This window comes from Glutamicibacter protophormiae (assembly GCF_016894325.1).
GTDB classification, from domain to species: domain Bacteria; phylum Actinomycetota; class Actinomycetes; order Actinomycetales; family Micrococcaceae; genus Glutamicibacter; species Glutamicibacter protophormiae.
Window position 1 is genome coordinate 564,557 of the sequence record NZ_CP069806.1, and the last position, 57,671, is coordinate 622,227.

Genomic DNA, 57,671 nt, shown 5'->3' on the forward strand with positions numbered 1-57,671 from the left:
AAGGACGTACTCGACCGACTGCTGCCTTACTGGGAGAACAACATCAAGGCAGACCTGTCCGCTGGCAAGACCGTCATGGTGACCGCGCACGGCAACTCGCTGCGCGCCCTGGTCAAGCACCTGGACGGCATCAGCGACGAAGCCATCGCCGGCCTGAACATCCCGACCGGGATCCCGCTGGTCTATGAGCTGGACGACAATTTCCAGCCGATCACCGCGGGTGGAACCTACCTGGATCCAGAAGCCGCAGCCGACGCCATCAAGGCCGTCGCCAACCAGGGCCGCTAGCCAACCGGGCTTTTCGGCGGCACCGTCCACGCCATCTCGGATGAGATCGGCCGGCGGTGCCGCCGTTTCCGCTTAACGGCAGGTAGCCGTGAAGTCTCCGGCTGTGAGCGAAACCATGAGCAAGGATTGTCTTTTTGGTATTACTATGCTGTAATCTCCTATTTCGAATAGGCTCAATGGCTCACGTTAGGAATGCAATTCGTGGCAACTGATTACGACGAAGTCCGCCCGGACGTTGCCGAGGCGCGCAAGGCTTCTTTGGACGCGGTTAAGTCCGCTAACGCACCAGACGCCAAGTCCGTGGTGCGGGAGCTCGACGAGACCGATCACACCGACGGCATGGACCTGCCAGGTGCAGACCTGTCCAACGAGGAACTGACCGTGACGGTCATTCCGCAGAAGGACGACGAATTCATCTGTGGTTCGTGCTTCCTGATCCGCCACCGTTCACAGCTGGTACGTGAAGAAGGCAATGTAGGATTCTGCGTCGAGTGCGAAGGCTAAACCTTCCTTAGACGCCGTGCTCTGCGACTGTGCAGAACACATCGACCGTGGAGGCCAACCGTTGTGGTGGCCTCTGCAGTCGTTTAAACCGGGTTTCCAAGGCTGTGTCAGGTCCTTGCAGCCGGTTAAACCATGACGCCGCGGGCGCCGGGGATTTCTCCCCGGCGCCCGCGGCGTCAGTGCTGGCTTGCCGTACTTAGAGCTCGGATGGATCCCATTCGCCGGTCACCAGGTAGGTGACCTTGCGGGCCACGGAGACGCCGTGGTCGCCGAAGCGTTCCAGATAGCGGCTGGTCAGCGACACGTCGACGGTGGTCGGCGCGTTCGCGCTCCAGGACTCGTCAGCCACCTGGGTGAAGACGCTGGCGTGGAGGGCATCCAAGCGGTGGTTCAGCTCGATGATGTCACGGGCAATCTGCAGGTCGCGGGTGTCCAGCAGCTTGGCGACGGCTTGGGCGATCTGGATGTCGAGCTTGGCCATCTCGGAGAAGGTTCCGGTGATCTCCGACGGCAGCGCACGGCTCGGGAAACGCAGTCGGGTCAGCTGGGCCAAATGGCGGGCCAGGTCTCCCATGCGTTCCAGCGAGGCGCTCATGCGCAGCGAGCCGACGATCATACGCAGGTCCGAAGCCACCGGCCCCTGGAGCGCGAGCGTGTCGATGGCGCGCTCGTCCAGCTGGTTCTGCAGGAAGTCGATCTTCGCGTCCGCGGCGATCACCTCCTGGGCCAGTTCCACATCGGCGTTGGCCAGCGAATCCCACGCCCGGTCCATGGCGACCGCTACCTGGTTCGCCATCTCGATCAGCTCTTCACCGATCTGCTGCAGATCTGCCTGAAATACCTTGCGCACGTAATAATCCCTTTCAAGGTTCGGAAGGTGCTCACGCCCGCGTCAACATGGTTCTGTTTTCGGGCATGGCGGAGGGTCTGAGTCCAGAATGCCAGCGGGTGATTAACGATTATTCCCGGAAAGGTGAACGTTTGGTGAACAGCACGCAGAATCGGCCGTTTTCGCGTCATCTGCGGACAAAACTCCCGTGGATGAAAGATAGTCTAAGGATGTGAACGAAGTAATTTCGATCTTGATTGCCGCGGTGCTCGGTTTGGCGCTGGGTGTCGTGGGCATCCTGGCCTTCCGGTTCTCGCAGAGCCGCACCGCCCGGCTGCCCGAGGTCGACGAGCCAGTCCTGCCGGAAGGCGCCGCCGCGGTGCTGTCCGTGATCGGGCGCGCCTTCGTCATCCTCGACGACGTCGACGGGGTGGTCCGCGCCAACCCCGCCTCCTACGCCTACGGCTTGGTCCGCGGGCACACCCTGGTGCACGACGAGCTGCTGGCGCTGGTGCGCCAGGTGCGCGCCGATGGGGTCATCGCCGAAAGCCAGTATGAACTGCAGCGTGCGACCCTGGGTGCCGGGCAGCTGATCGTGCATGTGCGTGTGGCCCCGCTGGGGGACGAGTACATCCTGCTGCTGGCCGACGACCGCACCGAGATCACCCGCACCGAAGCGATGCGCAACGACTTCGTCGCCAACGTCTCCCACGAATTGAAGACCCCGGTCGGGGCGATCTCGCTGCTGGCCGAGGCCATCAGCGAAGCGGCCGACGACCCGCAGGCGGTGCTGCGCTTCTCCACCCGGATGGGCAAGGAATCGCGCCGCCTGGCCGCACTGGTGCAGGACATCATCGAGCTTTCCCGGCTGCAATCCAGCGACGCGATCACCCACGGACGCGAGTTCCAGCTCGCCCCGGTCATCGCCGAGGCGGTGGACCGCAACAAGCTGCTCGCGGAGGAAAAGGGGATCACCGTGTCGGTGGGCGGCGGCCTGACGGAGGACCTCCATGGCGACCCCGACCTGCTGATGACAGCGCTGCGCAACCTGATCGACAATGCGATCCGCTACTCCCCGCCGAACACCACCGTGGGCGTGGGCATCCGCCAGCGCGACGGCTACGCACAGATTTCCGTGACGGACCAAGGCCCGGGCATATCCGCGGAGGACCAGGAACGCGTGTTCGAGCGCTTCTACCGCGTGGACGGCGCCCGATCGCGCCAGACCGGCGGTACCGGGCTGGGACTGAGCATCGTCAAGCACGTGCTGGCCAACCACGGCGGCGAGGTGTCGCTCTGGTCCCAGCCGGGGCAGGGATCCACGTTCACACTCAGACTTCCCATGATGGATGAAGAACCGGCTGCAGCGCTTGAGCCGGCCACAGATATGAAGAAGAAACAAGCGGTTGCCGCTGCTGCGGAAGACCGCGAAGGAGGACGCCGATGACCCGCATCTTGATTGTCGAAGACGAAGAGTCGCTTTCGGACCCGCTGTCCTATCTGCTGGAGCGGGAGGGTTTCGAGGTCAGGGTTGCCGACGACGGGATTGTCGCGGTCAGCGAGTTCGAACGCCATGGCGCGGATCTCGTCCTCCTGGACTTGATGCTCCCGGGCCAGCCGGGCACCGAGGTGATCCGCCAGATCCGCCTGAACAGCCAGGTCCCGGTCATCATGCTCACTGCCAAGGACTCGGAGATCGACAAGGTGGTCGGCTTGGAGCTGGGCGCCGACGATTACGTCACCAAGCCGTACTCCTCGCGCGAGCTGCTGGCTCGCATCCGTGCGGTGCTGCGCCGCCAGGGCGAGAGCGAGGAGCTGGTCAGCAACGTCGTGACTGCCGGCCCGGTGCGCATGGACGTGGAGCGGCACATCGTGTCGGTCAACAACTCCGAGGTGGCCATGCCGCTGAAGGAGTTCGAGCTGCTGGAGATGCTGCTGCGTAATGCCGGACGCGTGCTGACCCGCGGCCAGCTGATCGACCGGGTTTGGGGCAGCGATTACGTGGGCGACACCAAGACCCTTGACGTGCACGTCAAGCGACTGCGCTCGAAGATCGAGGGAGACCCGGCGGCGCCCGAGCTGCTGGTCACCGTACGCGGGCTGGGTTACAAGTTCGTGGCCTAGCAACGGCCGTTGAGCCGGCGGCTGCTTCGCGCAGCCGCCGGCGGCAGACAGAAAACCCCGGCGGCGCCCACTGTACAGTGGGCGCCGCCGGGGTTTGCGTGTTCTGAAGCCTAGTGTCCGGATTCGGTCTTCGGGCTTGGAACCAGGTGCTCGGTGGTGGCTGCCTTGTAACCGCCCGGAACGAAGTCGCGGTATTCGGCTAAGGGTGCCGTCTACGACTGGAACCGAGAAGTCAACGGTCGTGCCGGACACGGTGAACTTGGTGTCGGCGTGCTTGCCGGCCATGATGCCCAGGTCGCTGATGACGGTCTTGTTCTTGTCATCTTCCAGCTTGGTCGTGCCCTCGGCGGCAACCTTTACGGTGACGGAGGAGGCGTTCCCTGCCTTGATCTCAAGGTTCAGGTCGGACTTGCCGTCGTTGACGACGGTGCCGATGAGGCGAGCGTCGGTGGCCTCGGTGTTGGTCACGAACATCAGGTTGCGAACCTCGGCGTCGGCAACGTTGACGTTGATTCCATCGCTGGCTGCGTAGTCGATATCGGTGGCCTGCTGGTTGATGGCGCCACAGCTGGTGACACCGAATGCTTAAGGGCAGCCACAGCGAGGGACGCGGCAATGCGGCGTCCAACGGTCATGCGTGCGGTGATCACGACACTAACTCCTCGGTGAGAATAATGAGATGCTTTGGTTCGCGGCCGCGTGAAACGGTCGGCACCTAAGGAGCAGTGCAGACAGCCTTATAGACCACGATTACCTCTAAGCCTAGCCGTTTTTTGGTCAAAGACGCGATTTAGCGACGTGCAACACACGCTTTTCGACAGCTTGTAGACAAGTTGCTCTTTTGGGAAAGGGGCAGGTGGGCAACGTGCATACTATTTTCATACCACGTTCCTACGGCGATTGGAAGAGGGAATTCCGCGTGATTTCGCGGTTATTTGGGGCACAGTGAAAACGGCGTCAGCACCAGACATGGTAGACTGGGAGGTGGGAAAGGGGTTTATCCACATGGTTTTTGAGGTTGGCGAGACTGTTGTCTACCCGCACCACGGCGCTGCAACGATCGAGGAGATCAAGCTGCGCAAGATCAAGGGCGAAGAGAAAATGTATCTCAAGCTTCGCGTAGCTCAGGGAGACCTGACTATCGAAGTTCCCGCCGACAAGATTGATCTAGTAGGCGTGCGAGACGTGGTAGATCCGGAGGGCTTGAACCATGTGTTCGACGTCCTTCGTGCTGAATTCACCGAAGAGCCGACCAACTGGTCGCGCCGTTACAAGGCGAACGTTGAGAAGCTTGCTTCCGGTGACGTCATCAAGGTGGCAGAGGTCGTTCGCGACCTGTGGCGCCGTGAGAACGACCGCGGCCTGTCGGCTGGCGAGAAGCGCATGCTGGCCAAGGCGCGTCAGGTCCTGATCAGCGAAATGGCGCTGGCCAAGGATCTCGACGAGACCAAGGCCGAGGGGCTGCTGGACGAGGTTCTGGCTTCCGCCTAGGAAGAATCTCCTGACAACACCGCGGGGCGCATTAAGCGCACCCGCGGTTTTGCATTTAAGCCTGTTTTCTATCGGGACTTCGGTGACAGTTCTGTATCAGGACATCGGTGACACTTCCACGATTAAAGTGGTAACACTTCACCCGGATCTTTAACCCCGGCAAAACCACACAGCCCGCCCCACGGCACAAGGCCAAAGGGGCGGGCTGGTGGACTGGTATTCGTGAAAAATGATCCAGTCGACCCGACAATACGCCTTGCCATCGCCCGATGGCCAGAGGACGCACCCAGAGGCGCTGTCACCGCGTTCTGCACCGAACACGACATCAGCCGCAAAACCTTCTACCACATCCTGAAACGGGCCCGCACCGAAGGGCAAGCCGCCGCGTTGGAACCGCGCTCCCGCCGGCCGAAATCCTCACCGAATACCACTAGTGAAACACTCAAGGATCAGGCCGTGGCCATGCGTAAGACCTTGGAGGATTCCGGGTGGGATCACGGGCCGATCAGCGTGCACGACAAGATGCTCAAGCTCGGCATGCAAGCCCCGTCGGTCGCCGTGTTGGCTAGGATCTTCCGCGAGCGCGGTCTGATCACCCCGGCCCCGCAGAAACGCCCCCGGTCCTCGTTTCGGTCGTTCCGCTATCCGATGCCCAACGCCTGCTGGCAGTTGGACGCCACCGAGTATGTGTTGGAAGGCGGACGCAAATGCGTGATCTTCCAGCTTATTGACGACCACTCCCGCCTGGCCGTGGCGTCCTTGGTCGCCAAGACGGAGAACGGCGCGGACGCGGTGAAGGTCTTCCGGGCGGGCGTCGCCGCCCGCGGTATGCCGCAGCGGTTGCTCAGCGACAACGGGGATGCGCTGAATCCGATTCGTCGGGGCATGACCAGTGAGCTGGTCGCCTACGCCAACAGTCTGGGCGTTGCCACGATCACCGGTAAACCGTTCAAGCCCACGACGCAGGGGAAGAACGAGCGGTTCCATTCGACCTTGTTCACGTGGCTGAAGAAGCAGCCATTCGCCAAGAATCTGGCCGAGCTGCAAGCGCAGATCGATGTCTTTGACCAGGCGTACAACACCCAACGCGGGCATCAGTCCTTGGAGGACCGGTGCACGCCGCAGGAGGCGTGGGATGCCACTGCGGTGGCCGAGCCGTTGGCGCCGGGTGAGTGGGTGAAGCTGAGCACCACACCTGCCCCCACCAGTGCAGCAGCTGCCTTCGCCGCCCTGCCGGAGGGCGCGGGCCCGGACGCGGGCAAGGACGCGGCGGCGAGCCCGGAACCAGTGAAGCTCAGCGCCACGCTACGGGCCGAGCGCATGGAACCTGCCGGTAGCCAGCTGATGAGGGTGAACAAGAACCGGTGCTTGCGGGTGGCCGGCGTCCAGCTCTATCTGGGCAAGCTGCTGCGCTCAACGAAGGTGGAGGTCCTCTGGAAGCAGGCGGAGTTGATGGTGGTCTCGATGGATGGCGAGCTGATCGCGAAATACGGTTTCCCCTTCCCCGAGGGGGTGACGTATTTGAGCCTGCAGCACGCGAAGGCGAAGTTCCAGAACATGCCTGACGTGGAGTGACTGTTACCGATGTCTCGATACATCAAGTGTTACCGATGTGGTGATACAGAACTGTTACCCATGTGTCGAGACATCACATTTTGCATTTAAGCCTGAACCGCCGGGGTCCGAAACCCGGCGCGATAAGCTGTGCTCTGTGAACCAAGTGAAACAGCGCAAAGCATCGGTGATCCTGGTGGCTGCGGGAATGGGGACCCGGCTGGGTGCGGGCATCCCCAAGGCCCTGGTCGAAATCGCCGGCAAGTCCCTGGCCGAACATGCGGTGGACCGCATCCTTCAAGTGCCCGGGATCCGGGAAGTCGTTGTGGTGACCCCGCCTGCCGACGAACGCCTTGCCGACGCGCTGCGCGGCCGCCCCGAATCGGTGCGCACCACCCCCGGTGGCGCGAGCCGCGCCGAATCCGTGCGCAACGGCTTGGCCCATGTCTGTGCCGACGCCGAGCTCATCCTCGTCCACGACGCCGCCCGTGCCTTCGCCCCCGCCTCGCTGTTCCAGCGGGTGCTGGATCAGCTGGACATGCCGGGCTGCGAGGCAGCGATCCCGGCGCTGGCCGTCACCGACACGATTTCGGTGGTCGCCCAGGATCCTGCCGGCGGCGAACTGGTCGTCCAGACCCCGGACCGCTCAACCCTGCGCGCGGTGCAGACCCCCCAGGGATTCAGCGCCGCTGCGCTGCGCGAAGCCCATGCGGGGCTCGGGTCATTGAGCGCGGAGCAGCTCGCAGCGGTCACCGACGACGCCTCGATCGTCCGCGCCGCCGGCGACGCGGTCCATGTGGTGGCCGGGGACGCCAGGGCGCTGAAGGTCACCCACCCCGACGATCTGGCGGCCGCCGAACAGCTGGCCGCGGCGACCACCGAAGTACCCCACCGAAATGAGCCACAGGACATGCTGCTGCCACGCGTCGGCACCGGAATCGACATCCATGCCGTGAGCACCGACCCGAAGCGCGAAATGTGGCTGGCTGGGCTGTATTTCCCGGAGGATGTCGGCCTGTCCGGGCACTCCGACGGCGACGCCGTGACCCATGCTGCCTGCGACGCGCTGTTCTCCGCCAGCGGCATCGGGGACCTGGGGACCCACTTCGGGGTCGACCGCCCCGAGTTCGCCGGGGCCAGCGGGGTCAGCCTGCTCGCCGAAGCCGCGCGCTTGGTCCGCGAGGCCGGATTTGAGATCGGTAACATCGCGGTGCAGTTCGTCGGGCGGCGCCCGCGCTTCGGCGCACGTCGCGAAGAAGCCAACCGCGTGCTCTCCGCGGCGGCCGGCGCACCGGTGAGCATTACCGCCACCACCAGCGACGGGCTGGGATACGAGGGCGCGGGAGAAGGCATCACCGCCTACGCCACCGCGCTGGTCTACGAACGCCCGTAGGCTCCGTCCCGGAACCGGGCGGAGCCGCGCCTCGCGCGGCGAGCTTCCCGCCCGGCACGCAAGCGGCAGGTTCTTCGGATAACCTTAAACCGTGAGCCTGCGATTCTATGACACCAAATCCGCGTCCGTACGGGACTTCCAGCCGCTGACCCCCGGTGAAGTGAAGCTGTACTATTGCGGTGCCACCGTGCAGGGCATGCCGCACGTGGGGCATGTGCGCAGCGCCATCGTCTTCGACGTGCTGGTGCGCTGGCTTGAATACCGCGGGTTCGCGGTCACCACGGTGCGCAACGTGACGGATATTGAAGACAAGATCCTGGAAAAGTCGGCGGCCTCCTTCGCCGAGGATTTCCAGGCCGACGAGTACTACACGCCGCGCGAACAATGGTTCGCGCTGGCCTACCGCTTCGAGCAGGAATTCGCCCGCGCCTACGAGACCCTGGGCGTGCGCCGCCCGACCTACGAACCCCGCGCCACCGGACACATCACCGAGATGCACGAGCTGATCGAGCTGCTGATCGAGCGCGGCCATGCCTACCCGGCGACCGACGGCTCCGGCGACGTCTACTTCGACGTGCGCTCCTACGCGCAGTACGGCGCGCTGACCCGGCAGAACATCGAGGACATGCAGGCGGCCACCGACGCGGATCCACGCGGCAAGCGCGACCCTCGGGACTTCGCCTTGTGGAAGGGCCACAAGGACACCGATCCGCTGACCGCGTCCTGGCCAAGCCCCTGGGGGCGCGGCCGACCGGGCTGGCATCTGGAATGCTCGGCCATGGCCACCAAGTACCTCGGCACCCACTTCGATATCCACGGCGGCGGACTGGACCTGCGCTTCCCGCACCACGAGAACGAGCTGGCGCAGTCCGCGGCGGCCGGCCACGGGTTCGCCAACTATTGGATGCACAACGGCATGGTCACCTACGAGGGTGAGAAGATGTCCAAGTCCGTCGGCAACACCATCTCCCCGCAGGAAATGCTGGAGCTGGCCGACGCCCGCGTGGTGCGCTACTTCCTGGGGCAGGCGCAGTACCGTTCCATGCTGGACTATCGTCCGGACTCCTTGACGGAGGCCGGCGCCGCGGTGGAGCGCATCGACACCTTCATCTCCAACGCCTGCTACCGGCTGGGGGACGCGGCAGGTGCGAGCACCGCCACGAGCGTTCCGGATGCCTTCGGCGCGGCAATGGACGACGACCTGAACGTGCCGATGGCGCTGGCCTCGCTGCATGAAACAGTCCGCCGCGGCAACGCCGCGCTGGATGCCCATGAGGATGGCGCGGTGGCCGAGGCGCTGGGCCAGGTGCTGGCGATGACCCGGGTGCTGGGTCTGGACGACGCCCGAGAAGACGCCGGGGCTGCAGCCTCTGCGGAGCTGCAGGTGCTTGACACGTTGATCCAGGCGCAGCTCACCGAACGCGCCGAAGCCCGCGCCGCCAAGGACTGGGCACGCTCGGATGCCATCCGCGATGCACTGGCCTCCGTCGGAATCACCGTGGTGGATTCCGCGGACGGCGCCCGCTGGACCCTCGAGAACTAAAACGACTTCAAATCAAAGGACAATCAGATGAGCAAGAAGGGCCCAACCAAGGGTAGTGGGGGCAAGGGACGTAGTTCCCTCAAGGGCAAGGGTCCGACCCCCAAGGCGGAAGACCGCCCGTACCACAAGGCCTACCGCAGCAAGCAGCTGGCCGAGCGTTCGGCTGCCAAGCGGACCGATAACAAGCGCACCGACCGCATCCGCGTCAACGCCGAGTACGTCACCGGACGCAACTCCGTGGTCGAAGCGCTGCGTGCCGGGATCCCGGCCAAGGCGCTGCACGTTGCCATCCGCATCGATGTGGACGACCGCGTCCGCGACTCCCTGAAGCTGGCCGCAGAGCAGGGCATTCCGCTGATGGAAGCGTCCAAGACCGAGCTCGACCGCATGACCGACGGCGCGATCCACCAGGGCCTGGCCCTGCAGATCCCTTCGTACGAGTACAAGGATGCAGTCCAGCTGGCGACCAAGGTGGTTAAGGACTACGACAAGGGCTACCGCACCGCGCAGCCGTTGCTGCTGGCCCTTGACGGCATCACCGATCCCCGCAACCTGGGTGCGATCGTTCGCTCGGCTTCCGCTTTCGGCGCCGACGGAGTGATCATCCCTGAACGCCGCAGCGTCGGCATGACAGCTTCGGCTTGGAAGACCAGCGCGGGCGCAGCTGTCCGCGTTCCGGTAGCCAAGTGCACGAACCTGACCAATGCCTTGAAGGAGATCAAGGCCGCGGGCATCTTCGTCATCGGCCTGGACGCAGGCGGTGACATGATGCTGCCGAACTTCGAACTGGCAACTGGTCCGTTGTGCATTGTTGTTGGCTCCGAGGGCAAGGGCTTGTCCCGACTGGTTCGCGAACACTGCGACGCGATCGTTTCGATCCCGATCAACTCGGCAATGGAATCACTGAACGCTTCGATGGCAGTGGGCATTTCGCTGTACGAGGTTTCGCGACTGCGAGCCGAAGAAGCGAAGTAGCTGCTTCACCGACCAATTAGGCTGTAATCCGCGTACGGAAGTGCGCAGATTGCAGCCTAATTGCATTAAGTGAGCCGCTTCATATACCCGATTTTCGGTGATATTTGCGAGTTCCGGGCTGTTTGCGATGGAGAATCCCCGGAATCCTGCGGAAAAAGTGACTTCCGTTTGGGAAACGGGCCGATTTTGCGTGGGGGCGGAAGGCGTGTAGAGTTTTATCTCGCGCCGCTGACACGGACCAGCCGGAAACGGCAGGGATGTGGACGCGAAGCGAACAAGCGTGAAACACGGAGTTGACACTGGTCAACGAGGTGGTAAGCTTGAAAAGTTGCTCCGGAGCGAAGCAGTTCGAACCTCAGGGTTCGGGTGTGGTGTCGAGAGTGTTTGTTGTTTGAGAACTCAATAGTGTGCCAAGTTTGTTGATACCAAATTATTTTTTGTTTGGTGAATACGAAACATTTTGCTTGGGATGATGCACCCCCGTGTGTTGTTCCAAGTGTTTTTATTCGCCAGGATTTATACATCACGTGTGGCCCCGTCTTTTTCCGGTGGGGTTGTGGTGGCTTTTTGTTTTTTATGGAGAGTTTGATCCTGGCTCAGGATGAACGCTGGCGGCGTGCTTAACACATGCAAGTCGAACGATGAAGCCCAGCTTGCTGGGTGGATTAGTGGCGAACGGGTGAGTAACACGTGAGTAACCTGCCCCTGACTCTGGGATAAGCCCGGGAAACTGGGTCTAATACCGGATATGACCATGGGACGCATGTCTTGTGGTGGAAAGATTTATCGGTTGGGGATGGACTCGCGGCCTATCAGCTTGTTGGTGAGGTAATGGCTCACCAAGGCGACGACGGGTAGCCGGCCTGAGAGGGTGACCGGCCACACTGGGACTGAGACACGGCCCAGACTCCTACGGGAGGCAGCAGTGGGGAATATTGCACAATGGGCGCAAGCCTGATGCAGCGACGCCGCGTGAGGGATGACGGCCTTCGGGTTGTAAACCTCTTTCAGTAGGGAAGAAGCGAGAGTGACGGTACCTGCAGAAGAAGCGCCGGCTAACTACGTGCCAGCAGCCGCGGTAATACGTAGGGCGCAAGCGTTATCCGGATTTATTGGGCGTAAAGAGCTCGTAGGCGGTTTGTCGCGTCTGCCGTGAAAGTCCGAGGCTCAACCTCGGATCTGCGGTGGGTACGGGCAGACTAGAGTGATGTAGGGGAGACTGGAATTCCTGGTGTAGCGGTGAAATGCGCAGATATCAGGAGGAACACCGATGGCGAAGGCAGGTCTCTGGGCATTTACTGACGCTGAGGAGCGAAAGCATGGGGAGCGAACAGGATTAGATACCCTGGTAGTCCATGCCGTAAACGTTGGGCACTAGGTGTGGGGGACATTCCACGTTTTCCGCGCCGTAGCTAACGCATTAAGTGCCCCGCCTGGGGAGTACGGCCGCAAGGCTAAAACTCAAAGGAATTGACGGGGGCCCGCACAAGCGGCGGAGCATGCGGATTAATTCGATGCAACGCGAAGAACCTTACCAAGGCTTGACATGTTCCAGACCGCCTCAGAGATGGGGTTTCCCTTCGGGGCTGGTTCACAGGTGGTGCATGGTTGTCGTCAGCTCGTGTCGTGAGATGTTGGGTTAAGTCCCGCAACGAGCGCAACCCTCGTTCCATGTTGCCAGCGGGTTATGCCGGGGACTCATGGGAGACTGCCGGGGTCAACTCGGAGGAAGGTGGGGATGACGTCAAATCATCATGCCCCTTATGTCTTGGGCTTCACGCATGCTACAATGGCCGGTACAATGGGTTGCGATACTGTGAGGTGGAGCTAATCCCTAAAAGCCGGTCTCAGTTCGGATTGGGGTCTGCAACTCGACCCCATGAAGTCGGAGTCGCTAGTAATCGCAGATCAGCAACGCTGCGGTGAATACGTTCCCGGGCCTTGTACACACCGCCCGTCAAGTCACGAAAGTTGGTAACACCCGAAGCCGATGGCCTAACCACCTTGTGTGGGGGGAGTCGTCGAAGGTGGGACTGGCGATTGGGACTAAGTCGTAACAAGGTAGCCGTACCGGAAGGTGCGGCTGGATCACCTCCTTTCTAAGGAGCTAACCATTTTTTTGGTGCCCATGTCTGGACCCGAGTGTGGTTCGGGTGGGTTGCTCAAGGGTGGAATGTCAATGAACTCAACATCGGGAAACGGGTTTTCGAAAGGGCTGCCATGGTGGTGGTGTTTTCGGGGGTTCGGGTGTTGGCATGGTTTGTGTTGTGTGGTGTGTGTGGTTTAGTACGCAGTGCCGGCTCCTTTGGGGGTTGGTGGTGTTGGAAGGGCGCGCATGGTGTGTGATGCGAATGGGTATGTTTGGTGCACTGTTGGGTTTTGAGGCAACAAGCCTCCTGGCTGTCTTGCTCCTTGTGGGGTGGGGTGGTTGGGTGCTTGGTGTTTCGGTGTTTGTCCTGTGTCTGCTGCATGGTGTCCTGGTGGCTGGTCTTTTGGCTGGTTGGGGGTGTTGTGTGGGGGTGCGGGGTTGTTGTTTGGGAACTGTATAGTGAACGCGAGCATCTTGCAGACAAGATGAGTTGCATGTGCCTGTCCTGGGTGTGTGTGGTGTTTGAGTCTTGTTTGTAGTGATTTTGTTGATTGTTTTATAGCTCAATTTTGAGAACTTTGTTTTGTGTTGAAGTTTTTAAGGGCGCACGGTGGATGCCTTGGCATCAAGAGCCGATGAAGGACGTGGGAATCTGCGATAAGCCTGGTGGAGTCGATAACCGGACGTTGAGACCAGGATTTCCGAATGGGGAAACCCCGCACCATGTTATGTGGTGTGACCTGCAGCTGAATGTATAGGCTGTGTGGAGGGAACGCGGGGAAGTGAAACATCTCAGTACCCGCAGGAAGAGAAAACAATAGTGATTCCGTTAGTAGTGGCGAGCGAACGCGGATGGGGCTAAACCGGTTGGTGTGTGATAGCGGATAGGCGTTGCATCATCGGGGTTGTGGGGTCCACATGTACCAGTTCTATCTACGCTGGTGGGATGAGGTGCAGGCGTATAGGTGAATCGGTTGGAATGCCGGACCAGAGAGGGTGATAGTCCCGTAGGTGTAATGCGTGTCTGCCGTTCTTTGTGTGGATACCCGAGTAGCACGGGGCCCGTGAAACCTTGTGTGAATCTGCCAGGACCACCTGGTAAGCCTGAATACTACTTGATGACCGATAGTGAATCAGTACCGTGAGGGAATGGTGAAAAGTACCCCGGGAGGGGAGTGAAATAGTACCTGAAACCGTGCGCTTACAATCCGTTAGAGCCATGCCTTGTGTGTGGTGATGGCGTGCCTTTTGAAGAATGAGCCTGCGAGTTAGTGTTACGTCGCGAGGTTAACCCGTGGGGGGAAGCCGTAGCGAAAGCGAGTCTGAATAGGGCGAGTGAGTGGCGTGATCTAGACCCGAAGCGAAGTGATCTACCCATGGCCAGGTTGAAGCGTGTGTAAGAGCGCGTGGAGGACCGAACCCACTTCAGTTGAAAATGGAGGGGATGAGCTGTGGGTAGGGGTGAAAGGCCAATCAAACTTCGTGATAGCTGGTTCTCCCCGAAATGCATTTAGGTGCAGCGTTGCGTGTTTCTTGCTGGAGGTAGAGCTACTGGATAGGCGATGGGCCCTACAAGGTTACTGACCTTAGCCAAACTCCGAATGCCGGTAAGTGAGAGCGCAGCAGTGAGACTGTGGGGGATAAGCTTCATAGTCGAGAGGGAAACAGCCCAGAACGCCAACTAAGGCCCCTAAGCGTGTGCTAAGTGGGAAAGGATGTGGAGTTGCTGTGACAACCAGGAGGTTGGCTTAGAAGCAGCCACCCTTGAAAGAGTGCGTAATAGCTCACTGGTCAAGTGATTCCGCGCCGATAATGTAGCGGGGCTCAAGCACACCGCCGAAGTTGCGTCATTCAAATGTTTATCTGGCCTTCGGGTTGGGTGTTTGGATGGGTAGGGGAGCGTCGTGTGGACGGTGAAGTCGCGGTGTAAACCAGCGGTGGAGGCCACACGAGTGAGAATGCAGGCATGAGTAGCGAATGACGGGTGAGAAACCCGTCCGCCGAATGATCAAGGGTTCCAGGGTCAAGCTAATCTGCCCTGGGTTAGTCGGGACCTAAGGCGAGGCCGACAGGCGTAGTCGATGGATAACGGGTTGATATTCCCGTACCGGCGAAGGACCGCCCATACTGAGCGATGGATGCTAACCATGATGGATCATGGCTGTTGCGCCCTTCGGGGTGTTGGCTGTGTGATGTGGTGGGAACCGATGTTGTGAGGTCAGCGTATTAACAGGTGTGACGCAGGAAGGTAGCCGAGCCAGGCAATGGAATTGACCTGGTCCAAGGGTGTAGGAAGAACGGTAGGCAAATCCGCTGTTCATTGTTTCTGAGACCTGATAGGCGCCCCGTTTGTGGGGTGATTCGGTGATCCTATGCTGCCTAGAAAAGCATCGGCGCGAGGTCCCAGTCCGCCCGTACCCTAAACCGACACAGGTGATCAGGTAGAGAATACTAAGGCGATCGAGAGAATCATGGTTAAGGAACTCGGCAAAATGCCCCCGTAACTTCGGAAGAAGGGGGGCCTGCCCCGTGAAGAGGATTGACTCCTTGGAGGCGGGTGTGGGCCGCAGAGACCAGGGGGAAGCGACTGTTTACTAAAAACACAGGTCCGTGCGAAGTCGCAAGACGATGTATACGGACTGACTCCTGCCCGGTGCTGGAAGGTTAAGAGGACCGGTTAGCACACTTGTGTGCGAAGCTGAGAATTTAAGCCCCAGTAAACGGCGGTGGTAACTATAACCATCCTAAGGTAGCGAAATTCCTTGTCGGGTAAGTTCCGACCTGCACGAATGGAGTAACGACTTCCCCGCTGTCTCAACCATGAACTCGGCGAAATTGCAGTACGAGTAAAGATGCTCGTTACGCGCAGCAGGACGGAAAGACCCCGAGACCTTTACTATAGTTTGGTATTGGTGTTCGGTGCAGCTTGTGTAGGATAGGTGGGAGACTGTGAAGCTCGGACGCTAGTTCGGGTGGAGTCATCGTTGAAATACCACTCTGGCTGTACCGGTCACCTAACTTCGGACCATGATCTGGTTCAGGGACAGTGCCTGATGGGTAGTTTAACTGGGGCGGTTGCCTCCTAAAATGTAACGGAGGCGCCCAAAGGTTCCCTCAGCCTGGTTGGCAATCAGGTGTTGAGTGTAAGTGCACAAGGGAGCTTGACTGTGAGAGTGACAGCTCGAGCAGGGACGAAAGTCGGGACTAGTGATCCGGCGGCACCTCGTGGAAGGGCCGTCGCTCAACGGATAAAAGGTACCTCGGGGATAACAGGCTGATCTTGCCCAAGAGTCCATATCGACGGCATGGTTTGGCACCTCGATGTCGGCTCGTCGCATCCTGGGGCTGGAGTAGGTCCCAAGGGTTGGGCTGTTCGCCCATTAAAGCGGTACGCGAGCTGGGTTTAGAACGTCGTGAGACAGTTCGGTCCCTATCCGCTGCGCGCGTTGGAAATTTGAGAAGGGCTGTCCTTAGTACGAGAGGACCGGGACGGACGAACCTCTGGTGTGTCAGTTGTACTGCCAAGTGCATCGCTGATTAGCTACGTTTGGAAGGGATAACCGCTGAAAGCATCTAAGCGGGAAGCCTGCTTCGAGATGAGATTTCCATCCACCTTGTGTGGGTGAGGCCCCCAGCTAGATTACTGGGTTGATAGGCAGGATGTGGAAGCAAGGACCAAAGACTTGTGTAGCTGACCTGTACTAATAGGCCGATGACTTACAACACACTATAAGATGGTGTGTCGACAAAATTCATTTTTTTGCTGTTCGCGTTCACTATGCGGTTACGAGACAACAACCTCGAACCTGAAGAAGTTTTTTTGCAGGACGAGTGCTGGATCACCTGGTGGTTTGTGTGCTTCGTGATTGTTACGGCGGTCATAGCGTGGGGGAAACGCCCGGTCCCATACCGAACCCGGAAGCTAAGGCCCATTGCGCCGATGGTACTGCACTCGTGAGGGTGTGGGAGAGTAGGTCACCGCCGGACTTAACTTGAAGTGGTGGAGGCTCCGACACAGTGTGTCGGGGCTTTCGCTGTTTAACCGGGGTTGGTGTTGGGGTGGCGTGGGGGAGTGGTGGCTCCCCTTTTTTCCTGTTTAAAAGGCTGCCTGGTGGCGGCGGTGTGTTTTCTCGGCAGGATTGCCTGCTGGCCGGCATCGTGGCCTGACGTGAGGGTGCGGGGAGTCGTGGCTCCCCCCCCCTTTTTTCTGTTTGAGCGCAATTTGGCCGCATAGTTGGGGCTAGTACGTGAATACTGAAACCGGTGCACCAAACCGCTTCCGGCATTCGGGCATAGGGCATCGCTCGTAAAGGCAGCAACTTTCACGATCGATGTTCCTGTATTTTGTTGCAGGGCGAGGGATAGTTAGGCCGCCGGTTCCAAACGGACGTCGTACCCCAAACGCTTCAATTCCTTCAGCGCCCGGATCTTCGCTCGCGACCGGTTCCGATTCCTGTAGTAATCGCCGCCGAGATCCTGGAACACCTCACCATTGGCCAACATGTGCCAGATCGCGGTGAGGATCGTATGCTCAATCGCCACCAAAGCCCGACTGCCCCACGGCGTAGATAGAGCCGTCGGTAACGCGCGGCCAGGAACGATTCCATCTGCTGGGTCGCGTTCAACGCTGCCGTGCCCAGCGTGGCTTTCAGATAGGAATCACCGCCCCAGGTATGCGAGGACTTGCTGCGCCCCGCCGACTCCTTCTGCCCCGGACAGACCCCGGCCCAGGAGGCCAGATGCGCTGCATCGGGAAAGACGCTCATGTCCACATCGATCTCGGTAACGATGACCTGCGCGATGGTATCAGAGAGCCCCGGGATCGTGGCGATCGCCGAGGCCGTTTCCTAAAAAGGGACCATCGTCTCCCTGATCTGAACTTCCAACGCATCAATCATCTCGGTCAGCCCGTCGGCTTGCTGCAGAAACAGCTGCATCATGAACGCATGATGGTCGGTGAAGCGTCCCTCCATCGCGTCAATGAGCTCGGGGATCTTGGACCGCACCCGGCGCAGCCATATTAGCCAGCACCTGAGGGTCGCGTTCGCCGGCAGCCAGCGCATCAAGCATGTGCCTAGCGGAAACACCGATCAAGGTAGAGGCGACCGCCGAGAGCTTGATGCCGGAGGATTCGAGTAACTTCTCGATCCGCTGGTAGACCTTGGTCCGGTCATGCACCATCGCCGAGCGAGTCCGGGTCAGGTCCCGCAGCTGGCGAATGGGTTCGGGCGGAATGAACGAACCGTGCAGCAGATCATGTGCTGCCAACTGCGCCAGCCAGGTCGAGTCATTCACGTCGGATTTCCTGCCCGGGATGTTCCGTGTTTGCTTCCCGTTGAGCAGCATCACCGGCAACTGGTCTTCCATCAGATAGTAAGACGGCTTCCAATAGTCGCTGGTCGCTTCCATCACCACCGTGGTGACCTGCCCGGATTGCAGGTAGTGGATCAGGGCCAGCACCTGGTTGGTGGTGGATCCGAACGTTCTGACTTGTGAGACTTAGCTGCTCCTGCGCTTGCCTGGCTTTCGCACGGCGACCTTGACGTCGCGTTTGGAGATGTCCATGCCAGCGGCGCGCTCGTGAATGATGTCCATGTCCCTTCCGCCTACTTCCCCTGAGGCCATGATGGCTGTATGGATGTTGGCGATCCGGCGGGTCAAGGAGTAATACTTGAAATCTAGTACTCGTGCTCGAAGCAACAGTCCACGGTTCTCGTGAAGACCCACACGTCAAGCTGTAGGTCGGGCTTGATAGCACCACAGACGAACCGACGTGTCTGGGTCGCCAACGCCCCAAGGATGCGCGCGTGAAGCTCCGAGTGCAAGAGTGTGCCAGACGTAAGAGGCACGGACATTCACTGTCCTTATCGGAGCGGGCGAAGCCCCCTGGGTAGCTATAGGGGACTTTCCGCTTGGCTTGTGACGTGGGGAAGAGCAGTGGGCTGAGATTACGGGCTGGTGGTGGGCAGTTCTTCATCGTTGCTTATAACGGCCCGTAGCTGCGCCGGATGTAGGGTCTGAACTATGAATTCGATTGGACAGGGAGGCACGCCCCTCATGCGACGCAACTCGAAATTATATAAAGAGCTAAAGGCAAGGTTTCCTGAAAATGTAGTTTCCCTTAGCGATTCCGTGCTCATGGAAAACTCAAGAGACTTTGGTCAACTCACGGGTGAGCCAAGGATGCCATTGGCCGTTGTGTTTCCGACGAAGGTCGAACAAGTCCAGGAACTAATGCGATTGGCGAATGAATTTCAGATCCCGGTGATCAGCCGGGGCGCTGGTACCGGTGTTTCTGGTGCGGTCCATGTCATTGATGACGCAATCATCCTGAATCTCAGCAAGATGAACAGGATCCTGGAGATCCGGCCCCAAGACGAAGTGGCGGTTGTTGAGCCGGGCGTGATTAATCATCATTTGAATCTCGCCGTATCTGAGTTTGGTTTGATGTACGCACCGGATCCGGCAAGTTACAAGATGTCCACTATCGGTGGAAACATCGCAACGAATGCAGGGGGACTGCGCTGCGCGAAGTATGGCGTCACTCGGGAATCGGTTCTTGGCTTAGACGTTGTCTTGGCAGACGGGAGCCTAATACATGTTGGAAAGAATACGTTCAAGGGTGTCGCCGGCTATGATCTGACAGCCTTGTTTACAGGTTCTGAAGGAACATTAGGCGTAATCGTTCGCGCTGTACTTCGACTTCGTTACCTGCCCGTTGACGAAAGAGATGTCGCGCTGATCTTCGAGGATCTGGAAGGGGCCGTCGACGGAGTCCAGCGGATAGCCAAGGCACGAATCCAGCCAGCGATTCTGGAGCTGATCGATCACGCGACGATGAAAGTCTTGGACGGACAGTACGGAACAGCTCATGCCGAGCGCGGTGGCGCAATGTTGCTTGTACGACTAGACGGTTACGGTGCAGAGAAAGAAGAAGCAGCGCTGCGCGAAGTGTTCAGGAACGGCTCAGTGCGGCTGAGCGCGCGTGACGATGAATCTGCAACAGCACTCATCGAAATGCGTCGAACCAGCCGAGGAGATACGAAAGACGATGCCTACCGAACTGGCGAAGATGTGGCTGTTCCCAAAAGCCATATGGTCGAGTACGTTCAACGCGTTCAGCAAGCAGCCATGCGAGAACAAGTTCAGCTGATGTCAACGCTAGCTGAAAATTGACCCCCTACCGCCAATCGAAAATTGACCCCTCCCCACCCAATTTCTTCTATGCCTGCTCAGCGTTGCTCAGCAGATCCCGACGGTTCTTCACCCGGTACGAATCACCAGACAACGACAACACCTCCGCATGATGAACCAAACGATCAATCATCGCCGAGGCAACAACATCATCACCAAAGACCTCACCCCACCGGCCAAAAGGCATATTCGAGGTCACCAGCACCGACCCCTGCTCATAGCGATGAGCAATCAGCTGAAACAGCAAATTCGCGGCCTCCGCATCAAACGGCAGGTAACCCACCTCGTCGATGATCAGCAACTTGTACCGCTTCAGGCGCCGCAGCTCATCGTTCAATTTCCCTGCCTGATGCGCTGCGGCCAGCCGTTGCACCCAGCCCGCAGCTGTCTCAAAAAGCGTCGGGTACCCCTGCTGGCAGGCTTTGACCCCCAGCGCGATGCCCAGATGGGTTTTCCCCACCCCGGGAGGCCCGAGCAGAATCACGTTCTCGGCCTTCGGGACGAACGTGGTCGTGGCCAGATGCGCCAGCACATCACGACGTAGCGAGGGCTGGAAATCACAGTTGAAATCCTCCACCGTCTTCATCGAGGGAAAATGCGCCCCGGCAATCCGCAACGCGGTGCCGCTGGCCTCCCGATCCGCGACCTGACGCTGGAGCACCGCGGCCAGATACTCCTCATGAGACCATCCCTCATCGCGCGCTTGATCGGCCAGCTGCTTCCACGTCCTGCGGATCGTGGGCATCTTGATGGCCCTGGCCAAATGCTCAATCGTTGCTTCCAAAGAACTCATTGCGGCTCTCCTAGAAAGTCCTGGCCGTCCAGGCCGAAGATTTTGTCGTAGTCGGATAGTTCGCGTGACTCAACCACCGGTTCGTTCACGTGGCTGGTGGTAGTACGGCGGATCTTGTTGAACGCCGAACGCAGCGTTGCAGCGACCTGCACATGGTCCGGGTCGGTAATGACCTGGTGCTTGGCCCAGCACCGCGGATGATCAGCCACCACCTGCTGATCGCAGACCCCGATGACCCGATCCATGGTGAGGGTGAAATCAACAAGCCGGCCAATCATCGAAGGGTCCACCGAGTAGTCATTGCGGTCCAGCCTCACGTAGTAGTCCCTGCTCAGCCGCACCCGATGGGTAAACCCGGTGGCCGGAGGCAGCGGCGGCAGGGCCGTCATCGCGGCCAGGTCCGTCGGGAGCCTGTCCAGGGGGCGGCCCTGGATTGAGCGGACCGTGCGCGCATTGGCTTTCGGCAGCCACCCGGACAGCTGCTGGTTGAAATCCTGCGGGGAGTTGAACTTCCTTCCCGGGAGGAAGGAGGTTTCAAAGAACTGGTTGTTGCGTTCTGTTTGCCCCTTGAACTCAGGATCCCGCGGCGGGGCCAGGAGGATCCTGGTCGCCAGCGTCCCGGCAAACGCCGCGGCGATTTCGGTGACTTTTCCCTTGCCGCCGATGGCTGACTCACGGTCCCAGATCAGTGTTTTGGGAACCGCGCCGGCCTTGTTGATCAAGCTCCACATTCCCGCAGTCAGGTCAGGGCCCTGCCGGCTGGGCAGCATCAGCGCGTCGAGCACCCTGGAATAGGACAGCGTCATCACCAACACCGGCAGCATCATCGACTGCCCGAACCCGACGGGAATACGCGGCTCGGGGAACCAAAGGTCCATTTGCGCCGCCTGACCTGGTTCGTGGACCAACCGGTCCGCGGGGTCCACGCTGGTGTATTCCGGTCGGATCAGTGCGACCCGGTTCTTCAGGGTGGAGATCGAATTCGTCCATCCGATCCGTTCGGCGATGACGGTTGCCGGCATGCGCGGGTATTCGCGCAGCAGCTTGCGGATCTCCGGTTCAAAATCATCGGCGATGGAACCACGCGCCGCCCGCTGGTATTTCGGCGGCTCGGTGGCTGCCAAGGCTGAGCGTACGGTATTGCGTGCGATGCCAAGGCGCCGCGAGATCTCTTTGATTGGCACGCCTTCTGCTCGATGCAGTCGACGGATCTCTGCCCACTGTTCCACATTGATCACTCCCTCAGAATGACTGTTGAATGGACCGGGTGGGGTCAATTTTCAAAAGTCGTTCAAGGGTCAGTATTCAGTTAGCGTTGACAGCTGAGGCTGATTTCCCATGCTGGTGACGGAAACTTGCATCCGACATTTTTTGTCGACTCCTCGGATGGGCCGAACCCGTTGGACCGACTGCATCGTGCCGTGCAACAGTCTGTTCGCATAGCCATCGAAATGGGTGGAACGATTACAGGCGAGCATGGTGTGGGACTCATCAAAAAAGACTGGCTCCCATGGGAACAGTCGGATCAGGTGATCGAGTTGCAGCACAAGATCAAGGGGTTACTAGATCCAACTAACATTTTGAATCCGGGCAAAGCGATATAGACCGCGACAAGTGCGTCTATTACGCCAGATACGTGGGATAACGAACAAATTGAAGCCTCGATTATGCGTTCTGCGCTAACCGGGTGTAGAGTAAAAACGTTCTTGATTACGGGATATGGCGCAGTTTGGTAGCGCGCGTCGTTCGGGACGACGAGGTCGCAGGTTCAAATCCTGTTATCCCGACCAGAACGCAAGGAGGAATCTTCGGATTCCTCCTTGTTGTTTAACCGAAAGCGCTCAAATTGAGCTCAAACGGACAGCGAGTCCTAGATCACTATCGAAAAGCTGCTCAGGATGTGCGATATCCAGATTTACTGTGTATAGTTATATCTCGTGCTAAGGCATCCAAAAGATCATTACCTAGGTATTTGATTCTGGTGGAGACCAAGTCACATTGGGATATGGTGTAATTGGCAACACAACGGTTTCTGGTTCCGTCATTCTAGGTTCGAGTCCTGGTATCCCAGCGCTTCACCGAAGTAATTCGGTGAGCTGAAGGAAACTTCAGCATACGGCCCCATCGTATAGCGGCCTAGTACTCCGCCCTCTCACGGCGGCAACACGGGTTCGAATCCCGTTGGGGTCACAAATATAAACGCGGAACTTCGGTTCCGCGTTTTTTGTTTAACCAGATGATGTCTCGTCAGCCCATCGGCAATAAATGGTGTCTACCCCAGGCGTGTTCCCAAACCGTCCATCCGTAAAAACAATCTCCAGTAGATGTTTCTTGTCCAATTCCGCCGGATGAACTGTCCCTCCTGATCGCTGGTGCCGGTGCCATAAGGCTCCGGGCTGAACGGTTCGGCATCAACCTCTCATTACGCTGCGTTCCTCGCGGTGGGCGAGCAGCGCCCTGGCAACAAGAGCACGCCCATTGCCGGTCGAATGGCCGGACCACCCCCGATTCCAGCTGAACCGCTCACACGAGCGCCGGCGATGTTCACTGGGCATCCCGAGGTGATAGGAAATCATGGCCTTGAGGCAGGATTCCTCTGCTCCCTCGATCGTGTTCGACGTGGCGATGATCCCCAGGCTTTTCAGCTTTACCTTCAAATACGTGGGCAGATGATCGTGCTGTATGACAGCCTCCCTTGATTGCGGGGCGCTACGTAGCCAGCCGTGGAAGTACCAACATTTCGATTCTGCATGACTCCTCGGGGTATTCGCGTGAGTTTCAGATGAAACTAAGGACCGTCCTCCCAGCTGCCAATCAAGGGTTAAGCGCGAGGCCGGTGCGCATGTTGTGCTGGATATACACCGAATAGCGTTGGATCTTCCCCTGATGCCAATGAAGTTCATCGTTTTCATCAAGTCTGAGCGTCCGTCGGCTACCACGATCTTCGGCTAGTGGATATGCACCAGTAATGCGGTCCATGCCTCAGCTTTTTTCGTTCGCACCACTACCATCCAAAATGACGTGACCGTGGGTGATAGGGATCAGGACAAGCCAGTAAGACCAGCTATGGATGTACTTGAGTTGGAATGCCCTCGAATTGGTTCTTATAAAACTCCTCACCGATGTGGCGCAGGTTGTGGTGCACGTTCCCGCGACAGACGGTCTGGTGCCGGAATATCCGGCCGGCGTCTCCGCCGAATTCCGCTCGCGGTTGTTTGCTCAGAAGCCAGGCCACGCAGCGGATGATCCTGGATGCAGGTGACAGCATCTTTAAGCTTGAAAGTGATGCTCGCTTTGCAGTTCTTGCATCCCGAACATTGGGATCCTCAGAAAGCGGCGCCCTTCGTTTCATGCGGGAATGACGGATTACAAGTGTGGGGTTGCCCAGCAAACTTCATGCCATGGGATTCAGTACCCATACGAATCTTGATCAGGCCCGGCCCCCAAGGGCAGAGTCGGGTCTGGGACATGCTTTCTTGCCGATGCCTCCTATATCGCTGTAAGAGCTGAGAACTCAAGACTCCAAATTAGATTCAGGCCTATGAGGTCATAGGGCACGAACCCATTGGAGTCTAATGACGAATCCGGGTCTAGTAACTGACAAGTCGTATAGTGCTGGGCCGAGCAAATACCCTTGGCACGAATGCCCTAGGGGCACAAGGGGCGCTTGCGTGGGCCATTGGCTCACACCGGATAAACAGCTTCAGTCGTACTCTTGGCCCTCGGTTGTTTTACTATCCGGAATTGGACCACGTTGCTAGAGCTTGCGGAGCAACGTGTTCTCGAAGGCACGAGCCTCGTGTGGGACAGTTGCGACGCCTTCTTGCACAAACTGGTCGCAGAAAGATTCCTAGATTCATTTGGCTGGGCACCATCGGGTCAAACGGAGAACTGATTCGTGGAATCTTAAGCTCCCAAACGCCTTAGCGGTTTTCTCCGGAAAACTCAGCTGAATAATAAGTATTAGTGTGCTCGCTGCACACTCGGGCAACCTCCGCCGGTATCGGGACAGAACTCCACCTATTGCCTATTTGCGTTGGGCTGGGCAGCGCCATGGCAGCAGTATCTAGCAAGCTAGAAGCACAGTTGTCACGGAATGGAACTCGTGCTGCTGCGCCAATGGAATAGGCAACCTTGACCGGAAGCTGGAGCCAACAAGTACTCGCGTGGCGCGACATATACGCCAGCCTTCTCATGACTGTGGCGACAGTCACCCGAAAAAGTAGCCCGACGATTTGTAAGTGCCGAAAAAGGTGTGTATAGTTTTTATCTGTCGCCGAAACAAGGTTCAAGAAAATCTGAACCGAATTCGAAGCGAAAACCATCGAGATTCAAATAATCTAAAAGATTAGTTTTAGGATTTCGAAATAAATTACGCTGGACGATATCGCCTCCTTGAATGGGTGGCGGAGAACCGGTAAGTGTTTGTTGTTTGAGAACTCAATAGTGTGCCAAGTTTGTTGATACCAAATTATTTTTTGTTTGGTGAATACGAAACATTTTGCTTGGGATGATGCACCCCCGTGTGTTGTTCCGAGTGTTTTTATTCGCCAGGATTTATACATCACGTGTGGCCCCGTCTTTTTCCGGTGGGGTTGTGGTGGCTTTTTGTTTTTTATGGAGAGTTTGATCCTGGCTCAGGATGAACGCTGGCGGCGTGCTTAACACATGCAAGTCGAACGATGAAGCCCAGCTTGCTGGGTGGATTAGTGGCGAACGGGTGAGTAACACGTGAGTAACCTGCCCCTGACTCTGGGATAAGCCCGGGAAACTGGGTCTAATACCGGATATGACCATGGGACGCATGTCTTGTGGTGGAAAGATTTATCGGTTGGGGATGGACTCGCGGCCTATCAGCTTGTTGGTGAGGTAATGGCTCACCAAGGCGACGACGGGTAGCCGGCCTGAGAGGGTGACCGGCCACACTGGGACTGAGACACGGCCCAGACTCCTACGGGAGGCAGCAGTGGGGAATATTGCACAATGGGCGCAAGCCTGATGCAGCGACGCCGCGTGAGGGATGACGGCCTTCGGGTTGTAAACCTCTTTCAGTAGGGAAGAAGCGAGAGTGACGGTACCTGCAGAAGAAGCGCCGGCTAACTACGTGCCAGCAGCCGCGGTAATACGTAGGGCGCAAGCGTTATCCGGATTTATTGGGCGTAAAGAGCTCGTAGGCGGTTTGTCGCGTCTGCCGTGAAAGTCCGAGGCTCAACCTCGGATCTGCGGTGGGTACGGGCAGACTAGAGTGATGTAGGGGAGACTGGAATTCCTGGTGTAGCGGTGAAATGCGCAGATATCAGGAGGAACACCGATGGCGAAGGCAGGTCTCTGGGCATTTACTGACGCTGAGGAGCGAAAGCATGGGGAGCGAACAGGATTAGATACCCTGGTAGTCCATGCCGTAAACGTTGGGCACTAGGTGTGGGGGACATTCCACGTTTTCCGCGCCGTAGCTAACGCATTAAGTGCCCCGCCTGGGGAGTACGGCCGCAAGGCTAAAACTCAAAGGAATTGACGGGGGCCCGCACAAGCGGCGGAGCATGCGGATTAATTCGATGCAACGCGAAGAACCTTACCAAGGCTTGACATGTTCCAGACCGCCTCAGAGATGGGGTTTCCCTTCGGGGCTGGTTCACAGGTGGTGCATGGTTGTCGTCAGCTCGTGTCGTGAGATGTTGGGTTAAGTCCCGCAACGAGCGCAACCCTCGTTCCATGTTGCCAGCGGGTTATGCCGGGGACTCATGGGAGACTGCCGGGGTCAACTCGGAGGAAGGTGGGGATGACGTCAAATCATCATGCCCCTTATGTCTTGGGCTTCACGCATGCTACAATGGCCGGTACAATGGGTTGCGATACTGTGAGGTGGAGCTAATCCCTAAAAGCCGGTCTCAGTTCGGATTGGGGTCTGCAACTCGACCCCATGAAGTCGGAGTCGCTAGTAATCGCAGATCAGCAACGCTGCGGTGAATACGTTCCCGGGCCTTGTACACACCGCCCGTCAAGTCACGAAAGTTGGTAACACCCGAAGCCGATGGCCTAACCACCTTGTGTGGGGGGAGTCGTCGAAGGTGGGACTGGCGATTGGGACTAAGTCGTAACAAGGTAGCCGTACCGGAAGGTGCGGCTGGATCACCTCCTTTCTAAGGAGCTAACCATTTTTTTGGTGCCCATGTCTGGACCCGAGTGTGGTTCGGGTGGGTTGCTCAAGGGTGGAATGTCAATGAACTCAACATCGGGAAACGGGTTTTCGAAAGGGCTGCCATGGTGGTGGTGTTTTCGGGGGTTCGGGTGTTGGCATGGTTTGTGTTGTGTGGTGTGTGTGGTTTAGTACGCAGTGCCGGCTCCTTTGGGGGTTGGTGGTGTTGGAAGGGCGCGCATGGTGTGTGATGCGAATGGGTATGTTTGGTGCACTGTTGGGTTTTGAGGCAACAAGCCTCCTGGCTGTCTTGCTCCTTGTGGGGTGGGGTGGTTGGGTGCTTGGTGTTTCGGTGTTTGTCCTGTGTCTGCTGCATGGTGTCCTGGTGGCTGGTCTTTTGGCTGGTTGGGGGTGTTGTGTGGGGGTGCGGGGTTGTTGTTTGGGAACTGTATAGTGAACGCGAGCATCTTGCAGACAAGATGAGTTGCATGTGCCTGTCCTGGGTGTGTGTGGTGTTTGAGTCTTGTTTGTAGTGATTTTGTTGATTGTTTTATAGCTCAATTTTGAGAACTTTGTTTTGTGTTGAAGTTTTTAAGGGCGCACGGTGGATGCCTTGGCATCAAGAGCCGATGAAGGACGTGGGAATCTGCGATAAGCCTGGTGGAGTCGATAACCGGACGTTGAGACCAGGATTTCCGAATGGGGAAACCCCGCACCATGTTATGTGGTGTGACCTGCAGCTGAATGTATAGGCTGTGTGGAGGGAACGCGGGGAAGTGAAACATCTCAGTACCCGCAGGAAGAGAAAACAATAGTGATTCCGTTAGTAGTGGCGAGCGAACGCGGATGGGGCTAAACCGGTTGGTGTGTGATAGCGGATAGGCGTTGCATCATCGGGGTTGTGGGGTCCACATGTACCAGTTCTATCTACGCTGGTGGGATGAGGTGCAGGCGTATAGGTGAATCGGTTGGAATGCCGGACCAGAGAGGGTGATAGTCCCGTAGGTGTAATGCGTGTCTGCCGTTCTTTGTGTGGATACCCGAGTAGCACGGGGCCCGTGAAACCTTGTGTGAATCTGCCAGGACCACCTGGTAAGCCTGAATACTACTTGATGACCGATAGTGAATCAGTACCGTGAGGGAATGGTGAAAAGTACCCCGGGAGGGGAGTGAAATAGTACCTGAAACCGTGCGCTTACAATCCGTTAGAGCCATGCCTTGTGTGTGGTGATGGCGTGCCTTTTGAAGAATGAGCCTGCGAGTTAGTGTTACGTCGCGAGGTTAACCCGTGGGGGGAAGCCGTAGCGAAAGCGAGTCTGAATAGGGCGAGTGAGTGGCGTGATCTAGACCCGAAGCGAAGTGATCTACCCATGGCCAGGTTGAAGCGTGTGTAAGAGCGCGTGGAGGACCGAACCCACTTCAGTTGAAAATGGAGGGGATGAGCTGTGGGTAGGGGTGAAAGGCCAATCAAACTTCGTGATAGCTGGTTCTCCCCGAAATGCATTTAGGTGCAGCGTTGCGTGTTTCTTGCTGGAGGTAGAGCTACTGGATAGGCGATGGGCCCTACAAGGTTACTGACCTTAGCCAAACTCCGAATGCCGGTAAGTGAGAGCGCAGCAGTGAGACTGTGGGGGATAAGCTTCATAGTCGAGAGGGAAACAGCCCAGAACGCCAACTAAGGCCCCTAAGCGTGTGCTAAGTGGGAAAGGATGTGGAGTTGCTGTGACAACCAGGAGGTTGGCTTAGAAGCAGCCACCCTTGAAAGAGTGCGTAATAGCTCACTGGTCAAGTGATTCCGCGCCGATAATGTAGCGGGGCTCAAGCACACCGCCGAAGTTGCGTCATTCAAATGTTTATCTGGCCTTCGGGTTGGGTGTTTGGATGGGTAGGGGAGCGTCGTGTGGACGGTGAAGTCGCGGTGTAAACCAGCGGTGGAGGCCACACGAGTGAGAATGCAGGCATGAGTAGCGAATGACGGGTGAGAAACCCGTCCGCCGAATGATCAAGGGTTCCAGGGTCAAGCTAATCTGCCCTGGGTTAGTCGGGACCTAAGGCGAGGCCGACAGGCGTAGTCGATGGATAACGGGTTGATATTCCCGTACCGGCGAAGGACCGCCCATACTGAGCGATGGATGCTAACCATGATGGATCATGGCTGTTGCGCCCTTCGGGGTGTTGGCTGTGTGATGTGGTGGGAACCGATGTTGTGAGGTCAGCGTATTAACAGGTGTGACGCAGGAAGGTAGCCGAGCCAGGCAATGGAATTGACCTGGTCCAAGGGTGTAGGAAGAACGGTAGGCAAATCCGCTGTTCATTGTTTCTGAGACCTGATAGGCGCCCCGTTTGTGGGGTGATTCGGTGATCCTATGCTGCCTAGAAAAGCATCGGCGCGAGGTCCCAGTCCGCCCGTACCCTAAACCGACACAGGTGATCAGGTAGAGAATACTAAGGCGATCGAGAGAATCATGGTTAAGGAACTCGGCAAAATGCCCCCGTAACTTCGGAAGAAGGGGGGCCTGCCCCGTGAAGAGGATTGACTCCTTGGAGGCGGGTGTGGGCCGCAGAGACCAGGGGGAAGCGACTGTTTACTAAAAACACAGGTCCGTGCGAAGTCGCAAGACGATGTATACGGACTGACTCCTGCCCGGTGCTGGAAGGTTAAGAGGACCGGTTAGCACACTTGTGTGCGAAGCTGAGAATTTAAGCCCCAGTAAACGGCGGTGGTAACTATAACCATCCTAAGGTAGCGAAATTCCTTGTCGGGTAAGTTCCGACCTGCACGAATGGAGTAACGACTTCCCCGCTGTCTCAACCATGAACTCGGCGAAATTGCAGTACGAGTAAAGATGCTCGTTACGCGCAGCAGGACGGAAAGACCCCGAGACCTTTACTATAGTTTGGTATTGGTGTTCGGTGCAGCTTGTGTAGGATAGGTGGGAGACTGTGAAGCTCGGACGCTAGTTCGGGTGGAGTCATCGTTGAAATACCACTCTGGCTGTACCGGTCACCTAACTTCGGACCATGATCTGGTTCAGGGACAGTGCCTGATGGGTAGTTTAACTGGGGCGGTTGCCTCCTAAAATGTAACGGAGGCGCCCAAAGGTTCCCTCAGCCTGGTTGGCAATCAGGTGTTGAGTGTAAGTGCACAAGGGAGCTTGACTGTGAGAGTGACAGCTCGAGCAGGGACGAAAGTCGGGACTAGTGATCCGGCGGCACCTCGTGGAAGGGCCGTCGCTCAACGGATAAAAGGTACCTCGGGGATAACAGGCTGATCTTGCCCAAGAGTCCATATCGACGGCATGGTTTGGCACCTCGATGTCGGCTCGTCGCATCCTGGGGCTGGAGTAGGTCCCAAGGGTTGGGCTGTTCGCCCATTAAAGCGGTACGCGAGCTGGGTTTAGAACGTCGTGAGACAGTTCGGTCCCTATCCGCTGCGCGCGTTGGAAATTTGAGAAGGGCTGTCCTTAGTACGAGAGGACCGGGACGGACGAACCTCTGGTGTGTCAGTTGTACTGCCAAGTGCATCGCTGATTAGCTACGTTTGGAAGGGATAACCGCTGAAAGCATCTAAGCGGGAAGCCTGCTTCGAGATGAGATTTCCATCCACCTTGTGTGGGTGAGGCCCCCAGCTAGATTACTGGGTTGATAGGCAGGATGTGGAAGCAAGGACCAAAGACTTGTGTAGCTGACCTGTACTAATAGGCCGATGACTTACAACACACTATAAGATGGTGTGTCGACAAAATTCATTTTTTTGCTGTTCGCGTTCACTATGCGGTTACGAGACAACAACCTCGAACCTGAAGAAGTTTTTTTGCAGGACGAGTGCTGGATCACCTGGTGGTTTGTGTGCTTCGTGATTGTTACGGCGGTCATAGCGTGGGGGAAACGCCCGGTCCCATACCGAACCCGGAAGCTAAGGCCCATTGCGCCGATGGTACTGCACTCGTGAGGGTGTGGGAGAGTAGGTCACCGCCGGACTTAACTTGAAGTGGTGGAGGCTCCGACACAGTGTGTCGGGGCTTTCGCTGTTTAACCGGGGTTGGTGTTGGGGTGGCGTGGGGGAGTGGTGGCTCCCCTTTTTTCCTGTTTAAAAGGCTGCCTGGTGGCGGCGGTGTGTTTTCTCGGCAGGATTGCCTGCTGGCCGGCATCGTGGCCTGACGTGAGGGTGGGGGGTGCTGCCCCGGCGGCGTTTCGCTGTTGGCTGTCGCAGGGGACAACGAGGGCAAAAACAGGGTTATGGTCTCGCAATTCCAATTGCTGCATTCGTTCTCACCCGCAACGCGATGAACCGTTCTCGGTGCCATTTGTGGAAGACGAGCACCCTGGTTCATTCTTCAATGCCCACATACCCTGGCATGGTCGATCCAGGCGAGGCGCGAAGCCGCCTGTACCCGTTCAGATTGTGCTCAGGCCCAATCCGGAACTAGGAAGGTGGCCTGGGCTAGCCGACGCAGTGTAAGGGCCTGAGGCAGGCATCTGAAGCTTCCTGGGAATTTTTGGCCATGAAAGTATGTATGGCGAAGGCCACATGGCCGAGGGGGTCCCCTGATTGGCGTGGAGGCCGTTGATCCTGCTATAGTTATGGAGTTGTCGCAATCGCGGATGACACCGTAGTTTTCCCACGGCCAAGCTGTGCGGGTTAGAGTTACGGCGATCATAGCGTGGGGGAAACGCCCGGTCCCATACCGAACCCGGAAGCTAAGACCCACTGCGCCGATGGTACTGCACTCGGGAGGGTGTGGGAGAGTAGGTCATCGCCGGGCACAATGTGCCGAAGGCCCCGAGTTATCTCGGGGCCTTCGATGTTTAACAAAGCGTAGACGGCCTTGATGGGGCTTCAAGAGCCAGAGATGTCGCCAAAGACCAAGGGCTCGGATCCGTGCGGATCCGAGCCCTTGGTCGTACATCAATGCTTCTTTGGACTAGCCAAGTCGCAGACCCGTTGCTGTATCAAACAGGTGAACGTGCTGCAGCTTCGGAGCAATGTTCAGCCGCTGGCCGCGGGCCGGCGGGGTGCGGCCATCGACGCGGACAACGATGGTCTGCAGCTGGCCTGCCAGTTCGGCAGTGGCGTAGACGTAGGCATCGGCGCCAAGCTCTTCGACAACGTCGATGGTGATCTCCAGACCCTCGCCTTCGCCAACGAACTCGATGTCCTCAGGACGGATGCCCAGCGTGGTGCCGCCAACGGCGCCTGAAGCGCTCAAGACGATGTTGCCGAGCTCTATCTGGCCATTGGTTGCTTCCAGCTGCACAAGGTTCATGGCTGGCGATCCGATGAAGCCCGCGACGAAGACGTTGCGCGGACGGTCGTACAGTTCGCGAGGGGTGCCGACCTGCTGCAATTCGCCATCCTTGAGCACTGCGACGCGGTCGCCCATGGTCAGCGCCTCGACCTGGTCGTGGGTCACGTACACGGTGGTGACGCCCAGACGACGGGTCAATGAGGCGATCTGGGTGCGGGTCTGGACACGCAGCTTTGCATCGAGGTTCGACAGCGGCTCATCCATGAGGAAGACCTGGGGCGAGCGCACAATGGCACGACCCATGGCCACACGCTGGCGCTGGCCGCCAGACAGAGCCTTCGGCTTGCGGTCCAAGTACTGCTCAAGGTCGAGAAGCTGCGCGGCTTCCTTCACGCGTCGGGCACGTTCGACCTTGTCGACGCCGGCGATCTTCAGGGCGAAACCCATATTCTCGGCGACAGTCATGTGCGGGTACAGTGCGTAGTTCTGGAAGACCATGGCGATGTCGCGGTCCTTGGGCGGAACGTTGGTCACGTCCTTGTCGCCGATGAGGATACGGCCGGAGTTTACTTCCTCCAGGCCTGCAAGCATGCGCAGGGTGGTTGATTTGCCGCAACCCGAGGGGCCGACCAAAACCAGGAATTCGCCATCGGCGATTTCCAGGTCGATTCCGTCGACGGATGGCACAAGAGCGCCCGGGTAGATACGGGTGGCCTTTTCAAAGGTCACAGTTGCCATAACGACAATCCTTTCACGGGCAGGTACGTGCCCGACGATCCGAAGTGAAAGTGAATTGGGACACTGCTAGTCTCGCATGGAAATCAGACTTTTCAAAAGGTCCGGAACCTCGAACGGCGAATTGATACGCTGCGTCGCCGCGGTGGGTCCGCTGCCAACCTTGACCCCAAGGTCGTTTTCGGTCAACACCTTGAACCCGTTTTCGTCGGTGACATCATCGCCGACGAAGAGCACCGACTGGACATTCAAGGTGCGGCGCAGCCAGGCCAGCGCTTCGCCCTTGTGGACGTTAAGCACCGAGGCCTCAAGCACTGCCTTGCCCGACATCAACTTGACGCCTTTCAGCTCCTGCAAGGACTCCAGCGCTTCGGACATGGCCGTCTGCGCCGATTCCGGGCTGGCTTGGCGAACATGCAGGACAGTAGCCGAGGGCTTGAATTCCAGATTCACGTTCTCGTGCCTGTCGGCGATGGCCTGCAGACGGTCGGTCAGTATGCCGAGCAGCTGCGTCTGCTCTAGGCTGAGCGAGGCATCCGACCACCCGCCAGCGAACTGTTCGGGAACCAGCCGTTCAGCGCCGTGGGAACCGATACGGATGGCCGGCAGCGGCTCCGGATAGACCTCCGAAAGGGACTGCAGGTTGCGCCCAGAAATTACTGCGGTGAAAACGCCTGCCAGCTGTCCCAGCTGCTCCACCAATTCGGCGGATTCGGGCAACGGCCTGGCATCCTGCGGCCGGTCGACCAGCGGGGAGAGCGTTCCATCGAAATCGAGTGCAACCAGCACCCGGGGATGGCCGGCGAAATCCTGCAGCGCAGCGGACAATTGCTGTGAAAGAGGTGACACGTTCTGGGGGCATCCTTCGGGGGCGGTGGTTTCGCAAGTCTGCGGCGAGCTAGGCGCGGGCAACATTCTCCTTGGCCGGGGCGGACTTCGAGTTGATTTCCGCCAGCTCTGACAGGAACCGATCCGACCAGCCGGCCACGTCGAATTCCTTCAGATGGTGGTTCATGCGCTTCATGCGCTTTGCCTGTTCGGTTTCATCCATATTGACCGCTTCCATGATCTTGACCTTCATCCCGTCGATGTCATGGGGATTGACCAGTACGGATTGGGTCAGCTGGTCGGCGGCGCCGGTGAACTCGGAGAGCACCAGCACGCCTCGGCCGTCCTGATGGGCCGCCACGTATTCCTTGGCGACCAGATTCATGCCATCGCGCAAAGCCGTGACCAGCAGCACGTCGGCCGCCAGGTACAGGGAGATCATCTCGCGCAGGGGATAGGAATGGTGCAGGTAACGCAGCGTGGTGTGGCTAAGCGTGTCGTGCTGGCCGGTGATTTGCCCGACCATGAGTTCAACTTGGTCGCGTAGTTCGATGTACGTTCCGACATTTTCACGGCTTGGACTGGCCACCTGGATCAGGCACACTTCACCAGCCTGGAGCTGTTCGTCGGCCAGCAGCTCGCCGTAGGCCTTGAGCCGGTGCCGGATGCCCTTGGTGTAGTCCAGACGGTCCACGCCGAGCATGATGGTCTTCGGGTTGCCCAGTTCATGGCGGATCTGGGCGGCTCGGGCAATGATCTGCGGGTCCCGGGACAGCCTCTGGATCTGTTCGTAGTCGATGGAGATCGGGTGGGCATCTGCACGGCAGATATTCTGCAGGTCGTTCTCCAGGGAAGGGGTCGCCTCTCGGCCCTTGGTCTGGTAATCCGTGAATCGGCGCAGACAGCGCAGGAAATTGGAGGCATCGGTTTCACGTTGGAAGCCCACGAGGTCGGCGCCGGCAAGCCCCTGGAGGATCTGCTTGCGCCAAGGCAGCTGCGAGAACAGGCTCGCTGCAGGGAACGGGATGTGCAGGAAGAAGCCGATCTTCAGGTCGGGTCTTGCCAGTCGCAGCAGCCGCGGCACCAGCTGGAGCTGGTAATCATGTACCCACACCGTGGCATTGGGTGCCGCGATACGCAGAACTGCATCCGCGAAGCGCTGGTTGATCTTCTTGTAGCGGTCCCACCAGGTGCGGTGATACGACGGCGGGACGATGACGTCATGGTAGAGCGGCCAGAGAGTGGAGTTCGAGAAACCCTCGTAGTAAAGCTCCAGGTCGTCTTCGCTCAACGGCACCGGCACTAGGTGGATACCGTCCTTGTCGAAGCTGTCCAATTCTTCGTCGACTCCGCCGTGCCAGCCGACCCAAGCGCCCTCGGAAGCAGCCATGACCGGTTCCAGTGCGGTAACCAAACCGCCGGGCGAACGCCGGAATCCTTGGGTGCCGTCCGGATTAGTGACTCTGTCAACGGGCAGTCGGTTGGCGACCACCACAAAATCGGATGCGGTGCTGGCGCGATCCCCCTGAGTCGAGCTACTCACGATAAACCTCCTGGCCTAATCCTCAACCTGCAAACCAGTGGTTTTCGAAACCCGGGTCCTGAGCAAGTCTCTACCCTGCAAGTTTATTGCTGTATGCCTTGAGCCTAATGAAATATCGGGTGCAACGGAATTATCCCCAGCATTTACATCGATAGTGACGTAAACAACGTGCGGGGGTGGTCATGCAGAGTAACTGGGTGCCGAGTTGGAACGCGGCCTGACGTAGCCGAACATATTCCGTAGATTTTGGGGTCGCTTTGCCAACTGTTTGTGGAGCATATGTGCTGCCTGTGAACGTGTGTGATTATCCACGAACGAGGCAAATCGAGCGCCGACATTGGCTAAGCTTGACTGCAGATGACAGTTTTCCGCTGAGCAAGGAACCATTGAATTTATGTCTACGAATAATCCGCGGCCTTCGAAGGCTGAGCGCACGGCAAGTGCCCGCGAGAAGGCTTCGCAGATGCGCGCCGCACAGGAGTCGGCTGCCAAGCGCAAGTCGCTGTTCGTCAAGCTTGGCGTGCTCGGTGCAGTGATCCTCGTGATAGCCCTGGTCGTCACCCTGATCGTGCAGAACAACAATACGAAGGTTGCAGATTCCGGAGCTGTTCCTGCCGGCGGCAACGCCGCCGGCGGCATCGTGGTCACTTCGCCGACTACGCTGGGAGAGCGGACCGTCGAGAACATCGACGTGACGGCCCTTGAAGTTCCTGCACAGCTGCCCGCCACCCCAGAACCCCGCGATCTGACCGTGGGCAAGAAGGGCGAGCCGGTCAACATCACCATGTACGCCGACGTGAACTGCGTGCACTGCGCGGACTTTGAAGCCACCTATGGGCCCCAGCTCAATGAGTGGCTGGCGGCAGGGGATGTCAGCATCGAGTACCGTACCGTGGGCTACCTGGACGGGGGCTCGCCGACCAACTTCTCCTCACGCGGGGCCAACGCGCTGGCCTGTGTCGCCAACGACAACCCGGCAGCCTACATGCCGTTCGTGACCGCGATCTGGGGCCACTACGAGCAGGGCGAAATGAAGAACGCCCAGCTGTCCGAGATGGCGATTGCCGCCGGCGCCAGCAAGAAGGTCACCGAATGCATCGACGAGGGCACTTTCCGCCCGTTCGTCCAGTACACGACCGACGTGGCCAAATATGACGGCGTGAGCGGAACCCCGACCCTGGTGGTCCAGGGCAAGGTCCTGGATCTGGCCAAGGACGATTTCCCGACCGTGGTGAACGCTGCCATCGAGGCGAACAAGAAGTAAATCCGCCCGGGTAAGCGGAGAGCAGGTGCGGATCGGGTAGAATTCCATATTGATCTCGCACCACGACCGGAGGGGAGAAAGCCAGCGACGGCTTTCCCCCTTCCGGCATTTAAAGCGGTGACGCGCTCAATTCGCACAGTGGCCGGGTTCTCCGATATTCTTATGCGGTACGCCCCCTTAGCTCAGCTGGCCAGAGCGTCTGTCTTGTAAACTGAAGGTCACCGGTTCGAATCCGGTAGGGGGCTCGAATAAATCCTCGGAGCGCTGCATAAGTGCAGAATTCCGGGGATTTTTTGCTGACTGCGGCTTTCCTGGGCACCCTGCGCCGGACCGAACACGGCAAACGTGCCTAACCACTCGCTGGAAGTTGGATGAAATCGTCCGTGGACCGGGCCCCGCTCGCTAAAATTGGGGCAACGGTATTTTCCGGCGCGCGGAACTGCGCGACCGGACACCACAATTTCAAGGAGACCAATCATGGCCGGTGGCCTAGTAGCCCTGCTGGATGACGTTGCCGCGCTGGTCAAGGTCACGGCCGCGTCGCTGGACGACATTGCCCTGGGTGCGGCCAAGGCCAGCACCAAGGCCATGGGTGTGGTGATCGACGATGCCGCGGTCACCCCGCAGTACGTCGCCGGAATTTCTCCCAAGCGCGAGCTGCCGATCATCTGGAAGATCGCGGTCGGCTCGATCCGCAACAAGCTGTTGTTCATCCTGCCGGCCATCTTGCTGCTGTCCGCATTCCTGCCTTGGACGCTCACCCCGATCCTCATGGTCGGCGGCGCCTACCTGGTGTTCGAGGGCGCGGAAAAGATCCTCGAAGCCATAGGGCTGATCGGCCACCACGGCGTCGCCGAAGAAGGCAAGGCCCGCGACGAGAAGGTCATCATCGGCTCGGCAACGCGCACCGACTTCGTGCTCTCGGCCGAGATCATGGTGATCTCGCTCAATGAGGTGGCCCATGAGCCGTTCCTGACCCGGGCACTGATCCTGGTGGCCGTGGCGGTGCTGATGACCGTGCTGGTGTACGGCGCGGTGGGCCTGATCGTCAAGATGGACGATATCGGCCTGGTGCTGGCGCAGAAGCAGCGCCAGTTCTCGCAGAAACTCGGCCGAGGCCTGGTCAAGGGCATGCCAATCGTGATGTCGGTACTGGGCAAGGTCGGCGTTGTCGCGATGCTCTGGGTCGGCGGGCACCTGTTGCTGACCGGCACGGACGAACTGGGGTGGCACGCACCCTACGGCTTCGTGCACCACGTCGAGGTGCTGGTCCACGACGCCACCGGTGCCGCCGGAGGCGTGCTGGGCTGGCTCGTGAATACCGCCTTCTCCTGCTTGGCCGGGTTGATCATCGGCTCGGTGCTGACGGCTGTCATCCTCGGGATCAAGAAGCTGCTGGGCAAGAACAAGGCGGTCGCCGCGCACTAGGAAGGGCCCCCGCACGGTTGCGTAGAATAAGTGGATCGCCCCTGGAGGCCAAGCTCCCCGGCCCGGCCATTCTGTCCGGATGCCATGGAAAGATCGATGTGTGTTGAGTAGAGAAACGACCAAGCAGGACCCTGCAGGGCGCCACGCCCGCGGTGCGTACTTCACCCCGGAACCCGTAGCACGCTTCATGGCCCAGTGGGCGTTGGGCGAGCACGGGCACCGGGTGCTTGAGCCTTCCTGCGGCGAGGCGCAGTTCCTCGCCGCCGCGCACTACATCGTGGACGACGGCCGGGGCTCGGTGGAGCTGTTCGGCATCGAGCTGCACGAGCCATCGGTGCAGGCAGCCCGTGCGGTGCTCGACCGGCAGGGCGCCGCCGCGCAGATCACCCACGCGAATTTCTTCCACGTCGCCGGGACCCATGACATGGACGCGGTCATCGGCAACCCGCCCTACGTACGCTACCAGCTGCACCGCGGCGAGGACCGGCGGCTCTCCCGCGCCGCCGCCCGCGAGGCCGGCGTCGAACTCAACGAGCTGGCCAGCATCTGGGCCGCCTTCGTCGTGCACGCCACCAGCTTCCTGGCTCCGGGCGCACGCATGGCCCTGGTGCTGCCGGCCGAGCTGATGTTTGTGAACTATGCGGCACCGGTGCGCCGGATGCTGCTCGAACGCTTCGAGCGGGTGCACCTGGCGGTCTTCGAAGAACGCCTGTTCGCCGACGCGCAGGAGGAAGTGGTGCTGCTGCTGGCCGAAGGCTACGGCCAGGGCTCCAGCACCGCGCTGCGCCTGCACCAGTTCCGCAACGCCGCGGACCTCGACCGGCTGGGCGACGGCATCGAGCACACCCCGGCCAGCACCTCGGAACGCTGGACCGGATCGCTGGTCGGCCTCGAGGCGCAGGGCGTGTTGGACCAGGCGCTGGCCTCTGGCAGTTTCGCGCCGCTGCAGAGCTGGGGCGAGACCTCGCTGGGCGCGGTGACCGGCAACAACAAATGGTTCACGCTGTCCCCGGCCCAGGTGAGCGAGCTCGGCCTGGCCCCCGAGGACCTGGTGCGCATCTCGCCCCCGGGGTCCCGGCACCTGCGCGGCCTGGAGCTGGATACCGAGCAGTGGGAGCGGCTCGGCGACCACGGCAGCGCCACCTACCTCTTCCGGCCTGCCGCGCAGCCCTCTGCTGCCGGGCACCGGATGGTGGACGCCGGCCAGGTCCTCGCGGTGGACAGCGCCTACAAGTGCAGGGTGCGCAGCCCCTGGTGGCGGGTGCCGCTGCTGTCAGTGCCGGATCTGTTCATGACCTACATGAACGCCGACACCCCGCGGCTGACCGCCAACGAGGCCGCGGTGCACCACATCAACTCCATCCACGGCGTCTACCTGGGCGCCGACGTGCGCGAACTCGGGCGCGAGCTGCTGCCGCTGGCCTCGCTGAATACGCTGAGCATGCTCGGAGCGGAAATGGTGGGACGCTCCTACGGCGGCGGAATCCTCAAGCTCGAGCCGCGGGAAGCGGACCGGTTGCCGGTGCCCGCAGCGCCCGCCGTCGCAGCCCATGCCCCGGCGCTGCGCGCTGTCAAGGACCAGGTGCGCGAGCACCTGGCCCACGGCCGCAAGGCCGAAGCCACCGCGCTGGTCGACGGGATTGTCCTGGAACAGCTGCTGGGCCTGAACCCCGGGGCGATCGCCGCGGTGCACCAGGCCCGCGCCGACATGTTGGATCGCCGGAAGGCACGAAGTAAGACGGTGAAAAACTAGACGTGGCAAACCCTGCGATTGAAAAGACCCTCGCTTTTGCGGAGTTCGACACCACGCTGATGTCCGCCGCCAAGGACTCGCCCTGGATCCGCAACGGCGCGGTGACCGAGGACTTCAATCCCTCCTACGACGTGCTCGAACGCCTGCTGAGCATCCCTGTGCGCTCCAAAGCAGCCACCCGCTCCGGGCGCTTCGCCCAGGGCGTGGACACCTGGCTGGCCCACGAACTGCGCCGCGCAGGATTCGACGCCGACCTGGTCTGGCCGCGCACCGAGGCGCCGCGCGTGCTCTCCAAAGACATTCTGGAGCTGCTGCGCCGGCTGCCCGAACGCCTCTCCGAGGAAGTGCACGAGGCCATCATGGCGGGCAAGGCGGGAAGCACCGATGCGCGGATCCTTGGCCGGGCCTACATGAAGCAGACCGACGTGGTGATGACCCACTGGTCCACCGGGCCGGAACTGCTGCTGAGCACCAAGGCGATGACCTCGTCCTTCGGCAAGAACCTGTCCAACCGCTACGAGGAAGCCTACGGGGACGCCGCGAACCTGCGCGCCCGCTATCCGCTGGCCGCCGTCGGGTTCTTCTTCGTCCAGCGCGCCACGATCCTGGACAGCGAACCTGCGGCATTCCGGCGCACGGTGGACATGATCCGCAAGCTGCGCGATTTCGGCGACGGCTTCGGCTATAGCGCCACCGGGCTGCTGCTCGTGGACTGGGATGACGAGGCAGAGAACCCGCAGGTCAAGTGCGTGCACTCGCCGGTACCTTCGGATATCGCCGCGCCGCAGTTCCTCAACGCGATGGTGGACGAAGTCCTGAAGGTCACCCCGATCGACCTGCATGAGGCCGCCCGCGCTCGCCGAGCCGGAGAAGTGGTCCCGCTGCCCGGCCACGAAGCGGTGGACGAACAGCAGGACGCGCTCTTCTAGTACGCCGGATCGACGCTGGTGGTTCCCAGCCAGTCGTTCTCCGGCGCCTCCACGCCCAGCCCCGGGAACTGCGGGTCGGCATCTTCGGCTTCCGGGCCGATATGCAGCGTGGGCACCAGCGAGGGAAGCTGTCCCAGCTCAGCGCCTAGTTCCATGGCCAGCGACGGCGCCGGCTGGGCCTGCACCGCCTGTTCCAGCGCCGACTGCAGCGATACCGGTGCGGGGGAGTCCGCGGCTGGCAGCTCAACCAGGGCGATATCCGGTACGGCGGGCACGGACTGGGGCAGTCCGGCGGCCCAGTCGCATGCGGCGTCGGTGGCCCGGTAGATGAACTTGGTCTGCCCGTCCTGCTCGAAGGTGCGCTCGCGCTCCCACAGCTCGGAACGTTCGTAGTACGCCCACGAGGCGGGGTTCGCCGAATCGATGATGGTGATCGGCGTGCCTCCGGCGTGCAAAGCGAATTCGAGGCGCAGTGCAGCGACATGTTGGCGGATGCCCATGCGACGGTAGTCCGGGCGCACCGCCATGGATCCGAGCTCGAGCGCGTCCATGGCGCTGGTCGGGGCAATGATCGAATCGTGCACCACCCCGGCGGCGACCAGGAGCGCGCCGTCGCGGACGGTCACGATTGCGCGGGCGCGGTCCATTTTCTGGTGCCAGCGGTCATCGACCAGGGTGTACAGGCCAGCCAATTCAGCACGTTGGGCCTCATTTGGAGACAGGCGTGACAAGGCAAAAGTCAGGTTTTCAAACACTGGGGTACGGTCCTAAAAAAGCTAAGAACGAACGAAAAAGTGGCTTTGCTTCCCGGAGAAAAATCCGTTCGGCGGTTTCGTTGGCCTTGAGGGGACCGTTGCCGGCGGCTTCCGGCAGCTTCCTTGTAGGGCCCAGTTTGAGCTCGATGAGCTAGAAAAATTATGCGGTCTGAAAGTGCACTTTGACAAGTTGAAACGACGGCTCTGAAGTGAACTCTAAATAAACGAATTGCCACCGTTTTTCAGGGCTTGTCACCGGTCGTTTTGAAGATTTTTTGGTTCCCGGACCGCATGGTGTTCCAGGGTGCCGAAGCGGCCCGGGACGGGGCCGTTTCGGCACGATTTGGAACGGAGGTCGGAATACGGCTAGGATTATCTAGGTGCTGAACCGGAAACGGACAGCGCAGATGGATCTTTAGCTCAGTTGGTTAGAGCGTTCGCCTCACACGCGAAAGGTCGCTGGTTCGAGTCCAGTAAGATCCACCAGCAAAAAGCCACCGCAGAAATGCGGTGGCTTTTTTCGTATCAGGGTGCCTGCTAGTTTTCCTGGCTTGCGCTGAGCAGCTCATGGATCCTCGGCTTGACCTCGGTTCCCAGCATCTCAATGCTCTTCATGAGGTGTTCATGGGGCAGCGATCCGGCGGAGTACTTGATGTCGATGCGGGACAGTCCGAGGGTGGTGACCGCCTTGGCCATCTTGCGCGCCACCGTCTCCGGGCTGCCGGCCATCATGGCGCCCTGCGGACCCATCGCCGCCTGCAGCTGGATTCGGCTGGCGGGACCCCAGCCGCGCTCGGCTCCCAGCCGGTTCATGCTGCGCTGGTAGTGCGGCCAGAGCAGTTCCAGGGCTTCTTCATCGGTGTCGGCCACGAGCCCGTGGAAGTGGGCTCCGACCGGCTGCTCGGGTTCGCTGAACTCCTTCAGGGCCCGGTGGTACAGGTCCACCAGCGGCTCGAAGGCTGCGGGCTGGCCGCCGATGATGGCCAGGAACAGCGGCAGGCCGTGGCGTGCGGCGCGGATAACGGACTGCGGACTGCCTCCCACGCCGACCCAGGTGGTCAGCGGCTTGCCTTCAAGCAACGGGTAGACCTGCTGGCCGCGCAATGCGGCGCGGTGGCGCCCGGACCACGACACCGGATCCCCGTGGCGCAACTTGGCCATCAGGGCCAGTTTCTCTTCGAAGAGTTCCTCGTAGTCTTCGAGGTCGAGCCCGAACAACGGAAAGGACTCGATGAATGAGCCGCGCCCTGCAATGATTTCCGCGCGGCCGCTGGACAGCGCGTCCAGGGTGGCGAAGCGTTCGTAGACGCGGACCGGATCGTCGCTGGAGAGCACGGTGACCGCGGTGCCGAGCTTGATATTCTGCGTTGTCGCCGCCAGTGCCGCGAGCACCGTCTCGGGGGAGGAGACCGAGAAGTCGTCGCGGTGGTGCTCCCCGATTCCGAAGAAGTCCAATCCGACCTCTTCGGCCTTCTGCCCCTCGGCCAGCACATTGCGGATCACCTGCGCGTGGGTCAGCGGGATGCCGTTGGCGTCCTCGGTGATATCCCCGAAGGTCTCGGCCCCGACCTGCGGAAGGTGCACGGTGGTGTTCATGGGTTCGGCCTCTCGATTTGTTGCATGCATTTGCATCTACTTTTCCACTGTGCGTAACCTGTCTGGCTGCAGAAGTATTCCCTTGGCTGCGGCTCGCCCGAATGTGTTCGGCGATACGCCGTGATTTGGCGGATTCCCCAGCAACTTCCAGAACTCGGGTTGTATCGTGATTTACATGCAACATCGAACGTTTCGGGAGGGTGATCCGTGGCGCAGCTGAACAACGACCAGTGGTCCGGAATTCCACGGGGTGCAGGGGACGATCCAGATCCTGTTGTCGGCGCATTGCCGAAGATCAGCACCAGCGAAATCAAGATGGGGCAGCTTGCCGAACCCGGGCATCATGAGGAGCCGACGGCCTCGGAACTACCGCTGAACACCGCGGTCAGCGCCAGCGTCGCCGCGGCCCCTGCCTCGGATCCCGAATCGCGCACCGGCCGGGTGCACACCACGGATGAAGGCATCACCCTGGTGCCGACGCGGGCGAACCCGGTGGCCCGCAGCCTGCTGGCCAAGATGTGGATCTCCACTGCCCCTCCGACCCAGGCGCTGAACATCGTGGACCGCCTGCAGGGCACCCCCTACGCAAACCCCAAGGTCAACAAGGACCAGGACGCCTCGGCCCGCCGCACGCTGGAATTCGCGCTGGACCTGGGCGAGACGCTGATCCGCTACGGGGCCGGTGCGTTGGAAGTGGAGACCAGCATCATCGCGGTCACTGCGGCGCTGGGGCTGAGCTACCTGGACGTGGATATCACCAACCAGTCGCTGCACTTGAACTACAGCCCGCCGGACGCCGAGAGCTATTCGATCCTGCGTGTGGTGCGTTCCTCCACGGCGAACTACGCCGGACTGGTCCTGGTGCACCAGCTGGTTTCCGACATCATCGCAGGAGGTGTCTCGCGCAGCGAGTCCGCCAAGCGGCTCAAGTCGATCCTGAACAGGCCCAAGCCATTCCCGCGATGGATCGTGGCCAGCGGCAACGCGGTATTCGCCGCGGCCTTCGTGCTGTTCATCGGCGGCTCGTGGCTCGGTGCGCTGGTGGCCATGGGTTCATCCTCGATCGTCTCGCAGATCGGGCGCTACGGCGCCCGGTGGCGCGTGCCGGCCTTCTTCACCATCGCCGCCTCCACGTTCGTGGTCACCGGCATCGCCCTGGTGAGCTATGAGCTGCATGCGCCCATCGATCCGGCGCTGGTGGTATCCGGCGGAATCCTGCTGCTGCTGCCCTCCGGACGGTTCGTCTCCGCCCTGCAGGACGCGATCAACGGATTCCCGGTGACCTCCGTGGGCCGCCTGTTCTCCGCGGGGCTGACCTATACGGCCATCGTCTCCGGCATTTCCACGGCGCTGGTGATTTCCTCGGTGCTGGGCTGGGACAGCGTGGACGTGCACCAGATCGTCAAGACCGAATACCCGGCGTGGCTGCTGGTGGTCCTGGTGGCGGTGGCGATCATCGCCGGCGCCGTCACGGAGCAGAGTTCGGTGAAGCTGCTGCTGCCCACCGCCGGCATCGCCGTCGGCGGCTACCTGGTCCAGCTGTTGTGCGAGTACATCGGGCTGGGCGCGCGGGCTACCCCGGCCGTGGTGGCCACGGTCATCGGCTTCGCGGCGCGCTTCGCGGCGGACAAGCTGCATTCCCCGCAGCTGGTCATCGCGGCCCCGGCGGTCATGTTCCTGCTGCCCGGCCTGATGATCTTCCGGGCCATGTACGCCATCGTGTTCGATGCCAGCGACATGTCCAGCGGCCTGGTGGAGATGTTCAACGCCTTCGCGATCATGCTCTCCATCGCCGGCGGCGTGGTCTTCGGCGACACCCTGTGCCGCCCGCTGACGTCCAGCGCGCGACGCGAGCGGCGGCGGATCCGCCGCCGCTAGGCGCGGCTACAACGCAGGAAGAGACCAGTCGATCGGCGGTTGTCCGGAGTCGGACAGCCGCCGATTGATTTCCGAGAAGGGCCGGGAACCGAAGAACCCGCGGGAGGCGGACAACGGCGACGGATGGGCGCTGGCCAGCTGCGGCATCCGGTCCATCAGCCCGGCCAGCTTCTGCGCGTGCCTGCCCCAGAGCAGGGCGACGGGCGGGTTATCACGCTGGTTCAACGCTGCGATGACCGCTTCGACCACGGCGGACCAGCCCAGCCGCTGGTGCGCCCCGGCATTTCCCGCCTGGACCGACAGCGACTGGTTCAACAGCAGGACTCCCCGTTCATGCCAGGCGCTGAGGTCCGGATGCGCCGCCGGGGCGATGCCCAAGTCGTCGTTCAGCTCCTTGTAGATATTGGCCAGCGAGCGGGGCAGCGGGCGCACCGAAGCCTGGGCGGCGAAGGCCAGGCCGTTGGCGTGGCCCGGCGTCGGATACGGATCCTGGCCGATGAGCACGACGCGCACCTGCGATAGCGGAATGCGAAGTGCGCGCAACATCACGTGCGGCTCCGGCAGGATCTGCTCTCCGGCGGCGCTGCGCCCGGCCAGTTCAACGGCGATCGCCCGGAGCCTGTCATCAAGCGGCTGCAGCACCGGGACCCAGTCCTGTGCGATGAATCCGCGCTCCGCCATGGACTGGGCGCCGTGGTGGAAGGGGAAATCCCCGGGCTCGTAGCGGGGGATCGGCGCCGGTTCCGGGTCGCCGAAGAGGGATGGCTGCAGGTTGTCCATGGCATCCATTCTGCCGGTATTCTGGCGTGGCTGTTCCGGCAGGCGCGGCGCAGCACAGGCGAGTTGGTTAGAATATCGGTGGTATGTCCGCCAATGGTGGAGCAAAACGCAGGGCCGAGACCGGACTTTGCCGGGTGAAGGAAAGAGGTGTGGACGCATGGCCGAGGGGGAAGTACTGGTGGATTTCGTAATGAATCCCGACTCCGAGCTCGACGAGCGTTCCCAGCAGATCCTGAACATGGAAAAGTTGTGGTGGAAGTATGCCGGCGCCAAGGAACAGGCGATTACCAAACAGTTCTCCATGTCGCCGACGAATTATTATCAGCTGCTGAACCAGCTGATTGAGACGGACGCGGCGTTGGCTTACGACCCAATGCTGGTCAAACGCCTGCGTAGACTTCGTTCTACCAGACGTCGTGTGAGCGGTACCGCCGGCTCCGGACGCTAGTTTCCGGGAACCAGCCGCGACCAGTCAGACCTCGAGCAAGGACAAGAATGACCAACTACCCACGTGACGAATTCGATCGCGTTCCGGAGTTCAACACCCGTGTGGGATCGCACCACGCCAACGGGTGGGCGCAGTCTGCCGCCTCCACGAGGACCGGTGGGAAACTTCGTTGGGTAGTCATTGCAGCCGTTCTTGTTGTCCTGGTAGGCGCGTTCGCCTACTTCTTCGGCCCCGGAGGGCTGAAGCCGATCGTCGGATCCGCCCCCAACACCACCGCAACCGGCACCGCCAGCCCGAGCGAGGACGCCGCCGCCAGCCCGAGCGAAACCGAGAGCGCCACCCCGTCAGCATCCAGCACCATCGACGACGACGACGTGCTGTTCGGCCAGCTGATCGGCGTCTACAACGGCGCCAGCATCGCAGGCATCGCTTCGGCCGGCCAGGAGGCCCTGGCCGACGCCGGATTCACGAACATCACCGCAAGCAACTGGACCCGCCCGGCCGAGACCTCCACCGTGTACTACACCTCGGAGGCCTATCGCACCACGGCCGAAAAAGCCGCTGAAGCGCTGAATATCGACGAGGTTCTGCAGACCCAGAACATTCCCAACCGGGTGACCGTGGTGATGGGCGCGGACGACACCCTCGAAGTACGATAACTCCGCAGTATCCAATTGCTTCGCTGTGAGCCGATCGGCTTGCACTCGCAGGGCGAGAGTGCCAATATTTGTATTAGCACTCATGCGTTGCGACTGCTAACGCCGATCGGCTTTTCGCGTTTTATCCGCGGCCGGTCCGGCACCATGCACCGCTTCGCACGGAGCGTGAAGAATACCTCAGATAGCGAGAGCTGACGCGGCTGCCGGCCCGATGCCCAGTCGTTGCACTCGTCCGTCGCGGGCGCTGTCTGTCGGTTGCATTTTCGCAAAATCGTCCCGAAAGGACCGAAAGCCACTATGGCCAAGATGATTGCATTTGACGAGGAAGCACGCCGCGGACTTGAGCGCGGCCTGAACACCCTTGCAGACGCCGTAAAGGTGACCCTGGGCCCACGCGGTCGCAACGTAGTTCTGGAAAAGAAGTGGGGTGCCCCGACGATCACCAACGATGGCGTGTCCATCGCCAAGGAGATCGAGCTCGAGGATCCATACGAGAAGATCGGCGCAGAGCTGGTCAAGGAAGTTGCCAAGAAGACTGACGACGTCGCAGGCGACGGCACCACCACCGCAACCGTTCTCGCCCAGGCCCTGGTGAAGGAAGGCCTGCGCAACGTTGCCGCCGGCGCCGACCCGATCGCACTGCGCCGCGGCATCGACAAGGCCGTAGAGGCCGTCACCGCCGAGCTGTTCGCCGCCGCCAAGAAGATCGAGTCCAAGGAGCAGATCGCTGCCACCGCTTCGATCTCCGCAGGCGACACCGAGATCGGCGGCCTGATCGCCGAGGCTCTCGACAAGGTCGGCGAGCAGGGCGTCATCACCGTCGAGGAGTCCAACACCTTCGGCCTTGAGCTGGAGCTGGCCGAGGGCATGCGCTTCGACAAGGGCTACATCTCCGCATACTTCGTCACCGACGCAGAGCGCCAGGAGACCGTGCTGGAGGACCCGTACATCCTCATCGTGAACTCCAAGATCTCCTCGGTCAAGGACATGGTCACCCTGTTGGAGAAGGTCATGCAGTCGAACAAGTCGCTGCTGATCATCGCCGAAGACGTCGAGGGCGAAGCTCTGGCCACCCTGATCCTGAACAAGATCCGCGGCCTGTTCAAGTCCGTTGCCGTCAAGGCTCCGGGCTTCGGCGACCGCCGCAAGGCCATGCTGACCGACATCGCCATCCTGACCGGCGGCCAGGTTGTTTCCGAGGAAATCGGCCTGTCCCTGGACAACGTTGGCCTGGAGGTTCTGGGTACCGCCCGCAAGGTCGTTATCACCAAGGATGAGACCACCATCGTTGAAGGCGGCGGCGAAGCCGACGCCATCGAAGGCCGCAAGGCCCAGATCGCCGCCGAGATCAAGAACACCGACTCGGACTACGACCGCGAGAAGCTGCAGGAGCGCCACGCAAAGCTCTCCGGCGGCGTCGCCGTGCTGAAGGCCGGCGCAGCCACCGAGGTGGAGCTCAAGGAGCGCAAGCACCGCATCGAAGATGCCGTGCGCAACGCCAAGGCCGCAGTTGAAGAGGGCATCGTCGCCGGCGGCGGCGTGGCCCTGATCCAGGCTGGCGCAGCTGCCTTCGCGAAGCTGTCGCTGGAAGGCGACGAGGCTACCGGTGCGAACATCGTTCGCGTCGGCATCGAAGCCCCGCTGAAGCAGATCGCGCTGAACGCCGGCATGGAGCCAGGCGTTGTCGCCGACAAGGTCAAGGGCCTGCCTGCCGGCCACGGTCTGAACGCCGCCACCGGCCAGTACGTCGACCTGCTGGAAGCTGGCGTGAACGACCCGGTGAAGGTGACCCGTTCGGCTCTGCAGAACGCTGCCTCGATCGCAGGCCTGTTCCTGACCACCGAAGCCGTTGTCGCCGACAAGCCAGCTCCTGCTGGCGCCGCACCAGCCGGTGACGACATGGGTGGCATGGGCGGAATGGGCGGCTTCTAAGCTTCCCGCCCGGCTCGGCAGTACGCCGAGACCATCTGGTGCCTGTGGCCCGTTTCCTTTGCCGAAAACGGGCCACAGGCCTTTAACCGCTGAAATCTATTCGCCGAGCCAGAGGCGCAGAACGGAGATTTCAGCGCCGACATTGTCGCGCGCCGCGGTTTCCCAGCGGTCGATGCCGCGCGCGGTGCTGTAGATGTTGTCCTTTTCCAGCAGCGAACCCAGCACCTTGATCCGTCCGGCGGCCAGGGCAGGCCGCGGGAAATGCGCGTATTCCTGGTAGATCGCCTGGGCGTAGCGCTGGTAGGCCGGGTGCGGGCGGGCCAGCACCTCGAGATCCGCGTCGCACAAAATCCGGCCCAGACGATCGTGGTCGCCGGGGGAATGCCCCGCCGTGAGCAGCACCAGCTCGCTGACCTTGGACACTGCACCGGGGCTCAGCAGCCCGTAGAGGCGCTCTCGGGCAAGGATCGCCGACTTGGCTTCGTCATCCGACGCACCCTCGTACACCGCGTCATGGAACCAAGCGGCAAGCTGCAGCAGCATCCGTTCCTCGCCGTCGGTCTGGTCCTTGGCCAGCCAGTCCAACGCCTCCAGCACGGACAGCAGGTGAACCCGGTCGTGGTATCTGCGGTGCGACTGGGACCAGCGTTCCAGCAGCTCCCGCCCCAGTTGGGGCTCGGTGGGCAGAGTACGAGCCCATCGCCGAGCCAGTACCGGCCCCAGCTTCTCCGGGCGGTACTTGGCAGGGATGCGCAGCCCGGAGGCGATCAGCGCCCGCACCAGGCTGCCGGCTGAAACCTCGCGCGCGCCGCCTTGCACCAGCTCGGAATAGCGTGCTTGCGGAACGTCGTAGTGGTCCTTGTCGAATGCGCGCTCGGGCAGCTGATGCGCACGGGCGAAGGCGTGCAGTTCATCCAGCGTCGCATCGGAAACCAGATGCGAAAAGAGCGTTCCATGGGCAGGCCATGACGGTGGGTCGATCAGGATGCTCATGCGTTCTAGCCTACGTGCTCGAATCCGTTGCGAATCACCGCGGGGAGTCCGGAATGCCGTTATTCAAACTCTTGTTGTAAGACACGATGAATTACTTGGCGGCGGTCACTTCTTCGGATAGGTTGTACCTTAATCATTCAGCACTTTCACAGGCCAGAAATCTATCGTCACTGAAGCGGAACGCCCCGGCATCCCGCGGTCTGCCTGTGACTTCTTTGGGGAATCGAGACACTATGTCGCCTAAGGTCAATACCACCCTGCTTTCGGCAGCGGTCATTTCGGGACTTCTCGTCTCCGCCGCACCGGCACAGGCCACCGAAACCACGGACGCTTCGGTCCAGAGCATCACCGTTGAGCAGCCGGAAACCCAGACTGCGCCGGCAGTGCCGGCGACCCCTGTGGTCCCAGTAGCGCAGCCTGCTGTCGAAACTGTCGTTGAGACTGCGCCGCCAGTTGTTGAAGCGCCGGCTGGCATCGTCGAAGATGTTGCCGCGGAAGCACCAGCAGAGCAGGCCGTGGTTCAGGAGCCGCAGGCTCCAGCCGAGGACAGCGCCGAGGAAATTGCTCCGGCTGCACCGCTGGAGGAGACTGCTACGACCGAACCAGTTGAGGAATCGACCGTTGTGCAGGATCCGGCAACGGGCACCGAGACCGATGCAACCCAGCCAGAGGACGAGACCTCCGCTGCAACTGAGGAAACGGCCGAGATTGGTGACAGCGAGGGCACCGAACGTGACAACGCTCCCTTGGCTTCCTTCCTCGAATCCGCGGCTGTCCAGCAGCTGTCGGACGAGTTCGGAGATCTGGATTCAGATATGTCCGATGAGGAACAGGCTTTCTGGGAAAAGGTTGATGCGTTGCTGCCTGAGGGCAGCGAAGACTGGGATGACGCCCAGTGGGATGCTTACTATGAAACTGAAGATGGACAGCTCCTGCTGCAGCTGATCGAGGAAGAATTCGGTGCAGAAGATCCGGAGATGTCCGATGAGGACCTGCAGTTCCTCGAAGAGATGATGAATCGTCTTCCTGCAGGGGCTGAAGACTGGACCGACGCTCAGTGGGGAGAATTCTTCGCCACTGAAGACGGCCAGGAGTACTTGGTGTTCGTGCTCACCTACCTTCTGGACGGCGTGACCAGTGAAGCGGAGCTTGAAGAGCTCTTGGAATCAATCTGGGCCGAGTTCCCCGGCGATGAGCAGTGGCTCGAAGATTTCCTGGCTTTTTACTTCGGTGAAGATGGCACCGAGCCCGAGGGCGAGAAGCCGGAAGTGAAGCCCGAAGCAAAACCGGAGGCCAAGCCGTCCGAGAAGCCTGTAGAAATCAAGCCGGCCGGTACCGTTGACAAGAAGCCGGAGAACACCGGCTCCGAAGCTGCCAAGGGCGATGCGAAGCCGCAGGCTTCTGAGAATGAACTGGCTGAAACCGGTTTCAGCGGTGCTCTGCTGGCGGCTGCCGGCGCAGGCCTGTTGCTGATGCTGGCCGGAGCCGCCATGGTTCTCCGCCGCCGCAAGGCCTGATTCTGGTAGCCAACGCTTAGACACCGGCCGCTGGACGTCTTCCCAGAAGATGTTCCAGCGGCCGGTGTCTTTTTGCATTAACGCTGATTTTGCTGGGACGTGCCGCTCAGTAGCGGAACAGCGAGGTGTTGACCTGTTCGACTTCCTCATACTGCGCCGAGGCATGATGCAGAGCTGTGGCGATGTTGCCCAAGGCTTCTTCGATGCGCAGGTGGGTGCTTCGCCATTCGGCCACAATAGACTGGAATGACGTGGCCGCCGACCCCTGCCAGGTGCCCTGCAGTTGGTCCAAATTCATCTGCATCGTGGCGACTTCCGACCGGAGGCGGTCGATGGTGCCCATGACCGCTTGGGACTTGGCCTGCATTTCGCCGGTGTTGGTGGAGAACGTACTCATGATTCCTGCTCGCCTTTCATCGGATCTCGATGACCTAACGATAGGAATCACGCCGCAGCAACAGAACCAGCCGACGCCCGGTTGTGGACAACCGGGCTATGCCTTGCCGTGGTCCGGTTCGAACTCGAAGTCGTCATCGTCACGCGGCTCCGGCATCGGAACGTAGGGCAACGAGATGGCCATGGTTGCGCCGCCGCCTTCGGTTTCACTCAGGGACACGGAGCCACCGTGCTGTTGGACAATGGCCGCGACAATCGCCAGCCCGAGGCCGGAGCCGCCGGTTTCCCGCTGGCGCGAGGCATCAGAACGGTAGAAGCGCTCGAAGATCCGTTTTGCATCGTCTTCAGGAATGCCATGGCCATGGTCGCGGACCTCAAGCACTGCGTCGAGGGCTCCGGCCACCAGCGACCTCACCCCCACTGCGATCTCTATCGGGGTGCCTTCGGGGGTGTATCGCAGCGCATTGGTCAGCAGGTTGGCAATGACCTGCCGGATACGGGCGTCGTCCCCGACGGTGCTTGCGGGGCTGGGCTGGTTGCTGGAGAGTCCCACCAAGGTGACTTTGCGGTCCGGGGCACGGACCCGGGTATCCTCCACGATGTCCTGTCCAAGGACCAGCAGATCGACGGGCTGCTTCTCCATCGGCCGTTGCTCATCGAGACGGGCCAGCATCAGCAGGTCCTCGACGAGCTGCGCCATGCGTTTGGATTCGCTTTCGATGCGACCCATGGCCGAATCGAGGGCTTCGGGGTTCGCCAGCCCGCCGTGGCGGTAGAACTCCGAGTAGCCCTGAATGGTGACCAGCGGAGTGCGCAGCTCATGGGAAGCATCCTGGATGAAACGGCGCATTTTCTGCTCGGAAGCCTCGCGGTCCTTGAATGCCTTCTCGATCTGCGCAAGCATCGAGTTCAGCGAGCGTGAGAGCCTGCCGACTTCCGTCTCCGCAGGATAGTCGGTCACACGCTGGGTGAGGTCACCGGCGGCGATCATGGACGCGGTGCGCTCGACTTTCGTCAGCGGCTTCAGCGACCGTGTGGTGAGCGCATAAGCGATCATGGACATGACCAAGGCCGCGAGCAAGCCGGTGGACAGCACCAGTACCGCAGCCTGCTGGGCAGTGTTGTTCACGGTGTTCAGCGGGATTGCCAGAAACAGGTTCAGGCTGCTGCTTTTGAGCGGAATGACCATGGTGCGCCACCCGGCCGAGTTCGACTGGATTCCGGGGATGGTTACTGGCTTGTTCGGGGTCTCCAGCAGCTTGTCAATGTTGGCTATATTCAGCAACGGAGAATCCAAGGCGGTGCTCGGCGACACTCGGGATCGTGGCATGATGTAGACGATTTTCCCGTCTTCATCGCGGATATCGGCGTAGGAACTGTTCAGCCCCAGCAGCGTCGGGTCGAAGTCCTTAAAGCCGTCGGGATTCCCCGGATTATCCACCGAATACAGGTAGGCCTTGTTCAGCCCGAGTCCCATGGTCGGTCCGGCGGCGACGAGCTGGTCATCGATCTGATTGGTCATCGAGATCCGCAGCGTATGGGCCGAGCCCACAGCCGTGGCTACGATGGCCAGAATCATCAGCCCGAACATCACTGTCACCAGCTTGGTGCGCAGCGTGGTGCGCCGCCAGAGGGAACGAATCGACTTCATATGATGACTTTACAAGTCCCTTGTTCGTGGGCGGGCGCCGTTATCGGCGATCCGGGGTGCGCATCAGGTAGCCGACGCCGCGCTTGGTCTGGATCAGAGCAGGCCACTCAGGGCGGTCGACCTTGCGGCGCAAGTAAGAGATGTAGGACTCGACGATCGATGCGTCGCCGTTGAAGTCGTATTCCCACACGTGGTCCAGGATCTGCGACTTGGAAAGCACGCGGTTCGGATTCATCATCAGATAGCGCAGGAGCTTGAATTCGGTCGGTGAGAGGTCGATGATCTCGCCGGCTCGACGGACCTCGTGGGCATCGTCGTCCAGTTCAAGGTCGGCTACGACGATGGTGGCATTCTCCTCCTCGCCCGACGAAGTGCGGCGCAGGACTGCGCGGATGCGAGCTACGACCTCATCCAGGCTGAAAGGCTTGGTGACGTAGTCGTCGCCGCCTACGGTCAGGCCTGTGACCTTGTCCGAGGTGTCGTCGCGTGCGGTGAGGAACAGAACCGGGAAATGGCGGCCGGCAGCGCGCAGCTTGCGGGTGATGGTGAATCCATCCATGTCCGGCAACATCACGTCGAGCACCGCCAGGTTCGGCTCTTCGGCTTCAACCGCTGCCAGGGCGTCGCGGCCGTTGGCTGCGGAAACAACTTCGAATCCTGCGAAGCGCAGGGAAGTGGACAGCAACTCGCGGATATTCGGTTCGTCATCGACAACGAGAAGTTTTGCCTCTGGGGTTTTTGCACTCATGAACCCCAGTGTGCCTAAGAAGTCTGGGAGCTGCCTGTATGAAAGCTGGGGCGGAAAACTAGTTGCTGCGACGCCGAATGATGTTGCCGATGACCACCGCAATGCCCAGCAGGAAGGCTACCGGAAGGCCCCAGACTCCCAGCACCATCAGGAATGGAGGGATGCTGATTTCCTGGAAATAGAGCACCAGCGTCGCGGCCAACGCCAAGGTGGAAACAGCGGCAACGCCAATGGCTAGACGAGAAACTACGGACAGGGCGACGGATAAGGTGCTCACTCTTTCTACTTTACCGTTGCCGTCCAGAAGGAGGAGCCCGCGAGTCGAACAGCGCCCAAGATGATTTTGTGTCGGGATGAATGACATAATCAAAGTTAAACGACTTGATTCGTCTCCGTACGTTGAGCACCCGGGAAAAGAAATATCATTGCCCTGCGAAAGCTCCGCGGAAGCGAACACATGGAAACGCATGGCGCTGAGCAGGCCTCGGCCATGTAGCTACGCACGAGAAACGAACGAGGTATTACAACATGCCTACCGGCAAGGTTAAGTGGTACGAGAAGTCCAAGGGCTTCGGCTTCATTACCGCAGAAGACGGCAAAGAGATCTACGTCAACGCAGCGGCTCTGCCGGACGGCATGCATGAGCTGCGCCCGGGAACCCGGCTTGAATTCGGTGTCGCGGAAGGCCGTCGAGGCCCGCAGGCCCTGAGCCTTCGGGTGCTGGAAGCCGCCCCGTCGGTGGCGCGCGCCAAGCGCAAGAAACCCGAAGCTGAGGCCGTCGTCATCGAGGACCTGATCAAATTGCTGGACAGCGTTTCGAATACCTTGCGCAATGGGCGCTATCCTGAACATGCATACGGCAAAAAGGTAGCTACCGTGCTCCGCGCAGTAGCCGACGATCTGGACGCATAAATAATGGCCCGTAAACCCAAGCTGGACACCATCCTCGCTGAAGCGGTCGATACCGCGCGGCTATCCCTGGTCGAAATCGCCGGGGAATCCGAAATTGGCGAACACCTCGGCGTCACGGCCGAGGGTGAGCGACTTGTCACCCATAGATTTATCTCCCACAAAAAGGGATACCAGGGCTGGACATGGTTCGCGACGCTCGCTCGGGTGCCACGGGCCAAGGCCAAGGATCTGACTGTGTGCGAGGTCGGGATCATCGCCGGCGAGGATTCGCTGCTGGCTCCCGCATGGGTTCCGTGGGCCGATCGCTTGGCCAAGGAAGAGATTGAAGCAGCGCAGGCTGAGCAGGGAACCGCTGAGGGCGAGCAGCCTTCCGAGGGGGAGCCAGCGTCCGCAGCGGGAGATGACCAGAGCTCGGGGCAGCCGCAGGAAAAACTCGAAGGCGAAGACGACTCCACTTCTGCACAGGACGATCTCGGTGCTGACGAGGAATCGGACAGCGAGGACGAGGATGCGGCGCAGGCACTAAAGTCGCCGGCACGACGCCAAGTTCGCCGCCGACGCACTGCCCAGCGCACTGCTGCTCGACGCCGAGCAGCGCAGCGCAACCGTGCACGCAAGGACGGCTAGCACTCAAGCAACCACATGAGTAGGGGGCTCGGACCAAAATGGTCCGAGCCCCCTACTTATGTGGTTTCGTGCTTCGCGCGGGCTACAGCTGCTCGATGACGTAATCGATGCAGTTCAGCAGAGCCTGCACATCGCTGGGATCAATCGCGACGAAGGTCGCGATGCGCAGCTGGTTGCGGCCGAGCTTGCGGTAAGGCTCCACATCGACCACGCCGTTGGCGCGCAGCGCCTTGGCGATGGCGGTGGCATCGATCTTGTCGTCGAAATCGACGGTGGAGATGACGTTGGAGCGGTGTTCTGGATTTGCTACGTACATCGAAGCGATGTCGGAGGCTTCGGCCCAAGCCTGGACCTTTGCCGCGGACTCTGCGGTGCGCTTGGCGGCCCAAGCGAGTCCACCATTGGAATTGATCCACTTAATCTGGGAATCCAGCATCACCAGCGTGGTCAGCGCGGGGGTGTTGTAGGTCTGGTTCTTCAGCGAGTTGTCCAGGGCGGTCTTCAGATTCAGGAAATCCGGGATCCAGCGGTCGGTTGCGGCGATTTCCTCGATGCGCGCGATGGCCGCCGGGGAGACGAACGCGATCCACAGGCCGCCGTCGGCTGCGAAGTTCTTCTGCGGGGCGAAGTAGTAGACGTCGGTTTCAGCCAGGTCCACGGCCAGTCCGCCAGCACCGCTGGTGGCGTCGATGACCATCAGCGCATCATCGTTGGCGCCCGCTACGCGCTTGATCGGGGCTGCAGCGCCGGTGGAAGTCTCGTTGTGAGGCCAGGCGTAGACATCGACATCGGCTTCGGCCGATGGAACTGGAACGCTGCCCGGTTCGCTGGTGATGATGGTCGAGGCAGCCAGGAACGGCGCCTTGTCGGTCGCCTTGGCGAACTTGGAGCCGAATTCACCGAACGACAGGTGCTGTGCCTTGTTGCGAACCAGCGAGAAAGCGGCCGCATCCCAGAAGGCGGTGGCGCCGCCGACGCCCAGCAATACTTCGTATCCTGCTGGTGCGTTGAACATTTCTTTCAGTCCGTTTTGGACCGATGCAACGAGGTTCTTCACCGGAGCCTGACGGTGCGAGGTGCCGAGGAGGGAATCCGCTGCCTCAACAATCGCCTGGACTTGCTCTGCGCGAACCTTGGACGGACCGGCTCCGAAGCGGCCGTCGGCTGGCAAGAGATTCTGTGGAATAGTGATGTCCGTGCTCATCGTGCTCCTCGATATAGCTATAGATTGAAGGGCTGAAGACCCAGCGCTCCGCAGTGCGGAATAAGGTGGGTGGATTCAGGCGTTTCAGTACTATCTTCGCAAAGAATGAGCGTTTCAGAGAAAAACCGGACAGAGGGTTACGACATCCTGAGCGTCCGGCTCCGTAACGATTATGTCCAGCGCACCCAGTAGAGTGTGTAGTGACGTCTCATTATTTTTATGAACTTATTGTTGTGACTTCCAGGAGCGGCTGACGTGTCTGACCTTATCGATACAACCGAGATGTACCTGCGTACCATTCTTGAACTTCAAGAAGAGGAAATCGTGGCCTTGCGCGCCCGAATCGCAGAGCGTCTGGGCCATTCCGGTCCAACTGTGTCGCAGACCGTAGCCCGGATGGAACGCGACGGCCTCGTAGTAGTGTCGACCGACCGCCATCTTGCCTTGACCCAGAAAGGCCATGAGCTGGCTACGAGTGTCATGCGGAAGCACCGCCTTGCTGAACGACTGCTGGCAGACATGATCGGGCTGGACTGGGAGTACGTCCACGAAGAAGCCTGCCGCTGGGAGCATGTCATGAGCGAGCGCGTCGAGCGCCGCCTCTACGACCTTCTGGGCAAGCCGACGGTTTCGCCGTACGGCAATCCAATCCCGGGGCTGGAAGTCCTCGGTGGGCCGAAGGTGAGTGAAATCTCATCCGAGGTTCAGAACCTTGACCAGGCTCTTTTGGAAGGCGTAGAAGGCCCGCTGGCTATCGAGCGCCTCGCAGAACCGATCCAGACCGATCCGATTCTGCTGGGGCAGCTGAACGAAGGCGGGATCCGCCCTGGGGCGATTGTCACCCTTGAACGTGCCGAAGACTACATCGTCGTGCGAGTGCAGGGTGTGGAAGGCGCTTTGGAGCTTCCCGTAGAGGTCAGCAGCCATGTATTC

At 60.2% G+C, this 57,671-nt stretch carries 40 protein-coding genes, 5 tRNA genes, 7 rRNA genes and 1 pseudogene (2 of these 53 running past the window's edge); 37 read left to right on the forward strand and 16 right to left on the reverse strand.

Translation table 11 applies throughout. The features are described 5' to 3' along the window. Positions 1–288, forward strand: the 3' portion of a protein-coding gene (locus JQN66_RS02825; RefSeq protein ID WP_188949481.1) for a phosphoglyceromutase. It extends 456 nt beyond the left edge of the window; 288 of the gene's 744 nt are visible here — the last part of the coding sequence; its start codon lies off the left edge, out of view; it ends in the stop codon at positions 286–288. Between the two features lie 201 nt (positions 289–489). Next, positions 490–792 (forward strand): DUF4193 domain-containing protein, encoded by a 303-nt coding sequence (locus tag JQN66_RS02830; protein ID WP_038993831.1) that lies wholly within the window; start codon positions 490–492, stop codon positions 790–792. 196 nt (positions 793–988) lie between these two features. On the opposite strand, the gene phoU is transcribed toward JQN66_RS02830, so the two are convergent. Further along, positions 989–1,642: a phosphate signaling complex protein PhoU gene (phoU, locus tag JQN66_RS02835; protein ID WP_188949479.1), complete on the reverse strand. Its 654-nt coding sequence runs from the start codon at positions 1,640–1,642 to the stop codon at positions 989–991. Between the two features lie 211 nt (positions 1,643–1,853). On the opposite strand from phoU, the gene JQN66_RS02840 reads away from it, so the two are divergent. The 11 genes from JQN66_RS02840 to rrf (JQN66_RS02890) all read left to right on the forward strand — a co-directional run bounded on the left by JQN66_RS02840 (position 1,854) and on the right by rrf (JQN66_RS02890) (position 16,777). Continuing rightward, on the forward strand, positions 1,854–3,068 hold the full coding sequence (locus JQN66_RS02840) for a sensor histidine kinase (protein ID WP_204676571.1): 1,215 nt from the start codon (positions 1,854–1,856) through the stop codon (positions 3,066–3,068). After that, positions 3,065–3,745 (forward strand): response regulator transcription factor, encoded by a 681-nt coding sequence (locus JQN66_RS02845; protein ID WP_188949476.1) that lies wholly within the window; start codon positions 3,065–3,067, stop codon positions 3,743–3,745. The genes JQN66_RS02840 and JQN66_RS02845 overlap by 4 nt, the downstream gene beginning before the upstream one ends. Positions 3,746–4,015: 270 nt before the next feature. Continuing rightward, on the forward strand, positions 4,016–4,414 hold the full coding sequence (locus JQN66_RS02850; RefSeq protein WP_204676572.1) for a hypothetical protein: 399 nt from the start codon (positions 4,016–4,018) through the stop codon (positions 4,412–4,414). A 336-nt stretch (positions 4,415–4,750) separates the two neighbouring features. After that, positions 4,751–5,236: a CarD family transcriptional regulator gene (locus JQN66_RS02855; RefSeq protein WP_047117922.1), complete on the forward strand. Its 486-nt coding sequence runs from the start codon at positions 4,751–4,753 to the stop codon at positions 5,234–5,236. A gap of 222 nt (positions 5,237–5,458) precedes the next feature. Then, a complete protein-coding gene (locus tag JQN66_RS02860) occupies positions 5,459–6,811 on the forward strand; it encodes an integrase core domain-containing protein (RefSeq protein WP_204675975.1) in 1,353 nt (450 codons plus the stop codon). Between the two features lie 136 nt (positions 6,812–6,947). Next, the gene (gene ispD, locus JQN66_RS02865; RefSeq protein ID WP_204676573.1) at positions 6,948–8,183 is read left to right on the forward strand and encodes a 2-C-methyl-D-erythritol 4-phosphate cytidylyltransferase; all 1,236 of its coding nucleotides are present in this window, start codon (positions 6,948–6,950) and stop codon (positions 8,181–8,183) included. Positions 8,184–8,274: 91 nt separating this feature from the next. Further along, entirely contained in the window at positions 8,275–9,726 is a 1,452-nt protein-coding gene (cysS, locus tag JQN66_RS02870; RefSeq protein ID WP_204676574.1) for a cysteine--tRNA ligase, read from the forward strand. A 27-nt stretch (positions 9,727–9,753) separates the two neighbouring features. Then, positions 9,754–10,701, forward strand: coding sequence for a 23S rRNA (guanosine(2251)-2'-O)-methyltransferase RlmB (gene rlmB, locus JQN66_RS02875; protein WP_188949469.1), 948 nt, complete (start codon positions 9,754–9,756; stop codon positions 10,699–10,701). A 573-nt stretch (positions 10,702–11,274) separates the two neighbouring features. Next, positions 11,275–12,800, forward strand: a 16S ribosomal RNA gene (locus JQN66_RS02880). A 577-nt stretch (positions 12,801–13,377) separates the two neighbouring features. Next, positions 13,378–16,516 (forward strand): 23S ribosomal RNA (locus tag JQN66_RS02885). A 144-nt stretch (positions 16,517–16,660) separates the two neighbouring features. Further along, positions 16,661–16,777 (forward strand): 5S ribosomal RNA (rrf, locus tag JQN66_RS02890). The 16S, 23S and 5S rRNA genes sit together here, the layout of an rRNA operon. Positions 16,778–17,155: 378 nt before the next feature. Here rrf (JQN66_RS02890) and JQN66_RS02895 read toward each other — a convergent pair. After that, positions 17,156–18,385: pseudogene (locus tag JQN66_RS02895) on the reverse strand (IS110 family RNA-guided transposase). 462 nt (positions 18,386–18,847) lie between these two features. On the opposite strand from JQN66_RS02895, the gene JQN66_RS02900 reads away from it, so the two are divergent. Continuing rightward, positions 18,848–19,966, forward strand: a complete 1,119-nt coding sequence (locus tag JQN66_RS02900) for an FAD-binding oxidoreductase (RefSeq protein ID WP_204676575.1) — start codon at positions 18,848–18,850, stop codon at positions 19,964–19,966. 46 nt (positions 19,967–20,012) lie between these two features. Here the strand turns inward: JQN66_RS02900 and istB are convergent, their stop codons facing one another. Continuing rightward, on the reverse strand, positions 20,013–20,777 hold the full coding sequence (istB, locus tag JQN66_RS02905) for an IS21-like element helper ATPase IstB (RefSeq protein ID WP_204676104.1): 765 nt from the start codon (positions 20,775–20,777) through the stop codon (positions 20,013–20,015). Then, positions 20,774–22,015: an IS21 family transposase gene (gene istA / locus JQN66_RS02910; protein ID WP_204676105.1), complete on the reverse strand. Its 1,242-nt coding sequence runs from the start codon at positions 22,013–22,015 to the stop codon at positions 20,774–20,776. Before istA ends, istB begins: the two co-directional genes overlap by 4 nt. Before the next feature lie 117 nt (positions 22,016–22,132). On the opposite strand from istA, the gene JQN66_RS02915 reads away from it, so the two are divergent. From JQN66_RS02915 to rrf (JQN66_RS02955), 9 genes are all read left to right on the forward strand, one after another. Then, a complete protein-coding gene (locus tag JQN66_RS02915; RefSeq protein WP_239464116.1) occupies positions 22,133–22,381 on the forward strand; it encodes an FAD-linked oxidase C-terminal domain-containing protein in 249 nt (82 codons plus the stop codon). Positions 22,382–22,490: 109 nt separating this feature from the next. Continuing rightward, a tRNA-Pro gene (locus JQN66_RS02920) sits at positions 22,491–22,567 on the forward strand. Positions 22,568–22,776: 209 nt separating this feature from the next. Further along, a tRNA-Gln gene (locus tag JQN66_RS02925) sits at positions 22,777–22,848 on the forward strand. A gap of 46 nt (positions 22,849–22,894) precedes the next feature. Further along, positions 22,895–22,967: transfer RNA gene (locus JQN66_RS02930), tRNA-Glu, on the forward strand. Between the two features lie 886 nt (positions 22,968–23,853). After that, on the forward strand, positions 23,854–24,039 hold the full coding sequence (locus JQN66_RS02935) for a hypothetical protein (RefSeq protein ID WP_204676576.1): 186 nt from the start codon (positions 23,854–23,856) through the stop codon (positions 24,037–24,039). A gap of 1,352 nt (positions 24,040–25,391) precedes the next feature. Continuing rightward, positions 25,392–26,917: ribosomal RNA gene (locus tag JQN66_RS02940) — 16S ribosomal RNA — on the forward strand. A 577-nt stretch (positions 26,918–27,494) separates the two neighbouring features. Continuing rightward, positions 27,495–30,633 (forward strand): 23S ribosomal RNA (locus JQN66_RS02945). A gap of 144 nt (positions 30,634–30,777) precedes the next feature. Then, a 5S ribosomal RNA gene (rrf, locus tag JQN66_RS02950) occupies positions 30,778–30,894 on the forward strand. Positions 30,895–31,562: 668 nt separating this feature from the next. Next, positions 31,563–31,679: ribosomal RNA gene (gene rrf, locus JQN66_RS02955) — 5S ribosomal RNA — on the forward strand. A gap of 159 nt (positions 31,680–31,838) precedes the next feature. Here rrf (JQN66_RS02955) and JQN66_RS02960 read toward each other — a convergent pair. From JQN66_RS02960 to JQN66_RS02970, 3 genes are all read right to left on the reverse strand, one after another. Then, a complete protein-coding gene (locus JQN66_RS02960) occupies positions 31,839–32,900 on the reverse strand; it encodes an ABC transporter ATP-binding protein (RefSeq protein WP_204676577.1) in 1,062 nt (353 codons plus the stop codon). Between the two features lie 66 nt (positions 32,901–32,966). Next, entirely contained in the window at positions 32,967–33,746 is a 780-nt protein-coding gene (gene otsB / locus JQN66_RS02965; protein ID WP_188949095.1) for a trehalose-phosphatase, read from the reverse strand. 49 nt (positions 33,747–33,795) lie between these two features. Then, complete coding sequence (locus tag JQN66_RS02970; protein ID WP_229777407.1) at positions 33,796–35,268, reverse strand: alpha,alpha-trehalose-phosphate synthase (UDP-forming); 1,473 nt, start codon at positions 35,266–35,268, stop codon at positions 33,796–33,798. A 394-nt stretch (positions 35,269–35,662) separates the two neighbouring features. Here JQN66_RS02970 and JQN66_RS02975 point away from each other — a divergent pair, with 394 nt between their 5' ends. The 5 genes from JQN66_RS02975 (at position 35,663) to JQN66_RS02995 (ending at position 40,642) form a co-directional block, all read left to right on the forward strand. Then, the gene (locus tag JQN66_RS02975) at positions 35,663–36,532 is read left to right on the forward strand and encodes a thioredoxin domain-containing protein (RefSeq protein ID WP_204676578.1); all 870 of its coding nucleotides are present in this window, start codon (positions 35,663–35,665) and stop codon (positions 36,530–36,532) included. A 171-nt stretch (positions 36,533–36,703) separates the two neighbouring features. After that, positions 36,704–36,777: transfer RNA gene (locus JQN66_RS02980), tRNA-Thr, on the forward strand. 232 nt (positions 36,778–37,009) lie between these two features. Beyond that, a complete protein-coding gene (locus tag JQN66_RS02985) occupies positions 37,010–37,960 on the forward strand; it encodes a DUF808 domain-containing protein (protein WP_204676579.1) in 951 nt (316 codons plus the stop codon). A 103-nt stretch (positions 37,961–38,063) separates the two neighbouring features. Further along, complete coding sequence (locus JQN66_RS02990; protein WP_239464117.1) at positions 38,064–39,713, forward strand: HsdM family class I SAM-dependent methyltransferase; 1,650 nt, start codon at positions 38,064–38,066, stop codon at positions 39,711–39,713. Between the two features lie 2 nt (positions 39,714–39,715). Next, positions 39,716–40,642 carry a hypothetical protein gene (locus JQN66_RS02995; RefSeq protein WP_188949091.1) on the forward strand — a complete coding sequence of 309 codons (927 nt, stop codon included), beginning with the start codon at positions 39,716–39,718 and terminating at the stop codon, positions 40,640–40,642. On the opposite strand, the gene JQN66_RS03000 is transcribed toward JQN66_RS02995, so the two are convergent. Next, a complete protein-coding gene (locus JQN66_RS03000) occupies positions 40,639–41,397 on the reverse strand; it encodes a GNAT family N-acetyltransferase (protein ID WP_204676581.1) in 759 nt (252 codons plus the stop codon). The two genes, JQN66_RS02995 and JQN66_RS03000, sit on opposite strands and share 4 nt — an antisense overlap. A 409-nt stretch (positions 41,398–41,806) precedes the next feature. Here JQN66_RS03000 and JQN66_RS03005 point away from each other — a divergent pair. Next, positions 41,807–41,883: transfer RNA gene (locus JQN66_RS03005), tRNA-Val, on the forward strand. Positions 41,884–41,934: 51 nt separating this feature from the next. On the opposite strand, the gene JQN66_RS03010 is transcribed toward JQN66_RS03005, so the two are convergent. Next, a complete protein-coding gene (locus JQN66_RS03010) occupies positions 41,935–43,023 on the reverse strand; it encodes an LLM class flavin-dependent oxidoreductase (protein WP_239464118.1) in 1,089 nt (362 codons plus the stop codon). Between the two features lie 177 nt (positions 43,024–43,200). Between JQN66_RS03010 and JQN66_RS03015 the strand changes: the two genes are divergently transcribed. Further along, positions 43,201–44,871: a threonine/serine exporter family protein gene (locus JQN66_RS03015; RefSeq protein WP_239464119.1), complete on the forward strand. Its 1,671-nt coding sequence runs from the start codon at positions 43,201–43,203 to the stop codon at positions 44,869–44,871. Positions 44,872–44,877: 6 nt separating this feature from the next. On the opposite strand, the gene JQN66_RS03020 is transcribed toward JQN66_RS03015, so the two are convergent. After that, positions 44,878–45,651 (reverse strand): uracil-DNA glycosylase, encoded by a 774-nt coding sequence (locus JQN66_RS03020; RefSeq protein ID WP_239464120.1) that lies wholly within the window; start codon positions 45,649–45,651, stop codon positions 44,878–44,880. Positions 45,652–45,808: 157 nt separating this feature from the next. Between JQN66_RS03020 and JQN66_RS03025 the strand changes: the two genes are divergently transcribed. The 3 genes from JQN66_RS03025 (at position 45,809) to groL (ending at position 48,690) form a co-directional block, all read left to right on the forward strand. Beyond that, positions 45,809–46,099 (forward strand): DUF3263 domain-containing protein, encoded by a 291-nt coding sequence (locus tag JQN66_RS03025; protein ID WP_188949088.1) that lies wholly within the window; start codon positions 45,809–45,811, stop codon positions 46,097–46,099. 47 nt (positions 46,100–46,146) lie between these two features. Continuing rightward, positions 46,147–46,758 carry a LytR C-terminal domain-containing protein gene (locus JQN66_RS03030; protein WP_204676582.1) on the forward strand — a complete coding sequence of 204 codons (612 nt, stop codon included), beginning with the start codon at positions 46,147–46,149 and terminating at the stop codon, positions 46,756–46,758. A gap of 297 nt (positions 46,759–47,055) precedes the next feature. After that, positions 47,056–48,690, forward strand: a complete 1,635-nt coding sequence (gene groL, locus JQN66_RS03035) for a chaperonin GroEL (RefSeq protein WP_188949086.1) — start codon at positions 47,056–47,058, stop codon at positions 48,688–48,690. A gap of 96 nt (positions 48,691–48,786) precedes the next feature. Here groL and JQN66_RS03040 read toward each other — a convergent pair whose 3' ends face one another. After that, positions 48,787–49,683, reverse strand: a complete 897-nt coding sequence (locus JQN66_RS03040) for a DUF4031 domain-containing protein (protein ID WP_188949085.1) — start codon at positions 49,681–49,683, stop codon at positions 48,787–48,789. 86 nt (positions 49,684–49,769) lie between these two features. Here JQN66_RS03040 and JQN66_RS03045 point away from each other — a divergent pair, with 86 nt between their 5' ends. Then, positions 49,770–51,200, forward strand: coding sequence for an LPXTG cell wall anchor domain-containing protein (locus tag JQN66_RS03045; RefSeq protein WP_204676583.1), 1,431 nt, complete (start codon positions 49,770–49,772; stop codon positions 51,198–51,200). 106 nt (positions 51,201–51,306) lie between these two features. Here the strand turns inward: JQN66_RS03045 and JQN66_RS03050 are convergent, their stop codons facing one another. From JQN66_RS03050 to JQN66_RS03065, 4 genes are all read right to left on the reverse strand, one after another. After that, positions 51,307–51,597: a WXG100 family type VII secretion target gene (locus tag JQN66_RS03050; protein WP_204676584.1), complete on the reverse strand. Its 291-nt coding sequence runs from the start codon at positions 51,595–51,597 to the stop codon at positions 51,307–51,309. A gap of 96 nt (positions 51,598–51,693) precedes the next feature. Further along, positions 51,694–53,247: a sensor histidine kinase gene (locus JQN66_RS03055; RefSeq protein ID WP_204676585.1), complete on the reverse strand. Its 1,554-nt coding sequence runs from the start codon at positions 53,245–53,247 to the stop codon at positions 51,694–51,696. A gap of 40 nt (positions 53,248–53,287) precedes the next feature. After that, the gene (locus tag JQN66_RS03060; RefSeq protein ID WP_204676586.1) at positions 53,288–53,995 is read right to left on the reverse strand and encodes a response regulator transcription factor; all 708 of its coding nucleotides are present in this window, start codon (positions 53,993–53,995) and stop codon (positions 53,288–53,290) included. A 58-nt stretch (positions 53,996–54,053) separates the two neighbouring features. Then, positions 54,054–54,272: a hypothetical protein gene (locus JQN66_RS03065; protein WP_188949081.1), complete on the reverse strand. Its 219-nt coding sequence runs from the start codon at positions 54,270–54,272 to the stop codon at positions 54,054–54,056. Positions 54,273–54,523: 251 nt separating this feature from the next. Between JQN66_RS03065 and JQN66_RS03070 the strand changes: the two genes are divergently transcribed. After that, positions 54,524–54,907, forward strand: coding sequence for a cold-shock protein (locus JQN66_RS03070; RefSeq protein ID WP_047118284.1), 384 nt, complete (start codon positions 54,524–54,526; stop codon positions 54,905–54,907). A gap of 3 nt (positions 54,908–54,910) precedes the next feature. Next, the gene (locus JQN66_RS03075; RefSeq protein ID WP_204676587.1) at positions 54,911–55,534 is read left to right on the forward strand and encodes a DUF3027 domain-containing protein; all 624 of its coding nucleotides are present in this window, start codon (positions 54,911–54,913) and stop codon (positions 55,532–55,534) included. An 82-nt stretch (positions 55,535–55,616) separates the two neighbouring features. Here JQN66_RS03075 and serC read toward each other — a convergent pair whose 3' ends face one another. After that, positions 55,617–56,738, reverse strand: a complete 1,122-nt coding sequence (gene serC / locus JQN66_RS03080) for a phosphoserine transaminase (protein ID WP_188949079.1) — start codon at positions 56,736–56,738, stop codon at positions 55,617–55,619. A 255-nt stretch (positions 56,739–56,993) separates the two neighbouring features. Here serC and JQN66_RS03085 point away from each other — a divergent pair, with 255 nt between their 5' ends. Then, positions 56,994–57,671 carry the 5' portion of an iron-dependent transcriptional repressor DtxR gene (locus tag JQN66_RS03085; RefSeq protein ID WP_204676588.1) on the forward strand. It continues 21 nt past the right edge of the window, so the window shows 678 of its 699 coding nt (coding positions 1–678); it begins with the start codon at positions 56,994–56,996; the stop codon falls past the right edge of the window.

What these genes read in the sequence shown, in the direction of transcription:
- JQN66_RS02845 (WP_188949476.1), top strand. Translation starts at nt 3,065, where the DNA reads ATGACCCGCATCTTGATTGTCGAAGACGAAGAGTCGCTTTCGGACCCG.
- JQN66_RS02855 (WP_047117922.1), top strand. Translation starts at nt 4,751, where the DNA reads ATGGTTTTTGAGGTTGGCGAGACTGTTGTCTACCCGCACCACGGCGCT.
- rlmB (WP_188949469.1), top strand. Translation starts at nt 9,754, where the DNA reads ATGAGCAAGAAGGGCCCAACCAAGGGTAGTGGGGGCAAGGGACGTAGT.
- JQN66_RS02900 (WP_204676575.1), top strand. Translation starts at nt 18,848, where the DNA reads ATGCGACGCAACTCGAAATTATATAAAGAGCTAAAGGCAAGGTTTCCT.
- istB (WP_204676104.1), bottom strand. Translation starts at nt 20,777, where the DNA reads ATGAGTTCTTTGGAAGCAACGATTGAGCATTTGGCCAGGGCCATCAAG.
- JQN66_RS02960 (WP_204676577.1), bottom strand. Translation starts at nt 32,900, where the DNA reads ATGGCAACTGTGACCTTTGAAAAGGCCACCCGTATCTACCCGGGCGCT.
- JQN66_RS02975 (WP_204676578.1), top strand. Translation starts at nt 35,663, where the DNA reads ATGTCTACGAATAATCCGCGGCCTTCGAAGGCTGAGCGCACGGCAAGT.
- JQN66_RS02985 (WP_204676579.1), top strand. Translation starts at nt 37,010, where the DNA reads ATGGCCGGTGGCCTAGTAGCCCTGCTGGATGACGTTGCCGCGCTGGTC.
- JQN66_RS03010 (WP_239464118.1), bottom strand. Translation starts at nt 43,023, where the DNA reads ATGCATGCAACAAATCGAGAGGCCGAACCCATGAACACCACCGTGCAC.
- JQN66_RS03020 (WP_239464120.1), bottom strand. Translation starts at nt 45,651, where the DNA reads ATGGACAACCTGCAGCCATCCCTCTTCGGCGACCCGGAACCGGCGCCG.
- JQN66_RS03025 (WP_188949088.1), top strand. Translation starts at nt 45,809, where the DNA reads ATGGCCGAGGGGGAAGTACTGGTGGATTTCGTAATGAATCCCGACTCC.
- JQN66_RS03030 (WP_204676582.1), top strand. Translation starts at nt 46,147, where the DNA reads ATGACCAACTACCCACGTGACGAATTCGATCGCGTTCCGGAGTTCAAC.
- groL (WP_188949086.1), top strand. Translation starts at nt 47,056, where the DNA reads ATGGCCAAGATGATTGCATTTGACGAGGAAGCACGCCGCGGACTTGAG.
- JQN66_RS03040 (WP_188949085.1), bottom strand. Translation starts at nt 49,683, where the DNA reads ATGAGCATCCTGATCGACCCACCGTCATGGCCTGCCCATGGAACGCTC.
- JQN66_RS03045 (WP_204676583.1), top strand. Translation starts at nt 49,770, where the DNA reads ATGAATTACTTGGCGGCGGTCACTTCTTCGGATAGGTTGTACCTTAAT.
- JQN66_RS03050 (WP_204676584.1), bottom strand. Translation starts at nt 51,597, where the DNA reads ATGAGTACGTTCTCCACCAACACCGGCGAAATGCAGGCCAAGTCCCAA.
- JQN66_RS03055 (WP_204676585.1), bottom strand. Translation starts at nt 53,247, where the DNA reads ATGAAGTCGATTCGTTCCCTCTGGCGGCGCACCACGCTGCGCACCAAG.
- JQN66_RS03060 (WP_204676586.1), bottom strand. Translation starts at nt 53,995, where the DNA reads ATGAGTGCAAAAACCCCAGAGGCAAAACTTCTCGTTGTCGATGACGAA.
- JQN66_RS03070 (WP_047118284.1), top strand. Translation starts at nt 54,524, where the DNA reads ATGCCTACCGGCAAGGTTAAGTGGTACGAGAAGTCCAAGGGCTTCGGC.
- JQN66_RS03075 (WP_204676587.1), top strand. Translation starts at nt 54,911, where the DNA reads ATGGCCCGTAAACCCAAGCTGGACACCATCCTCGCTGAAGCGGTCGAT.
- serC (WP_188949079.1), bottom strand. Translation starts at nt 56,738, where the DNA reads ATGAGCACGGACATCACTATTCCACAGAATCTCTTGCCAGCCGACGGC.